General features: G+C 63.5%; 50 protein-coding genes and 1 pseudogene (2 of these 51 cut by a window edge). 34 read left to right on the forward strand and 17 right to left on the reverse strand.

The features are described 5' to 3' along the window. From I6F31_RS31655 to I6F31_RS31675, 5 genes are all read right to left on the reverse strand, one after another. Positions 1–86, reverse strand: partial view of a branched-chain amino acid ABC transporter permease gene (locus tag I6F31_RS31655; protein ID WP_225145842.1) — the 5' end (the start) only. Its footprint begins 925 nt before the window's first position; the window shows 86 of its 1,011 coding nt (coding positions 1–86); it begins with the start codon at positions 84–86; its stop codon lies off the left edge, out of view. A gap of 284 nt (positions 87–370) precedes the next feature. Beyond that, the gene (locus tag I6F31_RS31660; protein ID WP_225186653.1) at positions 371–1,198 is read right to left on the reverse strand and encodes an AraC family transcriptional regulator; all 828 of its coding nucleotides are present in this window, start codon (positions 1,196–1,198) and stop codon (positions 371–373) included. A gap of 124 nt (positions 1,199–1,322) precedes the next feature. Then, positions 1,323–2,573, reverse strand: a complete 1,251-nt coding sequence (locus tag I6F31_RS31665) for an ABC transporter substrate-binding protein (RefSeq protein ID WP_036013367.1) — start codon at positions 2,571–2,573, stop codon at positions 1,323–1,325. 196 nt (positions 2,574–2,769) lie between these two features. Then, complete coding sequence (locus I6F31_RS31670; RefSeq protein ID WP_225145841.1) at positions 2,770–3,765, reverse strand: alpha/beta hydrolase; 996 nt, start codon at positions 3,763–3,765, stop codon at positions 2,770–2,772. Positions 3,766–3,778: 13 nt separating this feature from the next. Next, positions 3,779–4,714, reverse strand: a complete 936-nt coding sequence (locus tag I6F31_RS31675) for an MBL fold metallo-hydrolase (protein ID WP_225143165.1) — start codon at positions 4,712–4,714, stop codon at positions 3,779–3,781. A gap of 229 nt (positions 4,715–4,943) precedes the next feature. On the opposite strand from I6F31_RS31675, the gene I6F31_RS31680 reads away from it, so the two are divergent. From I6F31_RS31680 to I6F31_RS31705, 6 genes are all read left to right on the forward strand, one after another. Then, complete coding sequence (locus tag I6F31_RS31680; RefSeq protein ID WP_225145840.1) at positions 4,944–5,888, forward strand: LysR family transcriptional regulator; 945 nt, start codon at positions 4,944–4,946, stop codon at positions 5,886–5,888. A gap of 427 nt (positions 5,889–6,315) precedes the next feature. Further along, a complete protein-coding gene (locus I6F31_RS31685; protein ID WP_225145839.1) occupies positions 6,316–7,266 on the forward strand; it encodes a PDR/VanB family oxidoreductase in 951 nt (316 codons plus the stop codon). 17 nt (positions 7,267–7,283) lie between these two features. Further along, the gene (locus I6F31_RS31690) at positions 7,284–8,624 is read left to right on the forward strand and encodes a Rieske 2Fe-2S domain-containing protein (RefSeq protein WP_225145838.1); all 1,341 of its coding nucleotides are present in this window, start codon (positions 7,284–7,286) and stop codon (positions 8,622–8,624) included. Then, positions 8,621–9,097 (forward strand): aromatic-ring-hydroxylating dioxygenase subunit beta, encoded by a 477-nt coding sequence (locus I6F31_RS31695; RefSeq protein WP_225145837.1) that lies wholly within the window; start codon positions 8,621–8,623, stop codon positions 9,095–9,097. Before I6F31_RS31690 ends, I6F31_RS31695 begins: the two co-directional genes overlap by 4 nt. A 7-nt stretch (positions 9,098–9,104) precedes the next feature. Beyond that, entirely contained in the window at positions 9,105–10,721 is a 1,617-nt protein-coding gene (locus I6F31_RS31700) for an ATP-dependent acyl-CoA ligase (protein WP_225186654.1), read from the forward strand. A 16-nt stretch (positions 10,722–10,737) separates the two neighbouring features. Continuing rightward, positions 10,738–11,466, forward strand: a complete 729-nt coding sequence (locus I6F31_RS31705; protein ID WP_225145835.1) for an SDR family oxidoreductase — start codon at positions 10,738–10,740, stop codon at positions 11,464–11,466. A 10-nt stretch (positions 11,467–11,476) separates the two neighbouring features. On the opposite strand, the gene I6F31_RS31710 is transcribed toward I6F31_RS31705, so the two are convergent. The 4 genes from I6F31_RS31710 to I6F31_RS31725 form a co-directional block, all read right to left on the reverse strand. Further along, positions 11,477–11,959 (reverse strand): MarR family winged helix-turn-helix transcriptional regulator, encoded by a 483-nt coding sequence (locus I6F31_RS31710; protein ID WP_225145834.1) that lies wholly within the window; start codon positions 11,957–11,959, stop codon positions 11,477–11,479. Then, entirely contained in the window at positions 11,959–12,453 is a 495-nt protein-coding gene (locus tag I6F31_RS31715) for a MarR family transcriptional regulator (protein ID WP_225151120.1), read from the reverse strand. Before I6F31_RS31715 ends, I6F31_RS31710 begins: the two co-directional genes overlap by 1 nt. Before the next feature lie 156 nt (positions 12,454–12,609). Next, complete coding sequence (locus I6F31_RS31720; RefSeq protein WP_225186655.1) at positions 12,610–14,175, reverse strand: indolepyruvate oxidoreductase subunit beta family protein; 1,566 nt, start codon at positions 14,173–14,175, stop codon at positions 12,610–12,612. Next, on the reverse strand, positions 14,172–16,331 hold the full coding sequence (locus tag I6F31_RS31725) for an indolepyruvate ferredoxin oxidoreductase subunit alpha (protein ID WP_225186656.1): 2,160 nt from the start codon (positions 16,329–16,331) through the stop codon (positions 14,172–14,174). Before I6F31_RS31725 ends, I6F31_RS31720 begins: the two co-directional genes overlap by 4 nt. Before the next feature lie 127 nt (positions 16,332–16,458). Between I6F31_RS31725 and I6F31_RS31730 the strand changes: the two genes are divergently transcribed. The 6 genes from I6F31_RS31730 (at position 16,459) to I6F31_RS31755 (ending at position 21,156) form a co-directional block, all read left to right on the forward strand. Beyond that, complete coding sequence (locus I6F31_RS31730) at positions 16,459–17,481, forward strand: carbon-nitrogen hydrolase family protein (protein ID WP_225186657.1); 1,023 nt, start codon at positions 16,459–16,461, stop codon at positions 17,479–17,481. Between the two features lie 53 nt (positions 17,482–17,534). Next, positions 17,535–18,641, forward strand: coding sequence for a cupin domain-containing protein (locus I6F31_RS31735; RefSeq protein WP_109144189.1), 1,107 nt, complete (start codon positions 17,535–17,537; stop codon positions 18,639–18,641). A gap of 45 nt (positions 18,642–18,686) precedes the next feature. After that, a complete protein-coding gene (locus tag I6F31_RS31740) occupies positions 18,687–19,595 on the forward strand; it encodes a fumarylacetoacetate hydrolase family protein (RefSeq protein WP_225186658.1) in 909 nt (302 codons plus the stop codon). After that, entirely contained in the window at positions 19,595–20,032 is a 438-nt protein-coding gene (locus tag I6F31_RS31745; RefSeq protein ID WP_225186659.1) for a thioesterase family protein, read from the forward strand. Before I6F31_RS31740 ends, I6F31_RS31745 begins: the two co-directional genes overlap by 1 nt. Beyond that, positions 20,029–20,736 (forward strand): hypothetical protein, encoded by a 708-nt coding sequence (locus I6F31_RS31750; RefSeq protein ID WP_225186660.1) that lies wholly within the window; start codon positions 20,029–20,031, stop codon positions 20,734–20,736. Before I6F31_RS31745 ends, I6F31_RS31750 begins: the two co-directional genes overlap by 4 nt. 207 nt (positions 20,737–20,943) lie before the next feature. Next, entirely contained in the window at positions 20,944–21,156 is a 213-nt protein-coding gene (locus I6F31_RS31755; RefSeq protein WP_036013403.1) for a hypothetical protein, read from the forward strand. Positions 21,157–21,693: 537 nt separating this feature from the next. Here I6F31_RS31755 and I6F31_RS31760 read toward each other — a convergent pair. After that, a complete protein-coding gene (locus I6F31_RS31760; protein ID WP_036013407.1) occupies positions 21,694–21,936 on the reverse strand; it encodes a ClpX C4-type zinc finger protein in 243 nt (80 codons plus the stop codon). 26 nt (positions 21,937–21,962) lie between these two features. Further along, entirely contained in the window at positions 21,963–22,163 is a 201-nt protein-coding gene (locus tag I6F31_RS31765; RefSeq protein ID WP_036013408.1) for a hypothetical protein, read from the reverse strand. A gap of 570 nt (positions 22,164–22,733) precedes the next feature. On the opposite strand from I6F31_RS31765, the gene I6F31_RS31770 reads away from it, so the two are divergent. The 5 genes from I6F31_RS31770 to I6F31_RS31790 all read left to right on the forward strand — a co-directional run bounded on the left by I6F31_RS31770 (position 22,734) and on the right by I6F31_RS31790 (position 27,487). Beyond that, complete coding sequence (locus tag I6F31_RS31770) at positions 22,734–24,149, forward strand: ABC transporter substrate-binding protein (RefSeq protein ID WP_225186661.1); 1,416 nt, start codon at positions 22,734–22,736, stop codon at positions 24,147–24,149. Positions 24,150–24,220: 71 nt separating this feature from the next. Then, positions 24,221–25,120, forward strand: coding sequence for a branched-chain amino acid ABC transporter permease (locus I6F31_RS31775; protein ID WP_036013410.1), 900 nt, complete (start codon positions 24,221–24,223; stop codon positions 25,118–25,120). Then, positions 25,120–26,076, forward strand: coding sequence for a branched-chain amino acid ABC transporter permease (locus I6F31_RS31780; protein ID WP_225125911.1), 957 nt, complete (start codon positions 25,120–25,122; stop codon positions 26,074–26,076). The genes I6F31_RS31775 and I6F31_RS31780 overlap by 1 nt, the downstream gene beginning before the upstream one ends. Continuing rightward, positions 26,076–26,819, forward strand: a complete 744-nt coding sequence (locus tag I6F31_RS31785) for an ABC transporter ATP-binding protein (protein WP_036013413.1) — start codon at positions 26,076–26,078, stop codon at positions 26,817–26,819. The genes I6F31_RS31780 and I6F31_RS31785 overlap by 1 nt, the downstream gene beginning before the upstream one ends. Further along, entirely contained in the window at positions 26,816–27,487 is a 672-nt protein-coding gene (locus I6F31_RS31790) for an ATP-binding cassette domain-containing protein (RefSeq protein WP_225125910.1), read from the forward strand. Before I6F31_RS31785 ends, I6F31_RS31790 begins: the two co-directional genes overlap by 4 nt. Positions 27,488–27,580: 93 nt before the next feature. On the opposite strand, the gene I6F31_RS31795 is transcribed toward I6F31_RS31790, so the two are convergent. After that, positions 27,581–27,820 (reverse strand): hypothetical protein, encoded by a 240-nt coding sequence (locus I6F31_RS31795; RefSeq protein WP_225186662.1) that lies wholly within the window; start codon positions 27,818–27,820, stop codon positions 27,581–27,583. A gap of 136 nt (positions 27,821–27,956) precedes the next feature. Between I6F31_RS31795 and I6F31_RS31800 the strand changes: the two are divergent. Next, a pseudogene (locus I6F31_RS31800) lies at positions 27,957–28,095 on the forward strand (IS5/IS1182 family transposase); the annotation flags it as partial. A gap of 322 nt (positions 28,096–28,417) precedes the next feature. Here the strand turns inward: I6F31_RS31800 and I6F31_RS31805 are convergent. Genes I6F31_RS31805 through I6F31_RS31820 form a run of 4 tightly spaced genes read right to left on the reverse strand, consistent with a single transcriptional unit; the run spans position 28,418 to position 33,130 of the window. Further along, complete coding sequence (locus tag I6F31_RS31805) at positions 28,418–29,131, reverse strand: ABC transporter ATP-binding protein (protein WP_109144179.1); 714 nt, start codon at positions 29,129–29,131, stop codon at positions 28,418–28,420. Beyond that, the gene (locus I6F31_RS31810) at positions 29,128–30,897 is read right to left on the reverse strand and encodes a branched-chain amino acid ABC transporter ATP-binding protein/permease (protein WP_225186663.1); all 1,770 of its coding nucleotides are present in this window, start codon (positions 30,895–30,897) and stop codon (positions 29,128–29,130) included. Before I6F31_RS31810 ends, I6F31_RS31805 begins: the two co-directional genes overlap by 4 nt. Then, positions 30,894–31,937 carry a branched-chain amino acid ABC transporter permease gene (locus tag I6F31_RS31815; protein ID WP_225155801.1) on the reverse strand — a complete coding sequence of 348 codons (1,044 nt, stop codon included), beginning with the start codon at positions 31,935–31,937 and terminating at the stop codon, positions 30,894–30,896. Before I6F31_RS31815 ends, I6F31_RS31810 begins: the two co-directional genes overlap by 4 nt. 44 nt (positions 31,938–31,981) lie before the next feature. Next, entirely contained in the window at positions 31,982–33,130 is a 1,149-nt protein-coding gene (locus tag I6F31_RS31820) for an ABC transporter substrate-binding protein (RefSeq protein ID WP_225186664.1), read from the reverse strand. A 635-nt stretch (positions 33,131–33,765) separates the two neighbouring features. On the opposite strand from I6F31_RS31820, the gene I6F31_RS31825 reads away from it, so the two are divergent. From I6F31_RS31825 to I6F31_RS31855, 7 genes are read left to right on the forward strand one after another with little or no spacing between them, the layout of a single operon-like run. After that, positions 33,766–34,548: an aspartate/glutamate racemase family protein gene (locus I6F31_RS31825; RefSeq protein ID WP_057029858.1), complete on the forward strand. Its 783-nt coding sequence runs from the start codon at positions 33,766–33,768 to the stop codon at positions 34,546–34,548. 31 nt (positions 34,549–34,579) lie between these two features. Next, a complete protein-coding gene (locus tag I6F31_RS31830; protein ID WP_109144176.1) occupies positions 34,580–35,008 on the forward strand; it encodes an organic hydroperoxide resistance protein in 429 nt (142 codons plus the stop codon). 22 nt (positions 35,009–35,030) lie between these two features. Beyond that, positions 35,031–36,209: a thiolase family protein gene (locus tag I6F31_RS31835; RefSeq protein ID WP_109144175.1), complete on the forward strand. Its 1,179-nt coding sequence runs from the start codon at positions 35,031–35,033 to the stop codon at positions 36,207–36,209. Then, complete coding sequence (locus I6F31_RS31840; RefSeq protein ID WP_225186665.1) at positions 36,206–37,447, forward strand: SDR family NAD(P)-dependent oxidoreductase; 1,242 nt, start codon at positions 36,206–36,208, stop codon at positions 37,445–37,447. The genes I6F31_RS31835 and I6F31_RS31840 overlap by 4 nt, the downstream gene beginning before the upstream one ends. A gap of 35 nt (positions 37,448–37,482) precedes the next feature. Then, complete coding sequence (locus tag I6F31_RS31845) at positions 37,483–38,262, forward strand: cyclase family protein (protein WP_225186666.1); 780 nt, start codon at positions 37,483–37,485, stop codon at positions 38,260–38,262. Positions 38,263–38,314: 52 nt separating this feature from the next. Further along, positions 38,315–39,472: an ABC transporter substrate-binding protein gene (locus I6F31_RS31850; protein ID WP_225186667.1), complete on the forward strand. Its 1,158-nt coding sequence runs from the start codon at positions 38,315–38,317 to the stop codon at positions 39,470–39,472. Between the two features lie 9 nt (positions 39,473–39,481). Then, positions 39,482–41,146, forward strand: coding sequence for an ATP-dependent acyl-CoA ligase (locus I6F31_RS31855; protein ID WP_225186668.1), 1,665 nt, complete (start codon positions 39,482–39,484; stop codon positions 41,144–41,146). A gap of 12 nt (positions 41,147–41,158) precedes the next feature. Here the strand turns inward: I6F31_RS31855 and I6F31_RS31860 are convergent, their stop codons facing one another. Continuing rightward, on the reverse strand, positions 41,159–41,665 hold the full coding sequence (locus I6F31_RS31860; RefSeq protein WP_036013463.1) for a MarR family transcriptional regulator: 507 nt from the start codon (positions 41,663–41,665) through the stop codon (positions 41,159–41,161). A gap of 281 nt (positions 41,666–41,946) precedes the next feature. Here I6F31_RS31860 and I6F31_RS31865 point away from each other — a divergent pair, with 281 nt between their 5' ends. The 9 genes from I6F31_RS31865 to I6F31_RS31905 form a co-directional block, all read left to right on the forward strand. Beyond that, a complete protein-coding gene (locus I6F31_RS31865) occupies positions 41,947–44,265 on the forward strand; it encodes a bifunctional salicylyl-CoA 5-hydroxylase/oxidoreductase (RefSeq protein WP_225186669.1) in 2,319 nt (772 codons plus the stop codon). A 16-nt stretch (positions 44,266–44,281) separates the two neighbouring features. Beyond that, positions 44,282–45,460: an acyl-CoA dehydrogenase family protein gene (locus tag I6F31_RS31870; protein ID WP_225186670.1), complete on the forward strand. Its 1,179-nt coding sequence runs from the start codon at positions 44,282–44,284 to the stop codon at positions 45,458–45,460. Positions 45,461–45,478: 18 nt separating this feature from the next. Then, positions 45,479–45,910, forward strand: a complete 432-nt coding sequence (locus I6F31_RS31875; protein WP_225142736.1) for a RidA family protein — start codon at positions 45,479–45,481, stop codon at positions 45,908–45,910. A 283-nt stretch (positions 45,911–46,193) separates the two neighbouring features. After that, positions 46,194–47,342, forward strand: coding sequence for an amidohydrolase (locus I6F31_RS31880; RefSeq protein ID WP_225186671.1), 1,149 nt, complete (start codon positions 46,194–46,196; stop codon positions 47,340–47,342). Between the two features lie 249 nt (positions 47,343–47,591). Further along, positions 47,592–49,931 carry a TonB-dependent siderophore receptor gene (locus I6F31_RS31885; protein WP_225142741.1) on the forward strand — a complete coding sequence of 780 codons (2,340 nt, stop codon included), beginning with the start codon at positions 47,592–47,594 and terminating at the stop codon, positions 49,929–49,931. 376 nt (positions 49,932–50,307) lie between these two features. Next, complete coding sequence (locus tag I6F31_RS31890; protein ID WP_036013449.1) at positions 50,308–50,535, forward strand: MbtH family protein; 228 nt, start codon at positions 50,308–50,310, stop codon at positions 50,533–50,535. Between the two features lie 21 nt (positions 50,536–50,556). Beyond that, entirely contained in the window at positions 50,557–51,312 is a 756-nt protein-coding gene (locus I6F31_RS31895; RefSeq protein ID WP_225142743.1) for an alpha/beta fold hydrolase, read from the forward strand. Next, positions 51,281–52,249, forward strand: a complete 969-nt coding sequence (locus tag I6F31_RS31900) for a TauD/TfdA family dioxygenase (RefSeq protein WP_036023852.1) — start codon at positions 51,281–51,283, stop codon at positions 52,247–52,249. The genes I6F31_RS31895 and I6F31_RS31900 overlap by 32 nt, the downstream gene beginning before the upstream one ends. 78 nt (positions 52,250–52,327) lie before the next feature. Further along, positions 52,328–57,671 carry the 5' portion of a non-ribosomal peptide synthetase gene (locus tag I6F31_RS31905; protein ID WP_225186672.1) on the forward strand. The gene runs 4,391 nt beyond the window's last position, so only the first 5,344 of its 9,735 coding nucleotides appear in the window; it begins with the start codon at positions 52,328–52,330; the stop codon falls past the right edge of the window.

Consider the following 57,671-nt stretch of genomic DNA (forward strand, 5'->3'; position numbering starts at 1 on the left):
ACCGCAAAGGTCAGCCAGAGCGCGACCGCAATCGCGATGATCGTAATCAGCGCCCAGGCCGGATGGCGTTCGACGAAGCGGTTCATGGCTTCACCTCGCCCCGCTTGCGGGGAGAGGTCGGCGCGTAGCGCCGGGTGAGGGGGACTCTCCGCGAGTCAAACTGCCGCCGCACTTGCGGAGACTCCTCCTCACCCAGACCCTCTCCCCGCAAGCGGGGCGAGGGGGCATGCAGACCGTGACCGGCCGCTAGCCTCGCCATGAACGTGCGCTCCCGTCACTCGCGATCCTCTTTTCCGGGATCGCGTTGCCGGCATCCTAGCCAAGCGGCGAGGGCGACGTTTGATCGTGAGTATCTTTTCGTAGCCTGCGCTCAGGCACGCAAAACCTTGGCGGCGCGACGATAATCGGTCGGGGCCATCCCGACATTGGCGGCAAAAAAGCGCGTGAAACCGCTCTGCGAGGAGAAGCCGAGATCGAAGCCGATGTCGGCGATCGGTACCTCGCTCGCCACCAGCGCTTCGAGCGCCTGTTCCATGATCAGCGTGTTGAGATAGAGGTTCGGGGTGACGCCGGTCTGCACGCGGAACAGCCGGTAGAAATGCGGTCGCGACAGGCCGGATTCGCGCGCGATGGTGTCGAGCTCGATTTCAGCGCCGGGGCTCTCCGACATCATCTTGATGCACTTGCGGACGCGAAAGTCGGTGACGGCGCCGCCTGCGCGCGGATCGCGCGCGATCTCGGCCTGCTGCCAGCTTTCGTCGTAGCAGATGTCGATCAGCCGCCTCAGCTCGGAATCGAGACTGGAGAGCGATGGTGCGCCGCACACGAGCGCGGCGGTCCGCCTGATGTGCTTGTCGAGTGCTGGCGTGCGCTTGACCTGGGTGCGGCCGAAGCGCAACCGGTCGGAGCCGGAGGCATCCGGCGCAAACCATTCGGCATTGACGTAGAGCACGAAGAAGATGGCGCCGCCCTCAAGATCGGTCGGCAGAAAGTTGTGCGGTTCCCAGGGATTGACAGCGACGACCGACGTCTCGGTGAGATCGTAATGCCCGTCGGAGACATCGATGCATGCCGACATGCCGCCGACATGGAAGATCAGATGACCTTCGCGATGGGCGTGGATATTGAAAGGCCGGTTCAACTGATAAACCGTCGCCCGGCCGAAGCGGCCATGGAAGACGGCGAGCGCACGGCTCATGCCTTCCCCTCCCGAATGTTCTTGTCTTTTCGGCCAGCCTTCAACAACACCGCCGAGATTGCAAGAGCGGAGAGCGACCGCGTCAGCGAGTCGCTCCCCGGTTGCGTCTGCCTGACGTGATGCGTCAGTACTTCTTACATTCCGGCACGGTGCGGCTCGGCAGCCCGATCTTGGAGAACACGGCCGGGTCGTAGCCGAGCGTCTGGTTCACGTTCGGGATCACCTTCACGACCTTGCTGAACAGCGCGCCCTTGCCGTCGTCGACGACTTCGGTGACGAAGTTGGTGCCGATCGCCTGGCGGTTGGAGTCGAGCTTGATCTTGCCGTTCGGTGCGTCGAGCTCGATCTTCGCCAGTGCTTCCTTGTACTTGGCCTGGTTGTTGGAGAGATCGCCGTTGACCTGACGCAGTGCGAGGATCAGCGCCATGGTTGAATTATAGTAGTTGGTGGCGAGCAGCGACGGGCTCGGGAAGCGCTTGTTGGGCGGGAAGGCGTCTTGATAGGCCTTCACGAATTTCTGCCAGCCCGGATCCTCCCAGGTGTCGGCCTGTCCGCTCGCCGCGATGGTTCCGATCAGCGCGTTCTTGGCGTTGCCCTTCGACGACAGGATCGTCTGGTCGATCATGATGGAACCGCCCATCAGATGCGCCTTGCCGCCGGCCTGCTGATACTGGTTGAGGAAGTTGACGGCGTCGGCGCCGCCAAGCCCGAGATAGATGGCATCGACGTCGTCGGGCAGGGCAGCGATGACGGAGGCGAAGTCCTTCGTTCCCAGCGGCACCCATTGCCGGTTGGTGACCTGTCCGCCCATGCCGCAGAACTCGAGCACCAGCCCGAACACCTGAGTATAGATGAAGGAATAGTCCTCGCCGACGGTCGCGATCTTGCGATACTTTTTCTCCTCATAGGCGTATTTGCCGAGGCCGATCTGCCACTGCGCGCCGTCCATGTTGTAGCGGAAGAAGTTCGGTGCCGGGTCGACATAGGTCGTTTCCTGCGCGCCGGATGCGGCATTGATGAACGTCAGCCCGGGATGGGACTTGGCAAAATTCTTCACCGCGATGCCTTCGTCGCCGGAGAGCGGCGACAGCAGGATCTGCACCTTGTCCTGCTCGATCAGCTTGCGCACGGCGCGCACGGCGGAGTCCGGCGTTGCATCGGTCGAAGCGACGATGAATTCGAGTTCCTTGTCGCCGACCTTCTTGCCGAGCACGTTGAGCGCGGTCTGATGGCCGCGCATGCCGTCCTCGCCGAGCACCGTGTAGGTGCCCTCGAGCGTTGCGGTCACGCCCACCTTGATCTTTTCCTGGGCGATCGCCGCGCCCGAAAGAAACAGGCTGCTCAACGCGAGCAGTCCGATGCTGCATTTCGACATGTGCTCCTCCCTGTGTCATCGCTTGTTGCCGCGACGAACCGTATGATGCCCGTGGCTCTCGAAGCCCGCGGCTTTGGAGGAAAGCTAACCGAAGTCGGATGCGCTGCACCCATCGCGGCCTCGTTCGGCTTGACCGGTAGTCTCATTTTTGAATGTTGCGGCGCGAGTGATTTTCGCGGTGCAGCAGGACGCCGCGCTAGCTGTAATCTTCGCCGAGAAACTGGTTGATCGCATCGAACGCCTGCAGACGGTTCTTCTCCAGCAGAACCATGTGCGTGCCTTCGCCAATCTCGACCCATCGCCGGTAGGGCGCATGCGTCAGCGAAAGGAAGAAGTTCTGCGCCGAGGCGATAGGAACGTCCTGGTCCCATTCCGCGTGGACCAGGAGCACGGGCACGCGAATGTCGGCGGCGTCATAGAGCCTCTTGCCCGCGGCCCAGTATTCGCGGATGTCCAGGATCGGGCCGTTGACTGCACGCATGATGGCAGGCGCTTGCGCGCTGCCTAGCGGGTCGGTGGCGAGCGAGATATTGGCCCAGCGCTCGAAGCCGCCCGCCGGGATCAAGCTCGATCGTGCCGCTTCCGGCGCAGCCGAGAGCCAGCGCGTCCTGAAGTCCAGCACGCGAACGTTGCGATAGCCGCCGAGGCGCCCGCCTGCATCGATCGGAGCTGGGCCCTGCAGCACCCAAAGCGGCGCGACCAGCGCGAGCTTGACGACCTTGTCGTTGTTGCCTGCAGTGTAAGCACCGGCCACCGAGCCGCCCCAGGACATGGCAACCAGATTGAGTCGCGCGATCCTGCGTTGCTTCAGGATGTGCGCGACGGCGCTGGCGAGGTCACGCACGCCGGCCTCGGTGCGCACGAGCGGTGCGGACTGCTCCGGCGGGATGTCCATCTCGGACGGGCGGGTCGACTGGCCATAGCCGCGCACGTCGAGCGCGAAGACGTCGTAGCCATGGCCGGCGAGATGATCCATGAACGAGAGGCCGCCGAGCGGCGTATCGAAAAGGCTTCCCGATGAATAGGTCGCGCCGTGCATCATCAGGATGGTTCGCTCGGCGGAGAAGGTCTCGAGCGCCGCGGGACGCTTGTTGCGCAGGTGAAGCGAAATTCCGGCCGTGTCGCTCGGGATCATGAGATCCTCGACTACGATCTTGGGCCTGTCGACGCGCGCGCTGGCGTGCTGATTCATGATCGTTCTCCGTTCAGACGAATTGCCAGGTGAAGCGTCCTCCGGTGCGGCTGACGCGGCCGACCGATGACTGTGCGAAATGGGTGGTGAAGATGATTGAGCCCCGCTCGGCAGCGTCCTCCAGCACGAAGGCGCGCGAGCGCAACGCGGCTTCCGGGAATTCGCAGAAGCAGGAATTGAGCGAAGGCTCATACACCTGGAGCGGGTGGTGCATCACGTCTCCGGCGAACAGCGCCTCCTCGCCGCGTGAGACGAGGCGGATGGAGGCGTGATCGACGCTGTGGCCGGGCGTCGGGACGAACGAGATGCCCTCGATGGCCTCGCTCCCGTCCACAGCGATGAGCCTGGCAAGTCCGGCCTCGATCACCGGCCGGACGCTGTCGTCATAGACACGGTCGGCCGGCTTGCGCAGCGCGGGGCCGAGGGCCGGGGCCGGGCGGGCCGCTCCGGTCGGCTCTGTGCCCGTCGCGAGGCTCTCGCCATAGGCCTGCTCGATCGCGGAGAAGACGTAGGTCGCATTCGGGAAGGTCGGGACCCAGCGTCCCTCGACGAGACGGGTGTTCCAGCCGACGTGATCCGCGTGCACGTGGGTGAGCAGCACGTAGTCGACCTGCTCCGGCGTGACGCCCGCTGCGGCCAGCCGCGCCAGGAACGGTTCGTTGAGCCGGTGAAGCGGCGGAATCTCCGGCCGGTTCTTGTCGTTGCCGGTGGCCGTGTCGATCAGGATCGTGTGGTGCGGTGTCCTGACCAGCCAGCTGTGAATGCTCTGGATGAAGGTGCCGGTCGCAGCATCGAACGAGCCCGCTTCCAACTCGTCGCGATTGCGCTCCAGCGCCTCTGGCTCGCCTCCCGGATAGAGCGCGTCGAACTTGAATGCGGCAAGCCGCAACTCGTCGATCCGCGTGACGGATGCTTCGCCGACCTGATAGGTCTTGGCCGCGTGAATCATCAAGATGTCCTCCACTGGACCGCGGCGTAGGGCTGGTTGCCCGGGCCGCGGTGACAATGAGGTACGAAGCGCGCCAGGCCTTGGGGAGAGTCGCGGGCTCGATAGGTCCCATCGACATTGTCGATATCGGAAAGGATGCTGGCCCAGCTTTTCACGCCGGCGTTTTGGCCCTAACCCTCGTATCGCGGCTCGTCGCGGTCGCGACATGCCCCAGACGGAGGTGCCACCGATGCAGGATGCGGAACACGGCCGGGGTCGGCCGGCCGATGATAACGATCTCGCCGAGATCGACCTCGGTCTGTTGCTGGCTCTGGAGGCTCTCCTGCGCGAGCGGAACGTGACGCGCGCGGCCTCCCGGCTCAATATCGGGCAGCCTGCGCTCTCGGCGCGGCTGAACCGGCTGCGGCAGATCTTTGCCGATCCGCTGTTCGTGCCCGCAGCGAGCGGGCGCGGCGTGGTGCCGACGACGAGGGCCGTGGAGCTGCAGGCGGAGCTTGCGGACGTGCTCGGCAAGCTTCGTCGCATGGTGGAGGGGCCGGCTGTGTTCGACCCCGCCAGCAGCCAGCGCACCTTCGTCGTAGCCATCCACGAGAATCCGGCCGTGACGCTGGCGCCCGGCCTGGTCGCGCGCTTGACCGGGATGGCCGAGCGGGCGCGGCTCGCCCTCGTTCACCCCGCGCGCGATGTCGTGGATCAGCTCGAAAGGGGAGAGATCGACATCCTGGTGACGGGCGCCGATCGCGCACATGGCGAGCTGATGCAACGGCCGCTGTTCGAGGACGGCTTCCTGTCCGCACAGCGCAAAGGTCACCCCCGCGGCAACGGTCCGCTCGATCTCGACAGCTTTTGCGCGCTCGACCATCTGCTGATCTCCGCCGATGGCGGCGGCTTCTCGGGCCTCGTCGACGATGCGCTGGCGGCGCTCGGCCGCTCGCGGCGTGTTGCCGTCTCGATCCAGACCTATGCGCTCGCGCCGGTCATCCTTGCGCACAGTGACTGCATCTGCACCCTTCCGCGGCGGTTCCTGATCCGCTTCGCGCACGAGCTCGATCTCACGCCCCCGCCGCTCGATCTGCCGCCCGCTCGCATCGTCGCGCTGTGGCATCCGCGCAATCAGGAGGACAAAGGCCACGCCTGGCTTCGCGAGTGCCTGTACCAGGCGGCTGCTGCTTGATCGCGACGTGCCCTCACGTGGGGACGACCGGCGCTGTCAGGTTGTAAGTTCTGATTTCTGGAATGAAGTCGGCCAGCTTGCATTCGTTGCGTCCGGTATGCCGCCTGCCGCCTTCCTGAGCTGCGTGCCGGGATGGGCAGGTGCCTCGAAGTATCACCGGATCGCCATTACCGCCGGCTTTCGCCCCTTGTATCCTTGCTCGATGCCGAGCGCAGGAGAGCGCATGATGCGCCGGGCCTGACGACCGGCGGCAAGCCGGTAGCGAGCCCCCCGGCTGGCCACTGACGTTGCCGGCGGGCGATCGCCCGAGACGCCAGCTGGCGATCCATTGATTGCATCATCCGGACCTGCTCCACGCTGACGATTGACAAGCGAATTATTACATGTCTAAAAATATGCAAATTCATATAATCCGTGAGATGCCTGAATGGACGTGCATCCGCTCAAGCTCAAGGTCAGGTCGTATGTCGCGGAGACGCCGTTCATACGGAGCCTTGTGTTTGGTGTGGAGGACGGCGTCGTGCCGCAATGGCAGGCAGGCGCGCATCTCCGCGTCGCGCTCCCGAATGGCGGAGACCGGCCGTACTCGCTGATGGCGTTACCGGGACTTCCTGAAGATGCGCTGGCGCTTGGTGTCCTGCGCGAGGAGGCTTCGAGCGGCGGCTCGCAGTTCATGCACGCGCTCAAGGTCGGCGACGTCGTGAAGGCGAGCGCGCCGGTCAACAATTTCCGACTGCACGAGGGAGCAGCGCCGGCGCTGCTGTTCGCCGGCGGCATCGGTATCACGCCCGTTCTGTCGATGGCGGCGGAACTGGCGGCGCGGGGAAGCTCATATCGCCTGCACTATGCCGGGCGCACGCAAGGATTGCTGGCGTTCCTGCCGCAATTGCAGGAGATCTGCGCCGGAGGGCTGTCCGTCCACTACGACAGCGATGAATCCCGCCTCGACATTGCCGCGGCGCTCGACGATGCCGCAGCAAACGCCCACGTCTATGTCTGTGGCCCTTCGGGCATGATTGACGCGGTGAAGGCCGCTGCGGCCGCCGCCGGGGTGTCAGCCGATCGCGTTCATTACGAGCTCTTCAAGTCCGAGCAGCCGTCATCGCCTGACCGGCCGTTCGAGGTCGAGATCAAGTCGACCGGGCAGGTCGTCGGCGTTGCTGCGGGGCAGACCATCATCGAGGCGCTGGAGGCGGCTGGTTTCGACGTGCTCTACGACTGTCGGCGCGGCGATTGCGGCATTTGCCAGTGCGGCGTGATCGCGGGAGTCCCCGATCATCGCGACGTCATCCTCAGCGACGAGGAGAGGGCGTCCAACAAGGTCATGCAGATCTGCGTGTCACGCGCGAAGTCGGAACGACTGGTGCTGGATCTCTAGGGGAGACGAGGGACGCCATGAAAAGATACGGCGGGAATGCCCACGCGATTGCGGCGCTGGTGCGCGAGGCCGAGGTGCATCGCGACGTCTATGTCGACCCCGAGATCTTCGATCTCGAGATGGAGCATCTGTTTCCCAACAGCTGGGTCTATGTCGGCCACGCCAGTCAACTTGCAAAACCCGGCGATTTCATCACCGCCAATATCGGCCGGCAGCCGGTCATGGCCAGCCGCCATACCGACGGCTCCATCCATGTGTTCTACAATCGCTGCCCGCACAAAGGCGTGAAGATCGCGTCCGAACCCTGCGGCAACACCGGGAAGTTCTTCCGCTGCCCTTATCACGCATGGTCTTTCAAGACCGACGGCTCGCTGCTCGCGATCCCGCTGAAGAAGGGCTACGAGGGCACCGGCTTCGGCGACACTCAGGCGAATGAAGGGTTGTCGAAGGTCAGGAACGTCGTCATCTACCGCGATTTCATCTTCGCTCGCCTGAGCGTTTCAGGCGTCTCCTTCGAGGATTATTTCGGCGAAAGTCTTTCGACCATCGACAACATGGTCGACCGATCGCCGGAGGGGAAGCTCGCAGTCCAGGCGACGCCGATCCGCTACATGCACACGTGCAATTGGAAGATGCTGGTCGAGAACCAGACCGACACCTGCCATCCGATGGTGGCGCACGAGAGCTCGGCTGGCACCGCGGTCAAGGTCTGGAAGCGCGAGCAGGGCGATTCCACGGAAACACCGATGGCGGTACAGCTGTACGGTCCCTTCATGAGCCCGTACGAGTTCTACGAGCAGAGCGGCATCCGGATTTGGCCGAACGGCCACGGCCACACCGGCGTCGCCAACTCCATCCATTCGAACTATTCGGATGTCCCGGGCTATCTCGACCAGATGGTCGCGGCCTATGGCGAGCAGCGCGCGCATGAGATCCTTGGCGAAGTCAGGCACAACACCGTCTACTTTCCGAACATCATGGTGAAGGGCGCTGTCCAGATCCTGCGCAATTTCATCCCGATCGCTGTCGACAAGACGCTGGTCGAGAGCTGGGTCTATCGCCTGGTCGGCGCGCCCGACAAGCTCTACGAGCGCGCATTGATGTACAACCGCTTCATCAACGCGCCGACCTCGATCGTCGGCCACGACGACCTCGAGATGTATGAGCGGGCGCAGGAGGGACTGAAGTCCAACGGCAATCAATGGGTCAATCTGCGGCGGCTCTACGACGGCCATGAAGAGCAGGACGTCACGGCGGTGATCAACGGCACGTCCGAGCGGCAGATGCGGAACCAGTTTCACGCCTGGGCGAAATTCATCACTATGGACATGGACAAGCGCATCGAGGCCGCGGAATGATCGGCGAGAAGGCCATCACGGACTTCATCTATCGCGAGGCCGAGCTGCTCGACACGATGCAGTGGCAGGCTTGGCTCGATCTGTTTCACCCCGAAGGGCGTTACTGGATGCCGCTCGAATGGCAGCAGCAGGATCCGGTGCTGCAGCCGTCTCTGATGTACGAGGATCTTCTGCTGCTGAAGGTGCGGGTCGAGCGGCTCGCCGGCGAGCGCACCTTCAGCCAGAAGCCGAAGAGCCGTTGCCATCATCTGCTCCAGGCACCGCGGATCGTCGCGTGCGATCCTGCTGCCGGAATGTTCAAGGCACGAACCTCCTACATCTACACCGAGACTCGCGGCGATATGCTGGAGCGCTATTCGGGATGGGCTTCGCACGAGCTCGTGCAGGTCGGCGATGCCCTGAAGATCAAGCTCAAGCGCGTCGATCTCGTCAATTTCGATGCGCCGTTCGGCAACATCCAGCTTTTCATGTGAGACTGCCTTGACCTCTGCGACCACCGTCTATGCCCGTTTTCAAGAGACCGCGCTCCGCCGTGGCGAAGCGGGCTTCCTCAACGTGCTACCGGAGACGGCAGGCCTCTACGGCATTGCGGCGGGCGAGATTTCCTACCGCGCGATGCGCGATCGGGTCGAGCGCTGGCGCGCGGCGTTTGCGAGCCGCGGTTACGGCGAAGGCCACCGGGTCGGGCTGCTGCTCCAGAACAGGCCTGTCTTCATCGAGCTGTGGTTCGCGCTCAATGCGCTCGGCGTCTCGGTGGTGCCGATCAATCCGGACCTCCGTCTCAGCGAGCTCGAATACATCATCTCGCATTCCGAGATGAATGCTGCGTTCGTCCTCGCCGAACGGCACGAGGAGGTGGCGCTGGCCGCGCGTCAGGCCGGCAGGCCGATCCCTGTCGTGGACGATCAAGACGACGTTCCCGCACCCTTCGGCGGTGCGCGGCCCTCGACCTCGGCGAGCGAGGGGAGCGAATGCGCGCTGCTCTATACGTCGGGGACGACGGGCCAGCCCAAGGGCTGCGTCCTTACCAACACCTATTTCCTGCATTGCGGAAACTGGTATCGCGACGTCGGCGGGCTGATCGACCTCAAGCCAGACGGCGAGCGTATGATCACGCCGCTGCCGCTGTTCCACATGAACGCGATGGCGGTGTCGCTGATGGCGATGCTGTCAGTCGGTGGCTGCCTGACCATGCTCGATCGCTTCCACCCGCGCAGTTGGTGGGCCTCGGTGCGCGACAGCCGCGCTACCTGCCTGCATTATCTCGGCGTGATGCCCTCGATGCTGATGAGCGCGCCGCCATCGGAGCTGGACCGCGCGCACAGCGTGCGTTTCGGCTTCGGCGCCGGCGTCGACAAGCTGCTGCATGCCCCGTTCGAGCAGCGCTTCGGCTTTCCGCTGCTGGAGGCCTGGGCGATGACCGAGACCGGCAGCGGCGGCGTCATCGCCGCCAATGTCGAGCCGCGCAAGGTCGGCACCAGCTGTTTTGGCCGCCCGGCCCTCGAGATCGAAATTCGGATCGTCGATGACGGCGGCCATGATGCGCCGGTGGATATGCCCGGCGAGCTGCTGGTGCGGCGCGCCGGCGCCGATCCGCGTTACGGCTTCTTCCGCGAATATCTCAAGAACGAGGCTGCCACCACCGAGGCGTGGGCCGGCGGCTGGCTGCACACCGGCGATATCGTGTCGCGCGATGCGGACGGCGACCTGCACTTCGTCGATCGCAAGAAGAACGTGATCCGTCGCTCCGGCGAGAACATTGCCGCGGTCGAGGTCGAATCCGTCCTCAACCGGCATCCCGCGATCCGGCAGGCCGCGGTTGCGGCGACGCCGGACCAGATGCGCGGCGACGAGGTTGCGGCGGTCATCATTGCCGAGAAGGCCGGCGCGGACCGCGCGCTCGCCGAAGAGATCGTGCGCTGGAGCCTTGAGCAGATGGCCTATTACAAGGCGCCGGGGTGGATCTGCTTCGCCGACAGTCTGCCGCTGACCGCGACTGAGAAGATCCAGCGCGGCGGGTTGAAGGATTTTGTCGGGAAGCTGATGCGCGAAGGCGCGTTCTTCGATCTGCGCGACCTCAAGAAGCGGCAAGTCTGATCAAGAAGGTCTGATCATGAGCGAGATCCGCACCACCCTCATCACCGGCGGCAATTCGGGGATCGGCGAGGCCCTGGCGAAGAAGCTCGTGGAGCGCGGGCAGCGCGTGGTCTCGGTCGGGCTGGAGAAGCCGACCTGGACCCATGATCTGCTCGCGGCCTATCGCGCCGACCTCACCGATATCGAAGAGACGCGTGCGATCGCGCAGGAGATCTGCCGGGATCACGCCGTGGACAGCCTGGTCCACAATGCCGGAATCATCCTGCCGAACTTGCTGCCCGACGCCAAGCCGGAAGACATATTGATGCTGGCGCAGTTGCATCTGGGCGCGCCGATGCTCCTGACCCAGGCGGCGCTGGAAGGGATGCGTGCGCGCCGCTTCGGGCGCATCGTGTTCGTCTCGTCGCGCGCCGCGATGGGCGCGGTGACGCGCTCGGCCTATTCGGCCACCAAGGCCGGCGTGCACGGCATGGCGAGGACCTGGGCGCTGGAGCTTGCCGCGAGCGGCATCACCGTGAATGTCGTCGCCCCGGGGCCGATCCTGACCGATAATTTCTGGGGCATCATCCCGAAGGGCTCCGAGCAGCAGGAGCGGATGGCGCGCAACGTTCCGGTCGGGCGGCTCGGCTCGCGCGAGGACGTCGCGCACGCAATCTCGTTCTTCCTCGACGAGCACTCCGATTTCGTCACCGGCCAGGTGCTCTATGTCTGCGGCGGTACCAGCCTCGTCGGCCTCGGGCCTTGACGCGCGCGCTCTAGATCTGGTTCTGGCGGATATTCTCGACCATCTTGGCCAGCACGCGCGCGCAGACCTCGATGTCGTCGGGCTCGATGCCCGCGACCAGCCTGTCGTAATTGTTCGCCATGATCGGCCAGATCTTGCGCAGCAGCGCTTCGCCCGCCGGCGTCAGGCCGACGACGCGGCGGCGCTGGTCCTCCTCGGCGATCTCGCGCTTGACGAGGCCCGACGACACCATGGACTCGACCATGCGGCTCGCCGTCGACTGCTCGGTCACCGCGAGAACGGCGACCTCGTTGACGGTGAGGGTCTTGTAGATGAACAGCACCGACAGCGTCCGGAACACGACATTGTTGATGCCGTGCTCGCTCAAATCGCGGTTCTGATCCAGGTTCCAGCGATTGGCGAGCCGGTTGAACAGATACGGAATATAGGTTTGCAGCTGGTCCCTCGTCCTCGGCGGACCCGACTTCCATCTGCTCTTGGATTCTCTGGCCATTATCTCTTGCGACTTTGCTTCTTGCTCTCGGTATGAAGTTTCGAGGAAAGCGATTTCAGCACGGACAGCGCGCTGTCCAGCTCCCGGGCCGGGACGTTCTCGAGCCGTCTGGCGAGATGCTTCTTGTGGATTTCGGCCGCCTGCCGGAACAGCGCTTCGCCTTTCGGCGTCAGGCGCACGATGAAGGACCGCCGGTCCTCGCTCGACATCTCCCTGCTGATGAGGTCGTCGGCGAGAAGACGTTGTACCAGCCCCGAGACATTGCCGCCGGTCACCTTCAGATTTTGCGACAATTGCCCGAGCGCGAGGCCCTCCTGGTAACGATCGAGCTGGGCCAGCACGTCGAATTTTGCCAGCGACAGGCCGAACTCCGAACTCAGCATCGAATTGAGCGAGGCGAACAGCTCACCATGCAGCGACAGCAATTGGAGCCAGAGCCGGGTTTCGATCTGCCCAGGGACGGGAACAACGTTCTCCTTGAGTGCTGCCGGCATCGCATGACCATCGAGTACAGAATGTCTCGTCGAGTGAAGGGAATTACTGCGGGTCGTTCGCTCCGATTAACAACCTGAGAATCGTAGTCAAGCCGTCCGATCCTGACCTCCTGAGGGGCGAACGGCAATCCAATCCTACGTCCGGCGCCCGTGGAATCATGCGAAAGTCTTGATGGTCTGGATCACGCCGTCGAGCGCCGTTCCGGCGCTGTCCTTCAGCGCGGCCTCCCGCAGGCGGCGCGCCCAGTCGGCGGCATCCTCGCGGCGCTCCACCAGCTTGATCGCCGCGAGCGTCCTGTCGAATTTCGACAGCCCCCGGCTGTGGGTATCTGAATAGCCTTTGACGAGGCGTCGGCATTGCAGGATCTCGATGCCGAGCTGGTAATTGGTGCCGACCGCCTCGGTCGCGGCCTTGAGCCATGAATCCCGGTGCGCCGTCTCGATGGCGTGACGCAGCGAGCGGCGGCGCAGGCCGCGCATCCCGCCGACGACATAGAGGGCCAGGAACCAGGGCAGCGAGTAGGTTCGCACCCGACGTCCCCGGTTGACGCGGCGATCGAGCCAGCCGAGCAGGCGCGGGCGCGCGCCGAGCCAGCGGCCGAAGCCTGCCGGCAGCATGCCCATCACTTCCTCCATGCGGGGATGCATGAACTCGGTGGTCTGGAGCACCTGTCCGTTCGACATCTCGAGCTCGCTCTCGATGCGCGCGCGGCGGCCGGCGCGCGTCTTGAGGTCGGCGACGCGGATGACGTCGTCATAGGTCATGGCGTTGGCGAGGTACTTTGCCGCGGCTTCCGTGAAGGCATAGGCATGTGCGTCACCGCCGGCGTTTCGGTCGGCTGCGTGCAACCTCTTGAGGATGTCGAGATATTCGCCGCCATAGGCGATGTCCTGGAAGTCGACGACCTTCCGCAAGCCTGCACGAGCCATGCCGAGTGCAGGCTGGGGCAGCTCCCCATTCAATCTTGCGACAAGCTCGCCGAGCTGCGGATCGGGCGTCGCGGAAGAGGGGGTATCGTCGGCCGGTTTGGTTGGCGCGGGGGCCGCAACTTCGGTCGGGCCGGTCTTGACCCGCTCGAAGGCGGCCTCGAACGTCTCGACGCTGGCCTTGGCGCCTTTGCCGCCGGTGCGGATGACGTCGAGATAGCTGTCGCGGCTGAACGGCAGCACGCCCGCGCCTGCGAGCGCGCCGAACATCGCGGCCGAGATGACGCTGCCATGCGCGATCGCCAGCGCGTTCAGATCGAAGATGATCTCGGTCTTCGCCGCAATGCCGATGGCGCCGGTCACGGCGCCGCCGTCGGCGATGCCGTTGCCCGGCGCGATCTTCTCGCCGATCGCGAACGACCGGTGGTTGGACGCGATCAACGTGGTGCGATCCGGCGTCACGAGGCCGCGCAGGATCGATCGACCGGCTTCCATGAATTCGGCGGCCATCACCACGTCGACGTCGCCGGGGGTGGGCATCAGCGACAGGATCGGCTTGCGGCCGTCGAGCGGCGGCATCGCCTCGATATAGTAGATCGTGGCGCCGGTGCGCTGGGCGACGCCGGGCACGGAGGTGGACTGCGCGACCCAGCCATGGTTCTCGGCGAGCTGAACGATCCAGTCCGTCAGGACGCCGCCGCCCTGGCCCCCCATCGCGACAATCGCGATCGAGATCGGCCGCTCCGTCGCTTCGCCTGCGGCGGGGAGGGCCAGCCGGATCGTCTCGTCCCTCATGCCAGTGCCTCGAGCGCCGGACGCCGGCGGTCGCGCCGACGCTGCAGCCAGCCGATCACGCTCATCGCGACCCTTGCTTTGAACATGTCCCAGCGAGTCGGATTGTGGATGACGTCGGCTCGATAGAACGAGGGGCAGAGCACGGCGGCCTCGGAGACCTCGCCGCAATTGCCGCAGCCGACGCAGGAATTGTCGATCGCCGCGACCGGATCGTCGCGCAAGGGGTCGTCGAGCTGCTTCACCGACAGTGACGGGCAGCCGGAGAGGCGGATGCAGGCATGGTCGCCGGTGCAGACGTCTTCGTCGACTCCAAAGCGCTCCTTGACAATGCGCGTCCCGTCCTTGATCGCCTTGTTGATCTGCGGCTTCACGCGCCGCTGCTTGTTCAGCATGCATTCGGAGGACGCGACGATGACCTTCGGGCCTTCCTCTTTCGTCGTCAGCGCTTCCTTCAGCGTGTCGCGCATCTTGCCGACGTCGTAGGTGCGGTCGAGCTGGCGCACCCACTGGCCGCCGATGCCCTTCACCGCCTGCACGATCGAATTGTTTGTCTTGCGGCGCTTGTTGACCGCGCGCGAGGACAGGATGTCCTGACCGCCCGTGGCAGAAGTGTAGTAATTGTCGACGATGACGAACACGCCGTCATGCTTGTTGAACACGGCATTGCCGATGCCGCTGGTCAGTCCGTTGTGCCAGAAGCCGCCGTCGCCCATCACCGCGATCGACCGCTTGTCCGCCTTGACGTTGAAGGCCGAGGTCGAGGCCGGGCCGAGGCCGAAGCCCATCGTGGTCGCGCCGATGTTGAAGGGCGGCAGGATCGAGAACAGATGGCAGCCGATGTCTGCGGAGACGTGGTGCTGGCCGAGCTCTTCCTCGACCAGCTTCATGGCGGCGAAGATCGGCCGTTCCGGGCAGCCGGTGCAAAGCCCGGGCGGGCGCGCCGGCACCACCTGCTTGAGCTTCTCGACCGCGGGGTGATTGAGCACGGGCGCTGCGTCCGGCGCCGGCGGCCGGTTGCCCAGCAGCCGCGGCTCGGTCTTCTCCAGGAATTCCCTGACGCCGCCGAGCAGCACCTGAGCGGTGTAGTCGCCGCCCATCGGCAGCACGTCCTTGCCGTGGACGCGCGCCTGGATGTCCTTGCGGCGCAAGACCGTATTGATCGCCTGCTCCAGATATTCCGGCTGGCCTTCCTCGACGATGAGAACGGCCTCCTTATCGATGCAGAATTCCGCAACCTCGGTATCGATCACGGGGTAGGTGACGTTCATGATGTAGAGCGGGATCTGCGTGTTGCCATAGGCATCCGACAGCCCGAGATATTGCAGCGCGCGGATGACGTTGTTGTACATGCCGCCCTGCATGATGATGCCGACCTTGCCCTGCTTCGGCCCCATCCACTCATTCAGCTTGTTGTCCCGAATGAATCCGATAGCCGCGGGCATCCGCGTCTTGATCTTCTCCTGCTCGTGCTCATAGGCCGCCGGTGGCAGCACGATGCGGTTGACGTCACGCTTGGGATTGTTGAGCGCGTCCTTGATGGTGTGCGCCGGCCTGACATTGTCCTTGCAGGCGAAGCTGCCGTGCATGTGGCAGGCGCGCACGCGCACCTCCAGCATGACCGGCGTGTTGGAGAACTCGGAGAGCTCGAAGCCTTTCTCGATCAGATTGACGATGCATTCATGCTCGGGGCGGGGATCGAGCAGCCACATCTGCGACTTCATCGCGAAGGCGTGGGTACGCTCCTGCATGATGGAGGAGCCTTCGCCATAGTCCTCGCCGACGATGATCATGGTGCCGCCGGTGACACCGCCCGAGGCGAGGTTGGCAAGGGCGTCGGAGGCGACGTTGGTCCCGACGGTCGACTTCCACGCCACCGCGCCGCGCAGGGGATACATCACCGATGCCGACAGCATCGCCGCGGCGGCGGCTTCGTTCGCCGAGCTCTGGAATACGACGCCGAGATCGTCGAGCACGTCCTTGGCGTCGGCCAGCACGTCCATCAGGTGCGAGATCGGCGAGCCCTGATAGCCGCCGACATAGGCGACCCCCGATTGCAGCAGCGCCTTGGTGATGGCGAGGATGCCTTCGCCGCGGAACGTGTCGCCATCGCCGAGCCTGAGATCCTCGACCTCGCGAGCAAAAGACCGTTCAGCCATTGCACCCTCCAGAAATATGCGATAGCATACGTTTACATGTGAAGTAAGTCAACGCCGCGCCATGCTATCACGCTTGCGGATGCTCTCTCCGACAAGGCGGTCATGAGCCAGCGACAGGGTAGGGCCGATGCTGAAGCTGCCTCGCTTTAAAGCTGCCGCCGTCCAGGCTTCACCAGTCTATCTCAACGCAAGCGCGACCGCGGAGAAGGCGGCTTCACTGGTCCGTGAGGCCGCAGCCAACGGGGCGAAGCTCGTCGCGTTCCCCGAAGTGTTCGTTCCCGGCTATCCTTATTGGAACTGGATCACCGATCCCGTCACCGGCAGTGCATGGTTCGAGAAGCTCGCCAAGGCGTCGGTGCTGGTGCCGGGGCCGGAGGTCGAAATCGTCTGCAAGGCCGCGCGCGATACGGGATGCCACGTCGTGCTCGGCGTGAACGAGCGCAGCCCGGTCTCGCTCGGCGCGATCTACAATACGCTGGTTTTCATCGGGCCCGATGGCGCGTTGCTCGGCAAGCATCGCAAGCTGGTGCCGACCTGGGCAGAGAAGCTGACCTGGACCGGCGGTGACGGGTCGAGCCTGCGCGTCTATGATACCGAGATCGGGCGTCTCGGAGGCCTGGCCTGCGGCGAGAACACCAACACGCTCGCGCGCTTTGCGCTGCTCGGGCAGGGCGAGCTCGTGCACGTCGCCAGCTATATCTCGCTTCCCGTCGCGCCCCCCGACTATGACATGGCGGAGGCGATCAAATTGCGCGCGATTGCCCACTCCTTCGAAGGCAAGATCTTCACGATCGTCTCTTGCTCGACCGTGTCGGAGGAAATCATCGCGGCGATGGAGACCGTCGTTCCCGACGCACGCGCGCGTTTGCAACGGAAGTCGAGCGCATTCTCCGGTATCATCGGTCCGGACGGGCGCGTGGTCGGCGATCCCTTGATCGACGACGAAGGCATCGTCTATGCCGACATCGACCTCGATCGCTGCATCCAGCCGAAGCAGATGCACGACATCGTCGGGCACTATAACCGGTTCGACATTTTCGATCTGCGGGTCAACCGTCGTCCGCAGACGCCGCTCGGTCTGACAGAGGCGGAAGCCGTCGCCGGCCAAGAGCAGGCGGGCTTCTCGTCGATTCCAGGTCGATCGGAATGACGGGCCGGTTCGCTTGAGGGTGCGGGATCATAAGACAGGACTTGGAGGATAGGATGCGCGAGAACGTGATCGGCCGGGCCAATGTCGAGGACACCCCCGAGCTCGAGGCCTATTACAAGGATCTCGAAAGGTACGAAGCCGGAGCGCTCTGGACCGTCGCCAACAAGATCGAGCCGTGGGCGCCGCAATCGGCCTCGGTTCCCGTGCTCTGGCGCTACAAGGATCTGCGCGAGCACGTGCTGCGCTCGGTCGAGCTGGTCTCGCCCGAGAAAGCCGGGCGGCGCGTGATCTATCTCAACAATCCCGGGCGGCGCGACGTGTCGGCCGCGGTCGGCTGGCTCTATTCCGGATTGCAGGTGATGCATCCCGGCGAGGTCGCCACGGCCCATGCCCACTCGGCCTCGGCGCTGCGCTTCATCATGGAGGGCGCGGGCGCCTACACCATCGTCGACGGTCACAAGATGACGCTGGGCGCGCGGGATTTCGTGCTGACGCCGAACGGCACCTGGCACGAGCATGGCGTCGAAGGCAACGGCTCGGTCTGCATCTGGCAGGATGGCCTGGACATCCCGCTCGTCAACGCGCTGGAAGCCAATTTCTTCGTCGTGCATCCGAACATCCAGCAGGAGCCGTCCGGCTATCCCGTGGACGACATGACCCGGACCTGGGGCAATCCCGGTCTTCGGCCGGCGGACTCGCGCTGGTCGAAGGGCTATTCGCCGATGTTCAAATATGAGTGGGAGCCGACCTACGAGTCCTTGCAGAAATATGCGGCCGCGACCGATGGCTCACCCTATGACGGCATCCTCATGAACTACGTCAACCCGGTCACCGGCGGGCACGTGATGCAGACGATCGGTGCGAGCATGCAGCTGCTGCGCCCCGGCGAGAAGACCAAGTCGCACCGGCACACCGGCAGCTTCATCTACCAGGTCGCCAAGGGGCGTGGCTATTCGATCATCGGCGGCAAGCGGCTCGAATGGGAGGAGCGCGACATCTTCTGCGTTCCGTCCTGGGCCTGGCACGAGCATGGCAATGCCTCAGCGAGCGAGGATGCCTGCCTGTTCTGCTTCAACGACCTGCCCGTCATCGAGGGCCTCGGGCTCTATCGGGAAGAGGCCTATGGCGACAATGGCGGTTACCAGTCGGTTGCCGCCTGATAGGCCCTTGCAGAATTCAACCAGAACAGCCGGATAGAAGCCTTCATGCGTCTCGTCACCTACACCTTGGGCTCCAGCGGTGCCCGTCTTGGAGCCCTCGTCAATGGACTGGTCGTCGATGTCGAGCACCTTGGTGCGTCCAGCGGCGTGACATGGCCGGGTGATATGCTGTCGTTCATCGACAACAGCGTGACCCTGCTGCCTGCGCTCAGGGATGCACTGGCGGACGCCGATGGCCGCTTCCCGGCTGGCTCGGCGGTTGCGGTCGAGGATGTAAAGCTGCAGGCGCCGATCCCGCGGCCGCGGAAAAACATATTCGGCATCGGGCTGAACTATCGGGCGCATGTGGCGGAATCCGCCAAAAGCCTGGATACGGACAAGGACCTGCCGAAGCAGCCGGTCGTCTTCTCCAAGCCGCCGACCTCCGTGATCGGCCCGGGCGCGGCGATCCAGCACAATGCGAAGATGACGCAGCAGCTCGACTGGGAAGTCGAGCTCGCCGTCATCATCGGCAAGACCGCAACGCGCATCGCGGCCGACAAGGCGATGGACCACGTCTTCGGCTATTCGGTGATGATCGACATTTCCGCGCGCGACAATCGCCGCGCCGGACAGTGGATTTTCTCGAAGGGCATGGACACTTATGCGCCGTTCGGCCCGTGCATCGTGACCGCGGACGAGATTCCTGATCCACACGATCTGCGGCTGTGGCTGACCAAGAACGGGGTCATGAAGCAGGACTCCAACACCAAATACATGATCTTCGACATTCCGGTGCTGATAGCGGACATTTCGTCGGGCATGACGCTCGAGCCGGGCGACATCATCGCCACCGGTACGCCTGAAGGCGTCGGCGCCGGCATGAGCCCGCAGGAATGGCTTTGGCCGGGCGACGTGGTCGAGGCCGGCGTCGACGGCGTCGGTGTCATCCGCCACCCCGTTGTTGCGATCTGATGACGAATTTTTCGTTCGATCGCGTGCTCAGGTTCGGAGACTGCGATCCCTCGGGGATCGCGTACTTCCCGTCCTATTTGAACATTCTCAACGGCGTCGTCGAAGAGTTCTGGGCTGGAATCGGTTTTCCATGGCCGGAGCTGATCGCGGTCCGAAAGATCGGAACGCCCACGGTGCACCTGAACTGCGATTTCTCCCGGCCGTCGATGTTCGGCGATCTCCTGACATTCAAGCTGCGCATCATCAGGGTCGGTGGGTCATCTCTTCATCTCGAGCATGTCATCTCCGGCGCGAATGGCCCGCGCTGGCGCGCGCGCCAGATCCTTGCTGCGACCTCGCTGGTCGATCATCATGCGATCCCATGGCCCGATGACATTCGCCTCGCTCTGATGGCGCATGTGAGTGTGGGCGAGGGGACCGAGGCAACGCCCGCATGATCTCGCTGTTCATGACATTCTCCGATTCCACGGGCGAACGGCGACTCCGTCCCGATGAGGTTGCCGCTGTGGCGGAGCGCGTCGGATCGATCCCAGGCATGACCGAGGCCCTGCTGTTCACGCCGCTGGAACAGTCGGTCGACCATCCTTACAAGGCCGACGGCACCGGCCCCGCCTTTGCGCTTCAACTCCGGTTTCCCGACCTGTTCGCCTGCGAGGCGGCAATGGACCGCGGCGGCGTCCTCGCCAGCCTCGCAACAGGGGCCGGGCTATCCGGCCTCACCGGACTCGATGTCGCACACCAGGTGATGCTGACGCGCCCGTTTCCGGTCGATGTCGCAGAGCATCCGGCGGGAACGACCACCCCGTGCAGTTACCTCGTGCACTATCCCGGCCCGGCCGAGGATATGAACGCTTGGAACCTGCATTATCTGGAGCACCACCCCTCGATCATGCGGACCTTCCCGAACGTCCGCCAGATCGAGATCTACACCCGCATCGACTGGGTCGACCGGCTGCCGTCGCAGCGCGTCGAGCATATGCAGCGCAACAAGCTGGTGTTCGACAGCCCGCAAGCCCTCGCGCACGCACTCGGCTCCGACGTGATCAAGCACATGCGTGCCGACTTCGCGAAATTCCCGCCATTCGCAGGCGGCAACAAGCATTTTCCGATGCTGACCAGAGTGGTGGGGGCGAGGTCCTAGGCCGCGTACCCACAAAATCCGGCGGCGTGACGCGGCCAAAAGCAATGTCTGCTTTGCTCCTATAGCGACCGAGTTCGTGCGCCGGCGCAGTATGTCGCGATGGGCCATTAACGGAAGAGTAGCGCTCCAGCGATTTGAAAGGAGTTTTGGTCTAAAAGCGGGTATGCTGCCTTTTGCAAGGCAGGCCCCTTCCTGCGAGATGGTTCTATGGACGCGAAATCGGCTGCACGATTGAAACAGCACGTAGAGCGGGCAATTGAGGAATTATCGCTGGCGCTCATGCTCGCCAAAGAAGCCTCTCCAGCAGATGAGTTTCTGAAATTGAGGAGATCGGTCGGCGATATCATCGCTCGGATGGACACCATGCTTCACGACGAAATTAACAAAGATCATCCAGGTGTGGATGGCATGAAAGACTGACCGCTAACGTCTGCCTCGGGTCAAAAGCCGCCGATTTGCCCAGTGGTCGGGCGCTTCCAGTCTACCCCCGTTTCCGGACAACTCCTCGCTACGCCTAACGAAAGCGATGGGCCAACAACGGACGTGGTAAACTGCAGTTACTCCCATTTGACGGGACCCCACGGCTGGGCGTCCGCCCAGGCTTTAGCCTCAGCCAGGGAGAGGTGTTCCCCCGAGTTAGTGAGCAGACAATAGTACAAGAACCCGTCCTTCGTTTCCGGTATCGGTCGGGTCTCATCTATCGACGGCTCTTCGTCAGTGTCGCGCTTAAATCTCGACGACGCGAGACGTGCTTCTTTTCTATAAACGGCAATGCGCCGCGGAACATTGCCGTCGTAATACCAGGTACCTTCCGCGACCTTTTGGTTCATAGCGACGCTCACACGCTAAACACGAAGCTGTTGTAACCGGCGACACCGAATGTCTGCAACGGGTCAAAAGTTGCCGTGGCGCCCCATGCTGCGGCAGCCCGCTAAGGGCCAACAGGTGAGTCGCCTATCACTTTCCTAGCGTAGCGACGAACTGGCGATGTCGCTCAAGCCACTCCGGCTTTTGCAAACCGATGACCTGTACACAAAGCTCAACGCATTCATTGCAAATAGCACCGGCGGTCTGCTGACCTTGTACGCTCACGGATACGGCGTTGACCACGGAAACAACTTCTCTCGGCTCCTTTCCACAAAAGGAGCAAATTAAGTCCGAGGCCGTCATCCTCTGATCCTTCCAGTCGAGTTCGATCATCCAAAGGTTCGCGGCTTGCCGTGATCTTAATCTCGCGGCTTCTTGAAAATGAAATCTAATGTTGACGAAGGGTCTTGCTTGCTCTTCCAGTCAGCAAGTTTTTCCTCTTCCGCGTGCAACTGACGATACAGTTCTGACATCCTGCCAAATATCGAGCGAAGTGTCGTGTCGCTCGTGGTCTGGGAAATTTCAGCACACCGCTCGGCCATGTCAAGATTTTCGTTCATGAACACTCTACGCTTCCGCTAGAGCCGACAGATTGATACAGTTAGAAATGACCAACCTTGATCTGCCTGTCGAGAGCTTTATCATCGAGCGTCTGGTCGAGGGCGGCTAGCGGATCAGTGAGCGTCGCCCCGATCGCGAGGACATTCCTGTTGCGGACTTCGTGTCCCTCCGTGACGCCGAAGAATGGGTGAAGTGGAAGCAGGGCTTTCCGAAGCTCAACCCTTATGCCGTTGAATAGGCCAAGAGGGGCGACTTCCGTTTTGGGTCAAGGCTGCCCTCGGCAGCTCCACGGCAGCGTTCCGCTCAGCCCTTGGAAGCCGACCGTGCGCGGTCAAAAGGGGAAGTCAGCAACGGGCCAAAAGCGCAAAGCGCGTTCGGTGTTTGTTGCTGGAACGGGAGCGCCTATGTCGCAGAGCAACGGCAGGCACGAATGGCCCGCAGCGGGCTCTGGCCGGAGCTTTTATCGCACCATGGAATTAAAGGCATCGACCATTTTGGGGGCCTTGTCCGTTTCGATCGATGCGCTTCCGACAAAATGGGGGGCGGCTTCGAACTGAATTCGTCGGCTCGTGAATGGCAGAAGAGGGCTGGCAACACGCGACAATTATAGTAGCGTTGTTGCAAGAAGAAGCGCACGGCGGCTGAAACCGGGCGCAACAATAAAACAGGGAGGACTTTCGATGCAGTTTCTCAAGGCTGCGGTTGCGGCCGGGCTTATAGTTGCGAGCTTTACGGGCCCCTCGCTTGCGCAGAACAAGCCGTCGGAGCTCAAAATCGGCATCACGACGTTCCTGTCGGGCCCTGCGTCAGTCTTCGGTGTGCCGGCGAAGGCCGCGGCGGAGATGATCGCGGAGGACCTCAACAAGAAGGGCGGCATCGGCGGCGTGCCGGTCAAGCTCTCCTTCATCGACGAAGGCGCGGGAGGCGAAGCGCTCGTCTCGAACTACCGACGCGTTGTGCAGGACGAAAAGGTCGATGCCACGTTTGCTTCGATCTCGTCGGGCAGCTGCACCCAGCTGGTGCCGGTCGCCGAAGACCTCAAAGTCATGAATTTCATGTGGGACTGCGGTGCGGCCTCCATCCTCGAAACCAAGAAGTACCGCTACAATTTCCGGACTCAGGCGAACGGCACGCCGGAAATGCTGGCCGTGCTCCTTTACCTGCTCAAGACCAAGCCCGACTTTAAGACGATCGCGGTGGTCAATCAGGATTATGCATGGGGTCGGGAGAGCTGGGAGATCTTTTCGACCGCGCTCAAGGCGATGAAGCCGGACGTGCAAGTCGTCGCGGAGCTCTTCCCGAAGTTCGGCGCACCGGACTACTCCACTGAGGTTTCCCGTCTGTTGGCGCTGCGGCCGGATGTGGTTCTGACCACGTCTTGGGGCGGAGATCTCGACACGCTGGTCCGCCAGGCCGGTCAGCGCGGCCTGTTGCAGCAGTCGACCTTCGTGCTCGGGATCGGCGAATCATCGATCCAGCGGTTGGGCAAAGACTTGCCTGAAGGCCTGATCGTCGGCGCGCGCGGAGACCACTGGTTCCTGCATCCCGAGAAGAAGAACGACGCCGCCTTCAAGGCGTTCAATGAAGCCTTCAAGGCGAAGACCGGTGCATGGCCGATCTACCCGGTCTATCACATGGCGCAGGCATTCAAGGCCCTGCAGACGGCCTACGACAAGGCGATCAAGTCCAACGGCGGCAACTGGCCCACCCGCGAACAGGTCGTCGACGCGACGGCGGGCATCGAGTTCGCCACCGGATTCGGCCGTCCGATTACGCTGCGGCCCGAGGACAACCAGGGTCTCGAAGCTCAGCTGGTCGGCGTCACCAAGTCCGTTCCGGGGTACGACTTCAAGCTGCTCGACAACATGATGATCTTCGATCCGAAGATGATCACCAACCCGGCGGGCGTACGGTCGGTTGAATGGCTCAAGACGCTCAAGCCGGACTTCGTCAAGATGGACGTGCCGACCTTCAAAGCTCAATAACGGCACGCTCGATTTTTGATCCCCGTCCTCCGTGCCTCGTCCCGGAGGACGGACCTTTTCCGAAGGCCATCATGAACTCGACACTCGCTATCTTGGCGATCCTCGATGGGATCAGCTACGCCGCACTGGTGTTTTTGGTCTCGGTCGGGCTCAGCCTGATTTTCGGCGTGTTGCGCGTGGTCAACGTCGCGCATGGTTCGCTGTACGCGTTCGGCGCCTACCTGGCTGCGACGTTCAGCCTTGCAATCGCGCCGATCTCGCCTTGGCTCACCTATCCCGCGCTGCTGGCCGCTTCCATCGTGATCGGCGTCGTGTGCGGCGGTTTCATCGAACGGTTTCTGCTGCGACCGCTCTCCGGACAGGAGGACGTCCTCCAGCTTCTGATCACTTTCGCCGCCTTCATGATCATGGACAACCTGCAGCGTCTGATCTGGGGCGTGCAGCCCATCTTCGCCGCGGAGCCATTGAGACTACTTCCCAACATCGCCGTGTTCGGCGTCAGCTACACGTCGTACCAGGTCATTCTGCTGCCCGGAGTCGCCTTGGCGACGCTGTTCGGGCTCCGCTACTTCCTGCGCAGGACGCTGTCGGGAGCGGTGATCCTTGCGGTCACGGAGGATCGCGAAGCTTCGACGGCCATCGGGATTGACGCAAAACGCGTATATTTCGTCACCTTCGTCATTGGCGCGAGTCTGGCCGCGTTGGGAGGAGCGCTGGCCTCGCCGACCACCTCGCTGGTCCCTGGAATGGGCGCCGATATGATCGTGCTTTCCTTTGCCGTCGCTGCGACCGCGGGTCTCGGCCAGATCGAGGGCACCGCGCTCACCGCGCTGATGATCGGCCTGACCCGTGCCTTCGTAATCTATCTCCAGCCGGAATTCGAAGTTCTCGTTCCCTATCTGCTGATGGTGCTGGTGCTTCTGGTGCGTCCGTTCGGCCTGTTCGGCGCCGTGCAGGTAAGGAAAATATGATGAGCGGTCGCATTAAGCCGGTCACCACGATCGCGACCATCTTCTTTCTGGCCAGCGCCGTCGCGCCCCTTTTTGTAGCGAGCTGGGCAACCTTGTTCGCGTTGATCCTCGCGAAGGGCATCGTCGTCCTCGGTATCATTCTTCTGCTGCAGGCGGGACAGGTGTCGTTCGGACATGCAATGTTCTTCGCTACCGGGGCATATACCGCAGCGTTCTGGGGCAAGTACGTCGGTGGCGGCGACATCGTGCTCTTTATCGCGCTGGGCGGCATAACCTCCGCCGTCTTCGGCCTCATCGTCGGGCTCTTCGTCGTGCGCTACCGGGAGATCTTTTTTGGAATGCTGAATCTGGCGTTTTCGATGGTGCTGTGGTCGCTGCTGGAGAAGATGTTTCATTACACCAACGGCGCCGACGGCATCCGGGTCCCTCGTCCGGCCCTGTTGGGGCTGTCGTTTACGCCCGAAACCTTCCAGTACGTCATTCTTTACGTGAGCCTCTTGATCGCGGTCGTCGCCTTCTACGGCGTGCAACGCTATCTCGATAGCCCGCTCGGACACATGCTGCGTGCCATCAAATCGAACGAGACGCGGCTCGAGTATCTCGGGACGTCCGCACGGCGCGTGCTTCTGATAGGCTACGTGATCTCGGCTTTTCTCGGCGGCATCGGCGGCACGCTGGTGGCGATCATCCAGCAGATCGCCACGCCCGAGTTCGGGTTCTGGACGAAGTCGGGCGAGTTCGTCTTTATCGCGATCCTCGGCGGCAGCGCCCACGCCTTCGGAGCGTTCGCCGGCGCGGCGATGTTCGAGTGCGTGCGCTTCTATGCGGCGGCCCACCTGGCCGACACCTGGCAACTGATCCTCGGCGTGGTCTTGATCGTCATCATTCTCTATGCGCCTAACGGACTGATAGGTCTCAGGCAGCGCTACGGCCAGGCGAAGCAGGGAGGACATTGATGACCAACGTCCTCCTTTCCGCGAAGGGCATCAAAATCCGGTTCGGTGGCGTCGTCGCCGCCGACGGTATCGATCTGGACGTGCTCCAAGGCGAGAACCTCGCGATCATCGGACCGAACGGCGCCGGAAAGACCACCTTCCTCAACATCTCGACGGGTTATTTGCGGCCGCAGGCCGGAAGCATCACCTTTCTAGGCCAGGAAATCACGGCGCAGCTCCCGCGCACGATCACCAAACTCGGCATCGCGCGGGCCTTTCAGATACCGCAGCTTTTTCTCGATCAGACCGTGATGGAGAACATGCTGATCGCCGCAGCCTCGCGGCTGGGAAGCCCTTCCGGCTTTAGGGCTCTTTCCGCCCTGCCTGAGCTGTCTGAAATGGAGCGCCTCCTGGATCTCGTCGGCGTCAAGCTGTACGCATCTCGCAAAGCGAGGGAGCTTCCCGAGGGACAACGCAAGCTGGTCGACATCGCTCTGGCGCTCGCGCTGAAGCCCAGACTGCTGCTGATGGACGAGCCCACCTCGGGCGTCGCCTCCGCAGAGAAGCTGGAGATCATGGACATCCTGACGTCCGCGCTCGCCAAGGAGAAGGTGACCTCGGTCTTCGTCGAGCACGACATGGACATGGTGGAGCGCTATGCCCACCGAGTCGCGGTGTGGAACGTCGGGAAGATCCAAAAGGTCGGCACGCCCGCGGAGGTTCTGGCCGATCCCAAGGTCCGCGAACAGGTGATCGGCATATGACGGCGATGCTGGACTTCGAGAACGTCAACGTCGCGATCGCCGATGCGCCGGTGCTGCGCAGCGTCAGTTTCTCGCTGCCGCCGGGCGCGACCGCCGCGCTCATCGGGCGAAACGGCGCCGGCAAAACCACGACGGTACGGACCATCATGGGCTTCACGAAGGCGAGCGGTACCGTGCGCCTGGGCGGTCAGGACCTGGGGCATGTTCCTCCGCACCGACGGCCCTTCCTGGGCATCGGCTACGCCCCCGAGGACCGTCGTCTCTTCTCGGCCTTTACGGTGGAAGAAAACATTCTTTTGCCCGCTCGCGTCGCGAAACTTAGCGCGGAAGAGGCGCGCCGGCGGCTGGAGCGAGCCTACTCCGTCCTGCCGGAGCTCGAGGAACTGGCGGGTCGCCCGGCGGGCTCCGTCTCGGGCGGCCAAGGCAAGATGGTCGCCCTCGGGCGCGCCCTGATGCTGGGCACCCGCCTCGTCATTCTGGACGAGCCGTTCCAGGGCCTCGCCCCTGTGCTGGCGCAGAGGTACGCCGAGGCGCTGCGTCGGCTTCGTTCGCAGGACCGGGACATTACCCTGCTGATCACAGAGTCGAACCCGAAGCTGCTCGAGACCTTCGCAGACGTGACGCTGACGATCGAGCGCGGCGAAATCGAAAGCCGGGTCCTTGCGTAGCGCCGTGCGGCCGCCACGGAGTTATTGCCCGAAGAGAAAGGGCCAGCGTGTAGCTGACCCCTTCAGCAGCACTTGAGCGATCAAAAAACACGCTTATTTCTTGCACTTCTTGGCCGACTCTTTGTCCGCATACGGACCACAGTTGTAGGCGTTGTTCAGTTCGTCCATCGTCTGCGGCCAGCTATCCATGGAGCCCGCCCGGGCACCACTCTGGCTAGTTCCCACGTTTTTCACTTGCTGGGAACGAGTTGGTTCTGCTTCTGCATCAACTGCGAAAGATGCAGAGAGAAATCCGGCTGTAAGAAGTCCGACGAACAGCGTCTTGGTCATCATGGTTTTCTCCCTATGGAGTTCGAGTTCAGAGTAGCCGTTGGTGGCCACGCAAAGCGGGGGAGTTCAAAATCAGCGCGACATACGGCGCACGATCGGAGGGGGTTACTTGAATAAGGTGATGTAAGTCACTCTAGACGCACTTGCTGCTGCCCATGATGCCGCTGTCCAGAGATCGACACCTCGATTGTCCGCGTCCATCAGCATGGCGCTGTGCCACTAGGAACTGGGACCAATCGATGGAAAGGTCACGCGGTGGCTTGACGAGTGAAATCCACGGCTATGGCTGACCGCGCGTTACGAGTCCACGCGCTAGATTGGCGAGAGCGTTGGAGAATTGGCGTCGCACGGATTCAGACGGTCGGCGCGTCTTGCAGTGTACCTTATGAAAACGGAAGTCCAGGTTGGCGGTTGAAGCCGTCGGCATCCGGAGCGGCGATGATGGCATTATGCCCCTGTTTTGCCCGACGGAACAACCTGTTTTCGTAAAATCCGTAAGGCTCTCTGCAAGTCATTGAAAACGCTGTCAGCGGCTACTGTGCATGGGGTTGTTTTCGACGTTTTGTGTTTTCAGCGAGCGGGGCCTGATCCAGGCCGGCGCTAGTGTCCGCCGAGATAGGCCGTGATCAGCCGGGGATCGTGGATGAGATCCTTGGCGGGGCCGGACTGCACGATCTCGCCGGTCTCGAGCACATAGCCGTAGTCGGCCGTCTCCAGCGCGGCGCGGGCGTTTTGCTCGACCAGCAGGATCGAGACGCCGAGATCGCGCAGCGAGGCGATGGTGCGGAAGATCTCGCGCACGATCAGCGGTGCGAGGCCGAGGCTCGGCTCGTCGAGCATGAGCAGCTTCGGCTTGGCCATCAGCGCGCGCCCGAGCGCCAGCATCTGGCGCTCGCCGCCGGAGAGGGTGCCCGCGGCCTGGCGCTGCCGCTCCTTCAGGCGCGGAAAGCGATCATAGACCTCGTCCAGCGTCTTCTGGACGCCCGAGCGGTCGCGCAGGCTGTAGGAGCCGAGCAGGAGATTGTCGGCGACCGACATGTCGGAGAACAGCTCGCGCTTCTCCGGCACGAGGCACAGCCGGCGCTCGACGCGGTCCTCGACGGACATCCTGCCGATGTCGTTGCCTTGAAAGACGAGGCGGCCGCGGGAGGCGAGCAGCCCGATAGCGGCCATCAGCAGCGTGGTCTTGCCGGCGCCGTTCGGGCCGATCACGGTAACGATCTGGCCTTCCTCGACCGACAGCGAGACGTTGCGGACCGCTTCGACATTGTCGTAGCAGACGGTCACGTCCGTCATGGAAAACATCTCGCTCACGCGACGCCTCCGAGATAGGCCTCTTGAACCCGTTCGTCGCTCCGGATCGCGGCGGGCGCGCCCTCGCAGAGCTTGGAGCCGAAGTCGAGCACGACGATGCGGTCGACCAGCGACATCACGAACTCCATGTCATGTTCGACGATCAGGATGGTCAGATGGTCCGACCGCAGCGAGCGGAGCAGCTCCGCAAGCCTGAGCTTCTCCTGGCGGCGCAGGCCCGCGGCCGGCTCGTCCAGCACCAGCAGCGCCGGGTCTGCGGCGAGCGCGCGCGCGATCTCCAGGATGCGCTGGTTGCCGAGCGGCAGATTGCCCGCGAGCTCGAACGGCTTGTCGCCGAGCCCGACGCGTTCGAGCTGCTTCAAGGCCTCGTGCCGGGTGCTGGCTTCCTCGCGCTGGTTGAGGCGCAGGGCGCCGGCGAACAGGCCCGTGCTGGTGCGCGCGTAGGTGCCGAGCATGACGTTCTCGAGCAGGCTCATGCGCGGCCGCAGCTTCACATGCTGGAAGGTCCTGGCGATTCCGCCCCTCGCGATGCGGGATTGTGGATCGCGCGTGATGGCGCGTCCGGCAAAGACGATCTCGCCCTTGTTGACCCTGAGCGCGCCCGTCAGGCAGTTGAACATCGTGCTCTTGCCGGCGCCGTTCGGGCCGATGACGGCGAGGATCTCGCCGGAGCGGACTTCGAAGCTGACATTGTTGACCGCGACGAGACCGCCGAACCGCCGCTCGGCGCCGTCGACCTTCAGAAGCAGTTCGCCCGGTTTCGGCTGGGGACGGCGGGGCAGGGGCGGGGCGGCTGGCGGCCGTTCGCGCTTGATCTTCGGCAAGTAGCGCGCGACGAACGGCACGATGCCCTGCCGCGCCCATTGCAGGAACAGGATGAACAGCGCGGAGAAGGCGACGATCTCGAGCTGGCCGGACGCGCCCTTGGCGATCAGCGGCAGATAGTCCTGCACGCTGTTCTTGAGCAAGGTGACGATAGCGGCGCCCACGACGCCGCCGAGCAGGCTGCCGGCGCCGCCGACCATCGACATCATCAGATATTCGATGCCCATGCCGGCATCGAACGGGCCCGGGCTGATGAAGCGGCTCATATGGGCGTAGAGCCAGCCGGAGAGCGAGGCGAGGAAGGCCGCGATCACGAAGGTCACGAGCTTGATCCGGAACGCGTTGATGCCGAGGCTTTCGACCAGGATATTGCCGCCGCGCAGCGCGCGCATGGCGCGGCCGACCCGGGAGTCCAGGAGATTGTATCCGAGGAAAAGCACCACGACGACGATGCCCCAGATAAGGAAATAGATCTGGGCGCTCGAGACGAGCGCGAGTGATCCGATACTGATCGGCGGGATCGACGAGATGCCGTTGAAGCGCCCGAGCCCCTCGACATTGCCGAACAGGAAGCCGATGGCGAGCCCCCAGGCGACGGTCGAGAGCGACAGGAAATGGCCCTGGAGCCGCAAGGTGACGACGCCGAGGATGGTCGCGACGCCGCAGGTCAGCGCCACCCCGAACACGAGGCCGAGCCACGGGGAATATCCATTCAGAGCAGAGACCCAGGCCGTGGCATAGGCCGCGACGCCGACGAAGGCGGCCTGTCCGAAGGAGACGATGCCGCCGACGCCGGTGAGCAGGGCAAGGCCGATCGCGACCAGCGAATAGATGCCGATATAGTTCATCAGCGTGATGCTGAAGGGGTTGAGGACGAATGGCGCGAGCGCAAGGCACGCTACCGCCGCCACCGCCGCGAGCTGAACGTGAAGGCGCGTCATTCCTCGATCTCCTCCTCGGAATGCAGCGAGGCGAGGGATCGCCAGATCAGGATCGGGATCAGAAGCGAGAACACGATGACATCCTTCAGCGCGCTGCTCTCGAAGGATGCGAAGCTTTCGAGGATACCGACGCCGACCGCGCCGATGGCCGCGCCGGGATAGCTCGTCATGCCGCCGACGATGGCGCCGACGAAGGCCTTGAGGCCGAGCAGGAAGCCGGAATCGTAGAATATGGTGTTGACGGGCGCGATCAGGATGCCGGAGACGCCGGCCATCAGCGAGCCCAGGAGATAGGCGATGGTGCCGGCGCGGGCGGGACGTATGCCCATCAGGCGGGAGCCGGTCCGGTTCACGGCCGTCGCGCGGAGCGATTTACCGACCAGCGTGAAGTCGAAGAAGAGATAGAGCAGGCCAGAGAAGACGAGGGCTGCGATCACGATCAGCATGGTCTGGCCCGAGATCAGCACGCCCGCAAGTTCGGTCGACAATGACGTCAGCGGCTCGGTCCTGACACCCTCGGGACCGAAGAAGAGCAGCCCAAGGCCGACCAGCGCGAAGTGCAGGGCGACGGAAACGGTCAGGAGCAGCAGCACCGTTCCGTCCGCGATGGGACGGAAGACGATCCGGTCCAGCAGCGGGGAGATGGGGGTGATCAGCATCAAGGCCAGCACGAGCCTGATGGCGAGCGGCGGCTCGGCGCGCATGGTCAGCCAGGCGAGGCCAACCACGGCCAGTGGCAACGCGAGGTAGAAGAAGAGCGCGCGCGGAACCAGCCGACGCTCGCCGTTGCGCAGCAGCGAGATGATTTCGATCAGGGTTGCGAGGCACGCAAGAATGACGACCAGCGCGCCCGTGCCGGGAAAGCGCTTCGCGTCGAGCGCCGCCAGCGTCAGCGCCGTGAAGGCCGCGATGTCGCCAAAGGGAATGAAGATGACCCGTGTCACCGTGAAGATGAGGACGGTCCCGATCGCCACCAGCGCGTAGACTGCGCCGGTGGCGATCCCGTCGATCGCAAGAATGGCTGCGATGTCGCTCGTCATTGAGAACGTCGTCCCCCTTGTTCTGGTGGCCTGCCGCCGTCCGACTACGGCGCGTATTTCCAGGCGCCGCCCGTCAGGCGCACCACGACCAGCGCGCGCTCATCGACGCCGGTCACCGCGCCCGGCTTGAAGTTGTAGATGGCATGCACGCCCGGTAGCTCCTTGGTGCTGAGGATCGCGTCCCGCAGGGCGGCGCGGAATTCCGCCGTGCCGGGCTTCGCCGTCTTGAGCGCGCCCTCCGCTGCGTTGGCGAAGATCAGCCAGGCGTCGAAGGAGTAGGCCGAGAAGCCGTCGGTGGTCGGGATGTTATGGACCTTCTGGTAGACGCTGCGGAAATCCAGCGCGATCTTCTTGGCGAAATGTTCGTCGGGCAGCTGCTCGGCCACGATGACCGGGCCGGCGGAGACCTGGATGCCTTCGGCCGCCTTGCCGCCGACGTTCACGAAGTCCGGATTGACGAGCGCCACCGTGCCGTAGGTGTTTCCCTTGAAGCCGCGCTCCGCGAGGCTGAGGAGCGGCAGCGCGCCTTGCGTCCCCGAGCCGCCGTCCAGCACGGCGTCCGGCCGCGCCGCGAGCACTTTGAGGATCTGCGCGGTGACCGAAGTGTCGGTGCGCGCATAGCGCTCGTTGGTCTGGATCTTGACATCGCCGGCGGCCTCCGCCGCCTTGGCGCCGTTGTAGACGAGGTCCCCCCAGGCGTCGGAGAAGCCGATATAGCCGATGTTCTTCATGCCGTCGCGCTTCATGCGATCGGCGATGATCTTGACGAGGAGGGACGCAGGCTGCGGCACCGACACCACCCACTGCTCGGGTGTTTCCGGCAGTTTGCCGATCGGCGAGACCGCGATCATCGGCACTTTCAATTCGCTCGCCACCGCCGCCATGGCGATGGTCGAGGGCGCCGTCGCGGTGCCTATCAGGAGGTCGACCTTCTCTTCTTCCACCAGCTTGCGCGCGTTGCGGGTCGCGGCCGACGGGTCGGAGCCGTCGTCGAGCTGGATCAGGCGGACGGTCTCGCCGTTGATGGTCTTCTTGTATTCATAGGCCGCGTTGATGCCGCGCCCGTAGGGAATGCCGATCGACGAGCCGTTGCCGCTGAGCGAGGTGACGAAGCCGATGGTGATATCGGCCCGCGCGGCGGGGGCTGTGACGATGCCGGCGGCAAGTGCAAGTAAACTCAGAGTCTTGCGCATATGCGTTCTCCTCCGTTGATGCTGGATAGGAATGCTTCGATGCTGCCGCACGGCGTCCCCGAACGACGAACCGGCCGATTGAAAACATTGCTGCGGCGCCAAATACCGGGCGCGACCGAAAAGAGTGTGCTCGCCCGGCGCTCAGCAGCCATGATGTTGCGTGCCGCGCGAACGATAGGCCCACCGGCACATGCAAGCGGGCCTTTTCCGGAGCGATGAAAGGTCGTCGGTGCCGCCGCGATGCGCGAACGGCGATGCTGCTGCTAAGGCCGGCTGTTCGAGCACGGCGACTGTCCACACGATCGAGTCTCTCAAAATCGGTGCCCTGCAACATCATTGTCATGGCCACCGGTCTTTGACCGGCGAGGAATTACTTAAAGCCTAAAGTAACTCCGGTGGCGCCGTCAACACGTGTCACGGGGCTGTCAGAAAAAAATGTTGTTGCATACAATTTCGTCAGTGTGCGGCGCTCCTGCGCTCATCGACCCATAGAAAACGCCGTGCTCGCCTTGACCCCGACGGCACTGGTCGCCGTCGCCGCCGCGCGCATTTGACGCGTCAATTAGTTTATGGTTGAAATATATTCATCGGCAGCCGACGACCGATCCTCCGATCACCGCTTGAGGAGAAGGACGATGCGCATCTTCTGGCAGAGCTTTGTTGATGCGAGCGTGAATGCGCCCTACATGGCGCGGCTGTCGGAATACCTGAACGACATCGCTGCGCCAGGCACGACGGTCCACGTCCAGGGCATCAGTCCGCCGGACCGCGAGTTCGGACGGCTCGCGGAATTGCGCTGTGCGGTCCAGGCAATCGACAACGGTATTGCAGCGGAGGAGGGTGGGTTCGACGCCTTCGTCATGGGGCATTTTCAGGATCCCGGACTCTACGAGCTGCGCTCGGCGCTCGACATTCCCGTGATTGGGACTGGCGAGGCGACGTTGCTGGCGGCCTCACAACTCGGGCGGCGGCTGGGTCTTGTGACGCTCGATCCCGTCTTCGAGGTCTTGCACTATGAGCAGGCCGAGCGTTACGGCCTCGGCGATCGCGTCGTCCATGTGACCGGCCTTGGCTGCAGGCCGGATGATTTCGCCGATGCGTTCGCCGGAAACGCTGCCGCGCAAGCCCGCATGATCAAGGACTTCGTCGCCTGCGCGCTCCCGCTGGTGGAACGCGGCGCGGATGTCGTGATCCCGGCCGGCGTGTTGCCAGGCCTCTTGATCGGGCGAGAGCATGGCCTGAAGGTCGGCCACGCTCCGGTGGTCAACTGCGCGGCCGTGGCGCTCAAGAGTGCCGAGATGTGGGTACAGCTCCGGAAGCTCAATGGCACCGAGCCCAGCCGCGGGCCGAGCTTCAGGCGGGCCAGCGCCCAGGCCCGCGATGACTTCCGCGCGCTACTTGCCCGTAACAGCCGCTAGTCCTCGAAAAACCGTTCCTGGAGAACAAATAATGATGACCCCCGAAAAGATCCTGTACGAGACCGAGGTGACGGCGACCGGAGGTCGGGATGGCAAGGCGGTCAGCGCTGACGGTCTGCTCTCGGTGTCCCTGTCCTTGCCGAAATCGATGGGTGGTCCCGGCGGCGAAGGCACCAATCCCGAGCAGCTCTTTGCGGCCGGCTATGCCGCTTGCTTTCTCGGCGCGGTCAAGCTCGTCGCGCGCACGCGGAAGGTGGTGCCCTCTGCCGAGCCGTCCGTGACTGCGAAGGTTGCGATGGGGCCGGTGCCCGTCGGATATGCGCTCGCTGTCGAGCTGAAGGTCAGCCTGCCCGGTGTCGAGAAGGCCGTGGCCGAAGAGGTCGTTGCCGGTGCGCATGAGCGTTGCCCCTATTCGAACGCAACCCGCGGCAATATTGACGTGAAACTGACGGTGGTCTGAGGCGGATGAACGAGGGCGGTCGGTGACCAACACCTTGCGCGCACCATATGACGGCGTGGTGATCGCGGCTCCCGTCACGATTCCCTATGTGCGCTACTCCATCGAGAGCGCGCAGTGGTGGATCGGGCGGGCGCTGAGCGCGCTCGTCGCGCAGGCCGGCATCAAGGCCTCCGACATCGACGGCCTGTGCGTCTCCAGTTTCACCATGGGCACGGACAGTGGCATCGGATTGACACAGCATTTCGGGCTCTGCGTCCGGTGGTTGGATACGATCCCGCTCGGCGGCGCCAGCGCTATTGCGGCGCTGCGCAAGGCGGCGCGCGCGGTTCAGGCGCGCGATGCCGACATCGTGGCGTGCGTCGCTGGCGACACCAATCACGTCGATTCGTTCAGGCTGACGCTGGAGAATTTCTCGCGGTTCAATCAGGACGCCGTCTATCCTTACGGCGCGGGCGGCGCCAATGCCAGCTTTGCGCTGATTGCGCGCAACTATATGCGAATGTTCGGCGTCGCGCGCGAGGACGTCGGCAAGATCGCTGTCGCCCAGCGCGCCAATGCCCTGCGCAACCCGCATGCGCTCATGAAGGCTCCGCTCACGCTCGAGCAATACCTGGCGGCCCGGCCGATTTCCGATCCGATCCACCTGTTTGATTGCGTGATGCCCTGTGCGGGCGCGGAAGCTTTCCTCGTGATGCGCGATGAGACGGCGTCATCGCTGAAGCTGCCCGCCGCGCGACTCCTTTCGACGATCGAGCGACACAATGCCTTTGCCGACGATCCGATGCAGGTGCGCGGCGGCTGGGCGATGGATGTCGACGAGCTCTATGCGATGGCCGGCGTCAAGCCTGACGATCTCGATGTCGTGCAGACCTATGACGACTATCCCGTCATCACGATGATGCAGTTCGAGGATCTCGGATTCTGCAAGAAGGGCGAGGGCGCTGAGTTCGTGCGCCAACACGATCTCACCATCGATGGCGACTTCCCGCACAACACCTCGGGCGGACAGCTCTCGGTCGGGCAGGCCGGTGCCGCCGGCGCCTATCTCGGCCTCGTTGAAGGGTTGCGGCAGGTTCTGGGCAGTGCCGGTCCCACGCAGGTCAGGAATGCGAGCCTCGCTCTGGCCTCGGGGTTCGGTATGATCAACTATGATCGTGGTCTCGCCTCGGGTGCCGCGATCCTTGCTGGACCGTCGCGATGATAGAGCAGATCAAGCCGCCCCGGCGCAAGAACCCGCTGCTGCGGACGCGGCTACCGGCCTCGCCACCGCGACCGCGCAGCAGGATGTCGCACGGGTTCACGCGCGCGGCCGCCGAAGGCCGCTTTATGCTGCAGCGCTGCGAGGCTTGCGGCACCTTTGCCTATCCGGCGCGCGAAGCCTGCCCGTCTTGTCTTTCGGCCGGCCTCGCTTTCGTCGATGCGCCGCGGCGAGGTGTACTGCTTGCCGAGACAACCGCACGGGTGCCGAGCGACGTCTATTTCCGCGAACGGGCGCCGTGGCGGATCGGCCTCATCAAGATGGATTGCGGTCCGATGATCGTCGCACATCTTCATGCCGACTGCGCAGAGGGCGCGGCCGTCAGCATGTCGCTGCAACTCGACAAGAGCGGCCAGGCGGTGGCCTTTGCCCGTCCCGAAGGGGAGACTCCCAACATGGCAGACGACAAGCAGTGGCGGGAAATGACGGCCGATCCGAAATTCCGTCGCGCGCTCGTCACCAACGGCCGCAGCGTCATCGGTCAGGAAGCCGTCGCCGCTTTGAAGGCGGCGGGCGCCAAGACGGTGTTCGTCGGCGTTGCCGAACCATGGCGGCCGTTCGCCGGCGAGGAGCGGCTGCGCGGCCAGGAAGGGATCGAGATCGTGACTCTCGATGCTGCTGACGAAAAATCGGCTACCGATCTTGCGGCCGACATCGGCGGCAAGGTCGATATTCTCGTCAACACGACGGAATATGTCCGGCCGGGCGGCCTGCTCGACCGCAGGGGCACGAGCATCGCACGGGACGAGATCGATCAGGCCTATCTCGGCTTCATCAATCTCGCTCAAGCCTTTGGCCCCGCCATGCGGATGCGCGGTGCCGACGGCATCAACAGCAGCGCGGCATGGGTCAATATTCTCTCGGTCTATGCACTGGCGAACTGGCCCGCCTTCGGCGCCTACTCGGCTTCGCAGGCCGCCTGCCTGTCGTTGTCGCATTGCTTGCGCGCGGAGCTGCGGCCGGGCGGCGTCCGGGTGATGAACCTGTTCACCGGCCCTGTCGACACCGAATGGTTCCAGACCGTGCCGCCGCCCAAGGTCGCGCCGCGCGTGATTGCGCAGGCGGTCGTGTCGGGCCTCAAGAACGGACTCGAAGAGATGTATGTCGGAGATGTCGCCGAAGAGATCCGGCAACGTCTCGCGGCCAATCCGAAAGCGCTCGAGCGCGAGCTCGACCGATAAGAAGCGGGATTTCAACCGAGCTGGAGGACTTGACGATGCAAAGCAATCTCCTGGAGCTAGCGAGTGCGATTTCTTCCGGCGCGGTGCGCGTCGTCGATCTGACCTTCACACTCAGTCCGGACTTTCCGGTCATCGTCCTGCCGCCGGAGTTCGGTCAGGCCGCGCCTGTCCGCATCCAGGAGATATCGCGATACGATGGCCGCGGCCCGGCCTGGTACTGGAACAACGTAACGTTCGGCGAACACACCGGCACGCATTTCGACGCGCCGATTCACTGGTTTACCGGCAAGGACCTGCCGAACAATGCTGTCGACACCATGCCGGTCAAGGACATGATCGCACCGGCCTGTGTCATCGACTGCTCGGCGGAGGCGGCCCAGGATCCCGATTTCCTGCTGACCGTCCCGGTTGTCGAAGCCTGGGAAGCCAGGCACGGCCGGATCCCCGAGCGGAATTGGGTGTTGCTCAGGACCGACTGGTCGAAGAAGGTCTGGCGTGACTACGCCAATCTCAGGGACGACGGCGCACACACGCCAGGCCCGAACCCGGCGGTGATGAAGTGGCTGGTGGTGGAGCGCGGTGTCATCGGTTTCGGCACCGAAACCATCGGCACGGATGCGGGGCAGGCCGGCCACTTCGAGCCGCCTTATCCGGCGCATCATTTCCTGCACGGCGCGGGCCGCTACGGTCTGCAATGCCTGTGTAACCTCGATCAGCTTCCCCCAACCGGCGCTGTCATCGTGGCCTTACCGCTGAAGATCCAGAACGGCTCCGGCAGCCCGCTTCGAGTGATCGCTCTGGTGTCCTCGACCTGAGGCCATGGCGCTCGCCAATCAGACCAAGAAATTCTCCCGAAAGACAGGTGCCATGAACTTGATCAAGAGCCTGGTGGCTTCCACTGCATTGCTGCTTGCCTTTCCGCAATTCGCGCAGGCCGAGATCCTCGTCGGATTCGTTACCGGCCTCAGCGGGCCGGTGTCATCGATCGGTATTCCCAACGCAAAGGGGATCGCGGCAGGTCAAGCCTATATCGGCGAAATCGGCGGCGAGAAGCTGCGGGTCATCCAGCTCGACGACGGCTCCGATCCGACCGCGTCGGCACGCAATGCGCGCAAGCTGGTCGAGCAAGAGAAGGTCGATATCCTGATCGGCACGTCCGGCGCTCCCCAGACGCTCGCGATGGCGACTGCGGCCATCGAAATGAAGATTCCGATGATCGCGGTGTCGCCGATCGCACCGGTGCCATCAGGCGACGGCGGCCCCTGGGTCGTGCAGACGCCGCAGCCCACGCCGCTTCTGGTGCAAGGAATCGTCGACCACATGAAGGCGAAGAGCTTGACGACCGTGGCCTTCATCGGTTTCTCCGATGCGTTCGGCGATCTCATGTACAATTCGCTCGAGCAGAGTGCGAAGGCCGCCGGCATCAAGGTCGTCGCCAACGAACGCTATGCCCGGTCGGACTCCTCGGTGACGGCTCAGGTGCTGCGCGCACTCGCCGCGCGTCCCGACGCCATCATGCTCGGCGGCACTGGCACGCCAGGCGCGCTGCCGGTCATCGCTCTGTCCGAGCGGGGATATAAGGGACCGCTCTACGGCAATCACGGGCTGATCAGCGCCGATTTCCTTCGTCTGGCCGGCAAAGCCGCCAATGGCATCATGTGTCCGACGGGACCTGTGACCGCGGCGGAGCAGCTTCCGGCCAGCAATCCGATCCAGAAGGTCGCCCTGGATTTCCGCGCGGCCTTCGAAAAGGCCAATGGCGAGGCGCCGACGGATTCATTCTCGTCCTATTCCTTCGACGGCTGGCTGATCTTCGCCGACGCCGCCAAGCGTGCGCTGGCAACCGGTGCCAAACCAGGCTCACCTGAGTTCCGTACCGCGATTCGCCAGGCACTGTTCACCACCAAGGAGGTCGTCGGGACGCAGGGCGTCTACACCTACACGCCGGCGGACCGGCATGGAGTCGACGATCGCTCGCGCATCATGGTTCAGATCGAGGACGGCAAGTACAAGCTGTTGCCTTGAGGTGCGAGCATGACCGCAATGGAGAACGATGCGCCGGCGAACATCACCGATGCGGTCGGCCGTGACAACGCCACGTCTGCCTGGGCGCGCGCGATAGCGTCGTTTCCCCCGTCCGAGCGCATCCTCTCGATGATGCTCACGCGGCAGGCGGAGCGTTACGGCGACCGCCTTCTGCTCGTTGCCGGAGAGGCGCGTTGGAGCTTTGCGCAGGCCGCGGCGATTGCAGCTGCGTCGGCCCAGACGCTGGCCGATGCCGGGGTCAAGCCGGGCGACCGGGTCGCGCTGATGTGCTCGAACCGTCCGGAGTTCTTGCAGGTCTATCTCGGCTGTGCGTGGCTGGGGGCAATTGCCGTCCCGATCAACACCGCGTTGCGCGGCTTCCAGCTGTCCCACGTTTTCCGCAACTCGCGTCCCGCGCTTCTCGTCGTCGAGGCTCAGTTCGCCAGCGCGGTCGAGAGTGTCGAGGCGGGTGTCGAGCTGCCGCCTCGGACCTGGATCATCGGAGCTGGCGCCGACGCCATCGGTGCCAGGCTTTCCGCGGTCCCGCTGCCACCTCTTGGCGCCGCAGCCCCGGCGGGCGCCGTCCGTCCCGGCGACACCGTTGCGATCCTCTATACGTCGGGCACCACGGGGCCTGCGAAGGGTGTGTGCTGTCCGCAGGCGCAGCTGTTCTGGTGGGGCATCTATTCGGCGCGGGCGCTCGGAATCCGCGAGGGCGATGTGCTGTTCACGACGCTGCCGCTGTTCCACACCAACGCGCTGAATGCGTTCTATCAGGCGCTGCTGAACGGATGCACGTATGTGCTCGAGCCGAAGTTCTCGGCTTCCGGCTTTTGGGCTGCCGCGCGACAGCACAATGCGACGGTCGGCTATCTGCTCGGTGCGATGGCGTCGATGCTCCTGGCACAGCCGAAGAGCGCAGACGAGTCAATGCATCGTCTTCGTGTCGCTCTTGGCGGCGGCGTGCCGCCGCAAATCCACGGCCCGTTCCGCGAGCGCTTCGGCGTACCGCTGGTCGACGGCTACGGGTCGACGGAGACGAATTTCGTGTTCGCCGGCACGATTCCGTCGGATCGGGCGGGGACGATGGGGTACCTGGCCGATGGCATTGAGGCGCGGATCGTCGACGAGAATGATTCCGCGCTGCCTGATGGAGAGGCCGGCGAGCTCGTGCTTCGCGCGAGAGAACCCTTTGCGTTCGCGTCCGGCTATTTCGGCATGCCGGAGAAGACCGTGGAGGCCTGGCGAAATCTGTGGTTCCACTCAGGCGATCGGGTCGTTCGCGATTCCGACGGGCATTATCGCTTCATCGATCGCATGAAGGATTCCATCCGCAGGCGCGGCGAGAACGTGTCCTCGTGGGAGGTCGAGCAGGCGATCCAGGCGCACCCCGCGGTCGCTGCCTGCGCGGTCTACCCGCTGCCGTCGGAGTTGGGTGAGGATGAAGTTGCTGCTGCGATTCTGCTGGAACCGGGCCACTTGCTACAGCCCGTCGACATCGTCAGGCATTGCGAAGGACGGATCGCCTATTTCGCTATTCCGCGCTATGTGCGAATCCTCAGTCAGATGCCGCTGACGGAGAACGGCAAGATCAAGAAGGGCGTGCTGCGCGATGCCGGTGTCACGACGGATACATGGGATCGCGAAGCGGCCGGAGTGAAGGTACGACGCTGACGTCGTATTCGCTCAAGGTTTTTGCAAGGCGTCCCTGACGGCGGCCTTGAGTTCGTCGAGCTCGCCGATCAATCCATCGAACCGATCTGCCGGGAAATCCGCCAGCAGCTCGGCAAGCCATGCGCCGTGGCTCTTGGCCATTCGCCTGAAGATCTTGCGGCCTTCGACCGTCATACAGACGATCTGCACCCGCCGGTCGAGGTTCGACGCCGTGCGGGTGATGTATCCATCTGCGACCAGGCGGTCGACGATTGGCGTGAGGTTCCCGGCCGAGACCATCAGGCGCTTGGGCAGCTCTCCCAGCACAAGTCCGCTTGGTTCGCGGTCGAGCTGGGCGAGAACGTCGAAGCGGGGCATCGTGAAGTCGAACTCTTCGCGAAACCGGCGCCGCAACTCGCTTTCGATGAGGGACGTGCAGGCGAGCAGTCGGAGCCAAAGGCGTGTTTGAGCCCTGTACTCAGCCTCCTGATCCGTCTCGTTCTTGGCCGAAACAGGGGTGGACTCCTTCGCGAGTGCCAATCGAATCTCCCGGGCTTCGTGGCTTAGGAAAGCTGGCGCAGCTCTCGTGGACATTGGCAAGATAGTTCGTGCCAAAAGTAAATTCAAGGCTGGGTCCGAGGGATCCGGAATCGGCGCCGCCGTGCATCCGATTTACGCTAAAATTCAGATCGACGCTGCGGCGAGGGGCGTGCCCTCCAGGGCCTTTGCAGAACCGCCTTGACAAGGCACGCGTCGAGGAAATATTTTATACTTAAAATAATTGGGTGAGAGCTCGGCGCAACGCGCGAAAGCGAGGGATCATGCGCATAGTCTGTATCGGCGGCGGGCCGGCCGGCCTCTATCTGGGCCTCCTGATGAAGCGTCGACATCCGGAACATGTCGTCACGGTCGTCGAGCGCAACAAGCCCTACGATACGTTTGGCTGGGGGGTGGTATTCTCCGATGCCATGATGTCTGCGATGCGTCTTGCCGACCCCGAAAGCGCGGCCGAGATCGAGGACGCCTTCAATCATTGGGACGACATCGAGCTGGTCTTCAAGGGGACGCGGCAGCGCACGACCGGCCACGGCTTCATCGGCATTGGTCGCAAGCATCTGCTCAACATTCTCCAGAGGCGCTGCGAGGCTCTGGGTGTCGAGCTCGCCTTCGAGCGTGAGGTGGAGTCCGATCTTGAATTCCCCGACGCCGACCTCATCGTGGCCACCGACGGTGTGAATTCCAGGATTCGCGCCCGCTATGCCGAACAGTTCCGGCCGGACATGGTGATCCGGCCGAACCGCTACATCTGGCTCGGCACCAAGAAGGCGTTCGACGCCTTCACGTTCGATTTCCAGAGGACCGAGCACGGCTGGTTCCAGGCACACATTTACAAGTTCGACGCGGAGACCTCGACCTTCATCGTCGAGACCACGGAAGAGACCTACAATGCTCACGGGCTGGGCGAGCTCGATCAGCAAGGGTCGATCGACTTCTGCGAGAAGATCTTCGCCGAGACGCTCGACGGTGCGAAGCTCTTGACCAACGCCCGCCATCTGCGCGGCTCGGCCTGGCTCAATTTCAGCCGCCTGATCTGCGGCAAATGGAGCGTGTTCAACGGCCGCTCCCATGTCGTGCTGATGGGGGACGCCGCGCACACCGCGCATTTCGCCATCGGGTCGGGCACCAAGCTCGCGCTCGACGACGCCATCGAGCTCGCCAACCAGTTCGATCGCCATGGTCACGGGCGCGACCGCATCCAGACCGTGCTGGAGGCCTACGAGGAAGTACGCCGCGTCGACGTGGCGCGCATCCAGAACGCCGCGCGCAATGCGATGGAATGGTTCGAGGTGGTCGGCCGGCGCTATGCTGATACGCTCGAACCGCCGCAATTCTTCTATTCGATGCTGACGCGTTCCCAGCGCATCAGCCATGAAAACCTGCGCCTGCGCGACCGTGCCTGGTTGGAAGGATTCGAGCGATGGTTTGCCGCGCGCTCGGGCATCGCCGTCGAGGACGGCGAACGGGTACCGCCGCCGATGCTGACGCCGCACCGCGTGCGCGGCCTCACGCTGGCGAACCGCATCATGGTCTCGCCGATGGCGATGTATTCGGCGAAGGACGGGCTGATCAACGACTTCCACATCGCCCACCTCGGAGCGCGCGCCATGGGCGGCGCCGCGTTGATCTTTGCCGAGATGACCTGCGTCTCACCGGATGCCAGGATTACGCCGGGCTGTCTCGGGCTCTGGAATGATGAGCAAGCGGCACAATGGCGCCGGCTGGTCGATCTGGTCCATAGCCTCGGACATGCCAAGGTCGGCATCCAGCTCGGCCATGCCGGGCGGAAGGGATCGACCCGGCTCGCCTGGGAGGGGATTGACCAACCGCTGGCTTCAGGCAATTGGCCGCTGATCTCGGCTTCCGCGCTGCCCTATCTGCCGCACAGCCAGTTGCCGCGGGAGATGAACCGCAGCGACATGGACCGCGTCCGCGACGATTTCGTCGCCGCAACGCGCCGTGCTGCCGACGCCGGTGTCGATTGGCTCGAGCTTCATTGCGCCCATGGCTATTTGCTATCGAGCTTCCTCTCGCCGCTGACCAACCGGCGGACTGACGAATATGGCGGCAACCACGAAAATCGTGCGCGCTTTCCGCTGGAGGTCTTCAGGGCGATGCGCGCGGCGTGGCCATCCGATCGGCCGATGTCGGTGCGGCTGTCCTGCCATGACTGGACCGAAGGCGGCAACACGCCGGCCGACGCCGCGATCTTCGCTGCGATGTTCAAGGAGGCGGGAGCAGACGTGATCGATTGCTCCTCGGGACAGGTCTGGAAGGAGGAACGGCCGATCTACGGCCGCCTGTTCCAGACGCCATTCGCCGATCTGATCCGCAACGAAGTCGGCATCGAGACGATAGCAGTCGGTGCGATCTCCGAGGCCGATCACGCCAACTCGATTCTCGCGGCTGGCCGCGCGGATCTCTGCGCGATTGCGCGGCCGCATCTCGCCGACCCGGCCTGGACGCTGCACGAAGCCGCGCGCATCGGGATCACAGCGGTCAACTGGCCAAAGCAATATCTGTCCGCCAAGGGACAATACGAAGCCAATCTGGCGCGTGCCGCTGCCGTGGCCGCGCAGTGAGCGAAGGAGGGATCGGATGAACTCCGTGGTAAAGATGATCCGGCGCGAATGGCTGGACTGGCCGTTCTTCGAGCCCCGCCATCTTGCGATCGGCGAGGCGCTCGATCGCTTCGTGCAGTCGGGAGCCCTCGACAAGATCGATCACAATGATGTGGATGGTGCCTGTCGCAATCTTGTGCGCGCGATGGGCGCGGCGGGGTTGCTAGATTGCGCGGTCGCGGCGCCCGATGGCGATGCGACGTCGATCGATTCCCGCTCGATCTGCCTGTCGCGCGAGTCGCTGGCCTATGCCGATGGCCTCGCCGATTTTGCTTTCGCCATGCAGGGGCTTGGCTCCGGAGCGATTGCACTGGGTGGCTCGGCGGAGTTGCGCAAGGCCGTGCTGCCGAAGGTGCGTTCCGGCGAATGGCTCGCGGCCTTCGCGCTCTCCGAGAAGGAGGCGGGGTCGGACGTCGCGGCGATGTCCTGCACGGCGCGGGCCGACGGCGACACCTACGTCATCGACGGCGAGAAGACCTGGATCTCGAACGGCGGCATTGCCGACGTCTATACGCTGTTTGCGCGAACGGGCGAGGCGCCGGGCGCCCGCGGCATTTCGGCCTTCGTCGTCTTTCCGGATGATCCCGGTTTTAGCATTGCCGAGCGCATCGACGTCATTGCGCCGCACCCGCTGGCGGCGTTGCGCTTTACCAATTGCCGGATTCCCGCGAGCCGTAGGCTCGGCGCGCCCGGGGGCGGGTTCAAGCTCGCGATGCAGACGTTGGATATTTTCCGCGCATCGGTCGCCGCCGCAGCCCTCGGCTTTGCCCGTCGCGCGCTCGACGAGGCATTGTCGCATGCCCGCAGCCGAAACATGTTCGGTGCGACGCTGGGGGATCTTCAACTGACCCAGGCCGCGCTCGGCGACATGGCGACCGACACCGACGCGGCGGCGCTGCTGAGCTACCGCGCGGCCTGGCGCCGCGATGTCCAGAAGCTTCCGACGACGCGCGAAGCCGCCATGGCGAAGCTGACCGCCACCGAGACCGCGCAGCGCGTCATCGACCGTGCCGTCCAGATGTTCGGCGGCCGCGGCGTGCGCAAGGGAGAGGTCGTCGAAAGTCTCTACCGCGAAATCCGCGCGCTGCGCATCTACGAGGGTGCGACCGAGGTCCAGAAGTTGATTGTCGCCCGCGAGCTGTTGAAGCCGCGCTGAAGGGATTGAGAACTACGCATGAGCACGATCAGCAAGCCGGAAGCCCCCGTTGCGCGTGGTCTGCAACTGCTTCAGCCCAGCGGCTGGCCGCAGCCGAAGGGGTATGCGAATGGCGTCATGGCTGAAGGACGACTCATCGTGACGGGTGGTGTGGTCGGTTGGGACGCAGCCGGGCGATTTGCGGACGGCTTCGTTGCGCAGGTCCGCCAGACGCTCGAGAACATCGTCGCGATTCTGGCAGAGGGAGGCGCGCGGCCGGACCATCTCGTGCGCCTGACCTGGTACGTCGTGGACATGGACGAATATGTGTCGAACCTGAAAGCGCTCGGCAAAGTCTATCGCGAGGTCATTGGCACCCATTACCCTAGCATGGCGCTGGTGCAGGTCGTGCGTCTCGTCGAGCCATCCTCGCGTGTCGAGATCGAGGCGACGGCCGTCGTCCCGCGCTGACGAAGGCGTCGGCCGCAGGCCCGCGGCGAGACCGCGACGATGGAAAGCTCTCTACGGCGCCCGTGATGGATTGGAGCGAGAGCTCAATATTTTCAATCGGCTAAGGGGCGGCGTGTGCACCATGTGTGCACCGGGAGATGCACAAAAATCTATCGACTGCAAATTTGAGCAGACGGTCTGAGGCGTGATACTGAGCTCGGCTTCCGCGCGATCGAATTGACGAGAGCAGTGCAGCGACTACAACAGGCGTTTTGCCGCCGGTCATGAGTGAGAAAGAAGCCCAATGTTCCTGACCGAGAACGATCTGAATGAATTGGTGGCATGGCGACGCCATCTTCACGCCGTGCCGGAACTGTCGGGGCAAGAGGCAAAAACCGCGGAAGCCGTGCGGGCCCGTCTTCAGGCGGCGGGTGCCGACAGGATCGTTTCGGGCCTCGGTGGTCACGGCGTGCTTGGAATCTATGATGGACGTGAGTCTGGCCCGACGATCATGCTTCGGGCCGAACTGGATGCACTGCCGATTCAGGAAAAATCACAACTCAAGCATCGATCGCTGATAGCAGGAAAGGCCCATCTCTGCGGTCATGATGGTCATATGGCAATTCTGGCGGCCGTAGCGCAAAATCTGAGCCAGCAACGTCCAAGCCGAGGTCGCGTAGCGCTCCTGTTTCAGCCGGCCGAGGAGGACGGGTCCGGTGCGGCCGCCGTTCTGGCTGACGCGAAGTTTGAGCAGATGCGGCCCGACTTTGTCTTCGCGCTGCATAACCTTCCCGGCCTCGGTCTTGGACAGGTCTCTCTTGCCGAAGGTTTGGTGAATTGCGCCTCGCAAGGAATGCAGATCAGATTATCAGGACGAACGACGCACGCGTCGAATCCGGAGCTTGGTGTCTCCCCGAAAGACGCGCTCGCCAGGCTTCTGCTGGAGATACCCGCGCTCGGGCGCGGGACGGAGCTAGACGACGACTTCTCAATGCTGACGGTCACCCACGCAAGACTTGGGGAGCCTGCGTTCGGTATCGCGCCGGGCTTCGGCGAATTGTGGGCGACACTGAGAACATGCACCGACATGATGATGGAACGGCTCCGCCTGGAGGCGGAAGACTTGGTTCGGCGCGTGACGGCCGGCAAGGGGCTGAGCACGGAAATCGCTTATCGCGACGTCTTCAATCATTGCGCAAACGACGTCGATGCTGTTGCCCAGCTTAGAAGCGCGCTGGACGCAGAGGGGGTGCGACATTCGGCGGAGGGCCTTCCACTGCGTGGCTCCGAGGACTTCGGACGTTTTGGCTCCCGTTCGAAGTCGGCGATGTTTTTCCTGGGAGCCGGCAAAGAGCATCCCGGGCTGCATGAGTCGAACTACGACTTTCCGGATCAGTTGATAGAAATTGGTGCAAGAATATTCGTGCGCACCATACGCAACCTGCTTGGCTAAATAGAGAATTCCGGACGGAGTGACAGCGTATCGCCTGCATGCCACATGTTGGATCGGCGCTTAGAACGATTTGAAACTAGAAGCTTTCGAAAATTTGCAGTGAAGTTCGAAGTAGGAAATCGCTTCTCCGATCACGACGGTTTCGTCGTGCAACCTTAGATAATTTCTAGGTCCCAATTCCTTCTCGCAGCACCGTCGTATGTTAGGAAGCGACGGGGACGTGCTTGCAAGTGGAATTGGGGCGCAGGAATGACGCGTGAACTCTCGGCCAGGAAAATCGTGCGTACACTATCGTTGGGCGCGGTGAGTTATCTCGCACTGTCGATGGAATCTTCGGGTGACCTTCAGCATGCGGTTGCGCAATCCAATCTGCCGCCCGTGACCGTGGATGCCTCCAAGCCGAGAGCTCGTCAGCCGGTCCAGAGATCACAGTCGACGCGCGCCTCGCGTGGACAGCGATCCGTCGCCGCGGCGCCTCCGCGCCAGGCTGCACCCGTTCCCTATGTGGTGCCCTCGACCGGAACGGTCGGCACGGTGCCGCCCGCCTACGCAGGCGGCCAGGTTGCAACCGGCGGGAGTCTCGGTCTGCTCGGCAATCGCGGCGTGATGAACACGCCGTTCAACCAGACGAGCTATACGGCGGAGCTGATCAAGAATCAGCAGGCGCGCACCGTCGGCGATGTGCTGTTCAACGATCCCTCGGTCCGGGTGAAGACGCCTGCCGGCAATGGCATCGATGGTGTCTACATCAGGGGCTTCTACCACGACAGTGGCGACTACGCCATGAATGGCCTCTATGGAATGGCGCCGTTCTATTCCACGTCAGCGAATTTCCTTGAGCGCGTCGAGGTTCTGAAGGGACCGGGCGTGCTTCTCGGCGGCATGCCGCCTGCAGGTGCCAATGGTGGTAGCATTAACTTGGTGACTAAGCGCGCACCTGACTTCGACATCACGCAACTCACTGCACTTTACATATCAAGGTCTCAGTTCGGACTGCAAACCGATGTGAGCCGTCGATACGGCGAACATAAAGAATGGGGCGTCCGGTTCAATGGTGAGGCGCGGGGCGGCTCGACTGCGTATGATCGGCAGACCGATCAGTTCGGCAACGCCGTGCTCAATCTGGACTACCGGGGTGAACGCGTGCGCTTTTCAACGGATATCGGTTATCAGGCTGATGATCTGAAGCCGCCGCTGCGGTTCCTGACGTTTACCACCAGTCCTCCGTTCGCGACCACCATCCCAGTTCCCGCCCTTCCGAAGCCCGGCGCCAATTACATGCCGGAATGGGCGACATGGAAACCGAAAGACGCGTTTGCCATGACGCGCGGTGAAGTCGATTTAACGGAGTCGGTGACGGCGTACGGTGCGGCTGGATATCACAAGAGCGAGATCGACTACGTCTATCCATCGCCGCGCATCACGAACGCGAACGGCAACTGGACGGCCGTTCCATTCAGCGGGCGCGATGTTTATGACAATTATACAGGTGAGGTCGGGCTGCGAGCCTCGGTGGATACCGGCCCCATCAATCATCTCTTGACTGTGAACTACTCGGCTTTCGAGCGAGATTACAGTTCGTTCGGCAGGGCAGGCGCTGCGATCAATTCAAACTTGTACAATCCGGTTCCGATCCCTTATCCCAACTTCGCTACCGTCGCCCAGAATCTGGAGACGCGAACCAAGCTTACCAGTGTCGGTATCGCTGATACGATGTCGATGTTCAACAACAGGCTTCAGTTTGTTGTCGGGGCGAGGCGGCAGACAGCGGGCGTAGACAGCGTGAACCTGCTGACCTCTGCCAAATCGAGTGTCGACGTTCCGACCTGGAGTCCCGGCTATGCGGTCATCGTCAAGCCGGTGGAGAACATCTCCCTTTACGCAAACTACATCGAAGGCCTTAAGGCGCCCGAAGTCGTTGTCGGCGCCACGTCGTATTCGAACGTTGGCGAGATCATTCCTCCTGCTCAGACCAAGCAGAAGGAAGTCGGCATGAAGGTCGATATGGGCCGGATCGGCTTTACTGCCAGCGCATTTGACATCACCAGTCCGAACATTATTTCGGTCGCAGTGCCGGGGCAAACCCTACCTGCGAGGCGACTTTCCGGCGAGCAGCGCAATCGGGGCTTCGAACTGTTCACCTTCGGGGAGGTGACCCCGACGTTCCGGGTGCTGGGTGGTGTGACCTTCATTGACGGCGAGGTCGTCAGGCAGGCGGTCTCCGTCGGATCGATCATCGTCAACTACAATGGCAAGGTTCCCGTCGGCGTGTCGGCGGTTAACTTGAACCTCGGCGCCGAGTGGGACACCCCGTTCCTGCCGGGACTGACTATGACCGGCCGGGTCATCTACACTAGCGAGAGCTACGCCAACGATGCGAATACGCAGGAGCTTCCTGCGTGGACGCGAGTCGACCTTGGCGCACGCTACACATTCGTGTCGCCTTGGAACGGTAAGCCGATTGTTGTTCGCGCCAGCGTGGAGAACGTGTTCAACGAGGCGTACTGGAATTCCTATCGCACGGTGAGTAGCGCGGTATCACTCGGCGCGCCGCGCACCTACCTCCTGTCGACGACGTTCAATTTCTGAACGCTGGTCCTTGGTACTCCCGATGCGCACCGCCGTGGATCTGGTCCGCGGCGGTTTTTCGTTGGTCCATAATCAGCAAGCTGCACTTGTCGCGATTGATGACAGTGTCATGAAACACCACCGCGATAAAATCGCACCATCACGCCACATCGGAAAAGTTCCTCCTTGCGCAGTTAGAATTGCAGCAATCTTCGTCGCGTCCTGAAATCCCAATAGTTTTCCGCGTATTGGCGCGCAAGCGCGGAGGTTGCATTGTGTCCGCCCGTCGCCAATTTTGAGGTCTTACAAAAAGTCGCGTCGATATTGCTTTGACCCTCGTCGGCTTCTCACCTAGTCAAACGTCTCTGCTTTCGCTTTCCGAAAAGGGGATCGCGCCATGATGGTGTTCGACAGAGACGACGTCACCTTCACCGTCGTCGTCAATCACGAAGAGCAATACTCCATCTGGCCGACGTTCAAGGAGATTCCGGCCGGCTGGAAGGCGGTGGGCAAGTCCGGCAGCAAGAAGGAATGTCTCGACCATATCGAGCAGGTGTGGACCGACATGCGCCCGCTCAGCTTGCGCAAGTTCATGGACGGCGCGTCGCCTCAGCAGACGACGTAGTCAGCGAAGTCCGGTCGTCCGATGCGGCTTCTTTGTCTGCCCTATTCCGGCGGAACTGCCATGTTCTATGCGCGGTGGCGCAGGCTGCTGTCGTCGTGGATCGACGTTCGGCCGGTGGAATGGCCCGGCCGCGGTGCGCGCATGGACGAGCCGCTGGCGACCGATCCGCGCGTGCTGGCGGCACAGCTGGCTGGTGAACTCGCCGCGCAGCTCGACGGGCCCTACGCACTATTCGGGCACAGCCTCGGTGCCGTGATCGCGTTCGAGCTCGCACATGGCCTGCTCGATCGCGGGGCGCCTGCGCCGGCCATTCTCTTCGCCTCGGGTGCGGAAGCGCCGGCGGTGCGGGACGGCAGCAAGTGGCGCCATCCCCTGAGCGACCAGGCGCTGATGCAGGAGCTGCGTGATCTTCAGGGCACACCCGACGAGGCGCTGTCGAATGCCGAGTTGATGCGATCCGCGCTGCCGGTACTGCGCGCAGATTTTCTGATGTGCGGAGCCTATGCCTACCGGCCGCGGCGTCCATTGCCGTGCCCCGTACACGTTTTTGGCGGAGCGGACGACGAGACCAGCCGCGAAGCACTCGAGGCTTGGCGGCTGGAGACCTCGGCGGCATTCACGCTCGATATTCTGCCCGGGCATCACTTCTTCATTCACACACAGCAGGCCGAACTGATCGACCGGATCGGCTGGGCGCTGGCCCGGCAATCGGGGCGATCGACCGGTTTGCATCGGAGCGAGGATCATGAGCGCGTTCTCCGTCCAGCCACTCATTGAGGGCAAGGCTCTTCCCATGCTGCTTAGGGCAGGTGAGGCCGGGCAGCCGCTCGGCGAATCCCTTCCCATGCTGCGTGCAACGATCGACCGGTACCTCACCGACAGCGGCGGCATCGTGTTTCGCGATTTCGCGCTCGATGGTCCCGATGCGTTTCGAGCCTTCGCGGCCGATTTCGGCCACCCGCTGCTGACCTACGAGTTCGGGTCGACGCCGCGTTCGCAGGTGACCTCAGGCGTCTACACGTCCACGGAGTATCCGCCGCACCAGCATATCCCGCTGCACAACGAGCAGGCCTATACCCGCGATTGGCCGATGAAGATCTGGTTCTACTGCATGCAGCCAGCGCTGGAAGGCGGCGAGACGCCGATCGCCGACAGCCGCGCCATCTATCGCGACATGCCGCCGGCCATTCGCGAGCGGTTCGCCGAGAAGGGCGTGATGTATGTGCGGAACTACGGCAACGGGCTCGACGTCGATTGGCAGCAGGTGTTCGGCACCGACTCCAGATCGGAGGTGGAAGCTTACTGCGCTCGCCACGACATCGAATGCGAGTGGAAGGAAGATGGCGAACTCCGTACGCGCCAGGTCTGTCAGGGCACGGCGCAGCACCCGGTCACGAAGGAGTGGGTCTGGTTCAACCAGGCGCATCTGTTCCATGTCTCCAATCTCGAGCCGGAGGTGCGCGAGAGTCTGCTCGACGTGGTCGAGGACGAAGCCGATCTACCGCGCAACGTCTTCTATGGCGACGGTTCGACGATCGAGGACGAAACATTGTCAACGGTCCGGACCGTTCTGGAGAGGCACAAGATCAGCTTTCCCTGGCAGGCTGGGGACGTCGTGATGCTCGACAACATGCTCACCGCGCACGCGCGGGCCCCGTTCAGGGGTCCGCGCAAGGTGATCGTCGCCATGGCGGAAGCTCATCGGCAGGGGTGATCGGCAAGGGTGATCAGCGGCACGTCTCATTCGGGCGGCGGGGATTTCCGGCGCGCGGCCGGACAGGAATTTGAGAACATGGACAGATCCGACCTCGTCGAACGCTTGCGAGAGCATGCCGCCTTGCGACCGGAGAAGGTGGCGTTGCGATTCCTGGAGGGCGACGACGTTGCCGATGAGCTGACGTTTGCCGCGCTGGACGCTCGGATCAGGGCGCTTGCGGCATGGTTTCAGCAGATGGGCGGTGCGGGCGAACGGGCGGTGATTCTGCTTCCGAGCGGGATCAACTATGCCGTCGCATTCTATGCCTGCCTGTATTCGGGCGTAGTCGCCGTGCCGGCGTATCCGCCTGAGGGCGGTCCCGAGCGCTATGCAGGACGACTGAACGGTATCCTGCGGGATGCCGCGCCTCGCTTCATCCTGGTGGAGACGGGGCTGCGCGGTCTCATCGAGGCGGCATTGCCCGAGCTCGCCGACGTGGAGATCGTTGCGGTGGACACGATTTCGCCCGATCTCGCCGCGGACTGGTGCGAGACGAGGCCTGCCACCGATGGGATCGCGTTCCTCCAATACACATCCGGCTCGACCTCGCAGCCGAAGGGCGTTTGCGTCTCCCATGGCAATCTAGCGGCCAACGAGCGTGCGATCGAAGCGGTTTGTAGTGGAACGCCGAACGATGTGTTTGTGAGCTGGCTGCCGCTCTATCACGACATGGGGCTGATCGGCGGACTTCTGAACCCGCTGTTCACGGGCTTTACCGGCGTCCTGATGTCGCCACGGAACTTCCTGGAGCGGCCACGGCGCTGGCTCGAGGCCATCGACCGTCACGGCGGCACGTTGAGCGGTGGCCCCGACTTCGCGTACTCACTCTGCACCGACCGCATCTCGGAAGAGACCATCCGTCGGCTCGACCTCAGCCGGTGGAGGTTTGCGTTCTCGGGCTCGGAGTTCGTCCGCCGCACCACCTTCGAGAAATTTGGCGACCGGTTTGCGCGGGCCGGGTTCGATCGACGGGCGTTGACGGCTTGCTATGGACTTGCGGAGGCGACGCTGCTGGTCACGGCCAGCGACATCACCGCCGAGACCGTCAGCTACACGCTCGACACCGCGGAACTCGCCGCCGGCCGCATCGCGAGCGCCAGCGAAGGCACGGACCTCGTGGCATGTGGTCGAACTGCTGCTGGTCACGCCGTGCGCATCATGCGCGTCGACGAATCGGCGGTGGCCGAGGCGAATGAGGTGGGCGAGATCTGGGTCACTGGTCCCAGTGTCGCGCTCGGCTACTGGAACAATGTCGAGGCCACGCATCAAGCCTTCGTCGAGCGAGATGGTGCGCGTTGGCTGCGGACCGGCGACATCGGCTTCCTTCGCGACGGCGCACTCGTGGTGGCCGGTCGTCTCAAGGACCTGCTGATCGTTCGCGGGCAGAACGTCTATCCGACGGATGTTGAGCAGGCGGTCGAAGCCGAGGTCGAATCCGTCCGCAGCGGACGGGTTGCCGCCTTTCCCATCGAGGTCGAGGGGCGTGAAGCCATCGGAGTGGCGGCGGAGTTCAGCCGCGCCGTGCTCAAGCGTAGCAATCCGGAAGCGCTCGCACATGCGATCGGCGAAGCCGTGCTCCGGCAGGCGCAGGAATATCCGGCCGTGATCGTTCTGCTGAACCCGCAAGCGATGCCGCTGACGACGAGCGGCAAGCTGCAGCGGTCGGCCTGCGCAACGCGTCTCGCCGACAACACGCTCGACAGCTTCGCGGTGTTCGAGAGAGGGCGTCGCCGCGGCACTGCATCCGTGACGGTGCCGGCGAGCGATACCGAGCGTGCCGTCGCTGCGATGTGGTGCGAGGCGCTTGGCGTCGCGGCGGTGCATCGCGAGGACGATTTCTTTGTGCTGGGCGGAAACTCGATCGCGGCTGGCCAGGTTGCTGCTGCGATCCGCGACCGCCTGGACGTGGAAGTGGAGCTGCGCACCTTCTTCGACGCGCCGGCGCTTGCGGCCTTCGCTGGCCGGATCGATGCTCTGGCGGGCACGGGTGCTGGCCGGGCGCTCCCGCCGATCCCATGGGCCGTCGCGGCCGATCGCACGATGCTGTCGCACGCACAGGAGCGGCTCTGGTTCCTCTGGAACATGGATCCTGCTGGGACAGCCTATACCGTTGCGAGCACAATCGGTCTGAAGGGACGGCTCGACCGTGCAGTGCTTTCGCGTGCTTTCGGCGAGATCGTCCGTCGTCACGAGATATTGCGCACCACGTTCATCGCCAGAGACGGCCGTGGGACGCAGCTCGTCCACGATGTCATGAGCATCGGCGTTCGGCACGAGGATCTCCGCGCCTATTCTGTGCGGGAGCGCTCCGAGCGCGCGGAGACGGTCAGGCGATCCGAGCTCGGCAAGCCATTCGATCTCGTGAACGGGCCATTGTTGCGCGCCGTGCTGCTTCAATTCGCGGACGATGCCTACGAATTGCTGTTGCTGGCCCATCACATCATCGTCGATGGATGGTCGCTTGATGTGCTACTCGAAGAGCTAGCCGCTCTCTATCGAGCCGGTACCGGTCAGGACGCAGGCGTGCCGCCGGTTCCGGCAATTCAATATGCTGATTTTGCGGCCTGGCAGCGAAGCTGGCTTGCGGGCGGCGAGGGCGATCGGCAGCTCGCCTATTGGCGCGCCAAGCTCGGCGATGTTCACCCGGTGCTGGCGCTGCCGCATGATCGGCCGCGCCCGACGATCCAGAGCCATGCCGGCGATACGATCGGTCTGGCCATCGACGCCGTGCTTGCGTCCCAGCTCCGGGAGATCGCCGGCAAGCAGCGCGTCAGCGTCTTCATGCTACTGCTCGGCGCATATTACGCGCTGCTCCATCGCTACACCGGGCAGAGTGATTTGCGTGTCGGCGTGCCGGTCGCCGGGCGCCGGCATACGCAGCTCGAACGACTGATCGGATGTTTCGTCAACACGCTGGTGCTGCGGGCCGAGATGACCGCCGAAGCGAGCTTCACGAGCCTGTTGCGTCAGGTCAGGGAATTGGTGGTCGAGGCACTGGCGCACCAGGATCTTCCGTTCGAAATGCTGGTCGACAGCCTCAAGCCCGAACGCAGCGGTGGGCAAAATCCCCTGTTCCAGGCGAAGTTCAACTACATGACGGCGCCGGGCGGTTTCTCCGGCGTGGAGGGGCTCGCTGCCGACGTCGACATTGTCGATCTCGCTGGTTCGCATTTCGATCTCGCCCTCGACGTCATCGATGGCGTCGGGATGAAGGTCACGTTCAACTACGCCACCGACCTATTCGATCGTCCGACCATTGCACGGCTGGCGGCGCAATTCGGTTCGATGCTGCGCCAGATCGCCGACAACGCCGAGCGGCGGATATCGGACTTCGTCATCGACGACGGACACCGGCAGACCGTGCCGAGTGAGGCTGCGGCGTTCGGCTTCGCCGATATGGTGAGCCTTCATCGCGCGGCGACAGTCGATCGACAGACCGCCATCGCCATTCGATGCGGCCGGGGGCAACTGACCTTTGCGGCGCTCGAGCAGCGGTCAAATCGTATCGCACACGCCCTCATCGCGAAGGGCGTGGCACGCGAGACACCGGTTGCGCTGTGGATCGAGCGCTCTCCGGCCTTTGTCGTCGCCTTGCTCGGTGTGCTGAAGGCGGGCGGCTCTTATGTCCCGCTCGATCCGAAATGGCCGTTGGAGCGCGTCCGCCGTATCCTGACCGACGGCGGCATCGACATCATGCTTGCGGCAGGCGACAAATTGACGGATGCGCGCGAGCTGGGCTGCCTGGTGCTCGACGCGGAGGCGGAAGCGGCGCGCGCCGAGGTATCGAGCCTGCCGCTCGACACGACCATTCATCCAACGCAGACCGCTTACGTCATCTATACCTCCGGATCGACCGGCGCGCCTAAGGGCGTCAGCGTCTCGCACGGGGCCTTGGCCAATTATGTCCAGGCTCTGCTGCAACGTCTGAAGCCGCGCCCGTCGGCGAGCATGGCGATGGTTTCGACGGTGGCGGCCGACCTCGGCCACACTGTCCTGTTCGGTGCGCTCGCATCCGGCGGCACGCTGCATCTGCTGTCACCAGAGGCCGTATTCGACGCGGATGCGTTTGCACAAGCGATGCGCGAGGGCGAGGTCGACATTCTCAAGATCGTGCCGAGCCATCTGCGAGGGCTGCTTCAGGCCTCGCACTCGGCCGATCTGCTCCCCCGCGACGCGCTCGTCCTGGGCGGCGAGGCGTGCGATGGCGCGCTGCTGGACGACGTCCGGCGTTTGCGGCCGGAATGCCGGATCCTGAATCATTACGGGCCCACGGAAACGACCGTCGGTGCGGTGACGCATGAGTGCGCGGCAGGCCGCGGGGACGGTTCGGTTCCGATCGGTCTGCCTCTTGCCAATCTGCGCGTCCATGTCCTCGATGACGCCTTGAACGAGGTGCCGATCGGAGTCGTTGGCGAGCTCTATGTCGGCGGCGCTGGGCTGGCGCGGGGCTATCGCGGCGCGGCGGGCCTGACCGCGGAACGCTTCGTGCCGGATCCGTTCGGCGCCGCGGGCGGGCGCCTCTACCGAACCGGGGATCGCGTCCGCTGCGACCGCGAGGGCCGGCTGATATTCCTGGGTCGTTCTGACGACCAGATCAAGTTGCGCGGCTATCGCATCGAGCTGGGCGAGGTCGCGCGCGTCATCAAGGCGCTGCGGGGAATCGATGACGCGGTGGTCGTGTCACGCGCCATCGGTGCGAGTGAGCGCCAGGAGCTGATCGCCTATTGCGTGCCCGAGAGCGGCGCCGGTCCGCAGGCCGAGGCGATCAAGCAACAGCTGGCTGCAATCGTGCCGGATTATATGGTTCCGTCACACATCGTCATGTTGGTGCGACTGCCGCTGACGCCCAACGGAAAGATCGATCGTCGCGCCTTGCCTGAACCGGCCGAACAGGGGGCGTCGGCCGGCTATGCCGCGCCTGCGGGGGATCTTGAAGTTGCGATCGCGGCGGTCTGGTGCGAGGTGCTCGTTCGCGAGCGCGTCGGCCGTAATGACAATTTCTTCGAACTCGGCGGCGATTCGATTCTGAGCCTGCAGATCATCGCCCGCTTGCGCAAGCGCGGCATCCGGCTGACGCCGAAGCAGATCTTCAGCCAGCAGACGGTTGCCGGGCTGGCGACGGTCGCCGTTATGTCGGCGGGGACGACCAGAAAGGACAGACCGGCGGCGAGGACGTCAGTCGGCGGCGACACCGCATCTGGCATGCCCCGTCTGATGCCGATTCAGACGCGCTTCTTCGCCGAGGACATTGCCAACCGGGATCACTGGAACCAGGCGGTTCTGCTGCTGCCGCGGATGCAGGTCGACTGGGAGACGCTGCGGCGCGCGCTTGCGGCCATCCTGGACCATCACGATGCGCTGCGTTTGCGGTTCAGGCAGG

It is taken from the genome of Bradyrhizobium sp. NBAIM01, from assembly GCF_020194115.1.
Taxonomy (GTDB): domain Bacteria; phylum Pseudomonadota; class Alphaproteobacteria; order Rhizobiales; family Xanthobacteraceae; genus Bradyrhizobium; species Bradyrhizobium yuanmingense.

Coding starts and splice junctions, on each gene's coding strand:
- I6F31_RS31810 (WP_225186663.1), bottom strand. CDS start 30,897: ATGACGCGCCTTCACGTTCAGCTCGCGGCGGTGGCGGCGGTAGCGTGC.
- I6F31_RS31895 (WP_225142743.1), top strand. CDS start 50,557: ATGCGGCTTCTTTGTCTGCCCTATTCCGGCGGAACTGCCATGTTCTAT.
- I6F31_RS31830 (WP_109144176.1), top strand. CDS start 34,580: ATGATGACCCCCGAAAAGATCCTGTACGAGACCGAGGTGACGGCGACC.
- I6F31_RS31740 (WP_225186658.1), top strand. CDS start 18,687: ATGCGTCTCGTCACCTACACCTTGGGCTCCAGCGGTGCCCGTCTTGGA.
- I6F31_RS31720 (WP_225186655.1), bottom strand. CDS start 14,175: ATGAGGGACGAGACGATCCGGCTGGCCCTCCCCGCCGCAGGCGAAGCG.
- I6F31_RS31660 (WP_225186653.1), bottom strand. CDS start 1,198: ATGAGCCGTGCGCTCGCCGTCTTCCATGGCCGCTTCGGCCGGGCGACG.
- I6F31_RS31855 (WP_225186668.1), top strand. CDS start 39,482: ATGACCGCAATGGAGAACGATGCGCCGGCGAACATCACCGATGCGGTC.
- I6F31_RS31730 (WP_225186657.1), top strand. CDS start 16,459: ATGCTGAAGCTGCCTCGCTTTAAAGCTGCCGCCGTCCAGGCTTCACCA.
- I6F31_RS31890 (WP_036013449.1), top strand. CDS start 50,308: ATGATGGTGTTCGACAGAGACGACGTCACCTTCACCGTCGTCGTCAAT.
- I6F31_RS31715 (WP_225151120.1), bottom strand. CDS start 12,453: ATGCCGGCAGCACTCAAGGAGAACGTTGTTCCCGTCCCTGGGCAGATC.
- I6F31_RS31750 (WP_225186660.1), top strand. CDS start 20,029: ATGATCTCGCTGTTCATGACATTCTCCGATTCCACGGGCGAACGGCGA.
- I6F31_RS31885 (WP_225142741.1), top strand. CDS start 47,592: ATGACGCGTGAACTCTCGGCCAGGAAAATCGTGCGTACACTATCGTTG.
- I6F31_RS31785 (WP_036013413.1), top strand. CDS start 26,076: ATGACCAACGTCCTCCTTTCCGCGAAGGGCATCAAAATCCGGTTCGGT.
- I6F31_RS31900 (WP_036023852.1), top strand. CDS start 51,281: ATGAGCGCGTTCTCCGTCCAGCCACTCATTGAGGGCAAGGCTCTTCCC.
- I6F31_RS31695 (WP_225145837.1), top strand. CDS start 8,621: ATGATCGGCGAGAAGGCCATCACGGACTTCATCTATCGCGAGGCCGAG.
- I6F31_RS31845 (WP_225186666.1), top strand. CDS start 37,483: ATGCAAAGCAATCTCCTGGAGCTAGCGAGTGCGATTTCTTCCGGCGCG.
- I6F31_RS31775 (WP_036013410.1), top strand. CDS start 24,221: ATGAACTCGACACTCGCTATCTTGGCGATCCTCGATGGGATCAGCTAC.
- I6F31_RS31880 (WP_225186671.1), top strand. CDS start 46,194: ATGTTCCTGACCGAGAACGATCTGAATGAATTGGTGGCATGGCGACGC.
- I6F31_RS31780 (WP_225125911.1), top strand. CDS start 25,120: ATGAGCGGTCGCATTAAGCCGGTCACCACGATCGCGACCATCTTCTTT.
- I6F31_RS31865 (WP_225186669.1), top strand. CDS start 41,947: ATGCGCATAGTCTGTATCGGCGGCGGGCCGGCCGGCCTCTATCTGGGC.
- I6F31_RS31710 (WP_225145834.1), bottom strand. CDS start 11,959: ATGGCCAGAGAATCCAAGAGCAGATGGAAGTCGGGTCCGCCGAGGACG.
- I6F31_RS31875 (WP_225142736.1), top strand. CDS start 45,479: ATGAGCACGATCAGCAAGCCGGAAGCCCCCGTTGCGCGTGGTCTGCAA.
- I6F31_RS31745 (WP_225186659.1), top strand. CDS start 19,595: ATGACGAATTTTTCGTTCGATCGCGTGCTCAGGTTCGGAGACTGCGAT.
- I6F31_RS31705 (WP_225145835.1), top strand. CDS start 10,738: ATGAGCGAGATCCGCACCACCCTCATCACCGGCGGCAATTCGGGGATC.
- I6F31_RS31735 (WP_109144189.1), top strand. CDS start 17,535: ATGCGCGAGAACGTGATCGGCCGGGCCAATGTCGAGGACACCCCCGAG.
- I6F31_RS31725 (WP_225186656.1), bottom strand. CDS start 16,331: ATGGCTGAACGGTCTTTTGCTCGCGAGGTCGAGGATCTCAGGCTCGGC.
- I6F31_RS31850 (WP_225186667.1), top strand. CDS start 38,315: ATGAACTTGATCAAGAGCCTGGTGGCTTCCACTGCATTGCTGCTTGCC.
- I6F31_RS31795 (WP_225186662.1), bottom strand. CDS start 27,820: ATGATGACCAAGACGCTGTTCGTCGGACTTCTTACAGCCGGATTTCTC.
- I6F31_RS31790 (WP_225125910.1), top strand. CDS start 26,816: ATGACGGCGATGCTGGACTTCGAGAACGTCAACGTCGCGATCGCCGAT.
- I6F31_RS31825 (WP_057029858.1), top strand. CDS start 33,766: ATGCGCATCTTCTGGCAGAGCTTTGTTGATGCGAGCGTGAATGCGCCC.
- I6F31_RS31665 (WP_036013367.1), bottom strand. CDS start 2,573: ATGTCGAAATGCAGCATCGGACTGCTCGCGTTGAGCAGCCTGTTTCTT.
- I6F31_RS31870 (WP_225186670.1), top strand. CDS start 44,282: ATGAACTCCGTGGTAAAGATGATCCGGCGCGAATGGCTGGACTGGCCG.
- I6F31_RS31690 (WP_225145838.1), top strand. CDS start 7,284: ATGAAAAGATACGGCGGGAATGCCCACGCGATTGCGGCGCTGGTGCGC.
- I6F31_RS31680 (WP_225145840.1), top strand. CDS start 4,944: ATGCAGGATGCGGAACACGGCCGGGGTCGGCCGGCCGATGATAACGAT.
- I6F31_RS31675 (WP_225143165.1), bottom strand. CDS start 4,714: ATGATTCACGCGGCCAAGACCTATCAGGTCGGCGAAGCATCCGTCACG.
- I6F31_RS31670 (WP_225145841.1), bottom strand. CDS start 3,765: ATGAATCAGCACGCCAGCGCGCGCGTCGACAGGCCCAAGATCGTAGTC.
- I6F31_RS31765 (WP_036013408.1), bottom strand. CDS start 22,163: ATGAACGAAAATCTTGACATGGCCGAGCGGTGTGCTGAAATTTCCCAG.
- I6F31_RS31760 (WP_036013407.1), bottom strand. CDS start 21,936: ATGATCGAACTCGACTGGAAGGATCAGAGGATGACGGCCTCGGACTTA.
- I6F31_RS31685 (WP_225145839.1), top strand. CDS start 6,316: ATGGACGTGCATCCGCTCAAGCTCAAGGTCAGGTCGTATGTCGCGGAG.
- I6F31_RS31755 (WP_036013403.1), top strand. CDS start 20,944: ATGGACGCGAAATCGGCTGCACGATTGAAACAGCACGTAGAGCGGGCA.
- I6F31_RS31840 (WP_225186665.1), top strand. CDS start 36,206: ATGATAGAGCAGATCAAGCCGCCCCGGCGCAAGAACCCGCTGCTGCGG.
- I6F31_RS31820 (WP_225186664.1), bottom strand. CDS start 33,130: ATGCGCAAGACTCTGAGTTTACTTGCACTTGCCGCCGGCATCGTCACA.
- I6F31_RS31815 (WP_225155801.1), bottom strand. CDS start 31,937: ATGACGAGCGACATCGCAGCCATTCTTGCGATCGACGGGATCGCCACC.